The organism is Collinsella sp. AF04-24 (genome assembly GCF_003465685.1).
GTDB classification, from domain to species: Bacteria; Actinomycetota; Coriobacteriia; order Coriobacteriales; family Coriobacteriaceae; genus Collinsella; species Collinsella aerofaciens_AP.
Map to the genome: position 1 here is coordinate 57,672 of NZ_QSBK01000005.1, position 55,971 is coordinate 113,642.

The following is a 55,971-nucleotide window of genomic DNA, read 5'->3' on the forward strand; positions in this document are numbered from 1 at the left end:
CTGCGAATACGAAGCGTCCAGAATCTCCTGCGCGTATGCGCGCTCCTGGGGCGTAAGCCGTGCCGTCTCGATCAGGTCGGGACGCCAGCGGCAGGTGCGCTCGATGGCATTCTTACGGCGCCAGGCGTCAACCTTGGCATGGTCACCGCTCACGAGCACCGGCGGCACGCCCTCGCCGTTGAATTCAGCAGGGCGAGTGTACTGCGCATACTCGAGCAGGCCTCCGTCCTCGGCGGTCGAGAACGACTCGTCGACGTTGCTCATCTCGTCACCAAGGGCGCCGGGAATCAGGCGTACGACGGCATCGGCAACGACCATAGCGGGAAGCTCGCCGCCCGTGAGCACGTAATCGCCGATCGACAGGCGCTCGTCGGCATACGCATAGGCACGCTCGTCGACACCCTCGTAACGGCTGCACACAAACAGCAAGCGCTCGCTTTTGAGCAGGCGCTCGGCCACATGCTGTGTAAAGGGCTCGCCACAGGGGGTAAAAAACACCACGGTGGGCTTAGGGCCCTCGGAGCTAATAGCCTCGATGGCCTCGGCAATAGGCTCGACCTTCATGAGCATGCCCTGCCCGCCGCCGTACGGCTCGTCATCGACGGTACGATGGCGGTCGTGCGTCCAGTCGCGCAGGTTATACGCCTTAAAATCAAAAAGGCCGGCCTTGCGGGCGCGGCCCAAAATCGATGTGGACATGACGGGCTCAAACATCTCGGGAAAGACCGAAAGGGTCTCAATCAGCATGTTGTCCTCCCTACTTGTCCATATCGATCAGGCCGTCCATAACGTGGACGGAAATTGTTCCTGTGTCGGGAAGATCGAGCACAACCTGCTCGATCACGGGAATCAGTACCTCGCCGTACCGATCGCCCTCGACAACCCAAACATCGTTGGCGGGCGTCGACATGATCTCGACAATCGTGCCGAGCGAACCGAAGCGCTCGTCGACCACCTCGCGGCCCATCAGGTCGGTATAGGCGGCGTCGAGCGAATCGAGCTCAAAGTCGTCACGATTTGCCAGCACATAGCATCCCGTGATGCCCTCGGCGGCCGTCAAGTCGTCAATACCCTCAAACGAGACCAGATCGCCATCGCCCGTATCGGTGACGGACACGACCGTGCAAAAGCGGTCGCGCTTGAGCGCCGGCGGCGTCAGGGCGACGCGCATACCCGGCTCTAATACAGAAGGAAGCCCCCGCAGCGGCTGCGCGAGGACCTCCCCCTTCCTTCCGTGTGGCTTGACCACACGGGCGATGTTTTTGTACTGGGACCTCAAGGCCCTAGCCCAGAACCTCTACCTCGACAGCAGTGTCGAGGCGAGCGGCCAGTGCACGGGCGAGCGTGCGAATGGCCTTGATGGTACGGCCACGACGGCCGATGACCTTAGCGACGTCATCCTCGGCGACCGAAACCTCGATCGTAGAGGCGTCGTCACCATCGATGACCTCAAGGCTCACGGAATCCGGGTCGTCGACGATCTGAACAACGAGATATTCGACGAGATCGGCGATGCGATCTGAGAGCATTGCCTCACCCTCGAGCTGTGCAGCGTCAACCTCAGGCACGATTTACTCCTCGGCACCCTCAGCGGCCTCAGCGGCAGCCTTAGCTGCCTCGGCCTCTTTGGCGAGCTGCTTCTTGGACTTCTTGACGACGGTCTCGGTCTTCTCGCCCTCGTTGGCGGCCTTGACCAGAGCGGCGACGGCGTCGGTGAGCTGAGCGCCCTTGGACTGCCAGTCGGCGATCTTCTCGAGGTCGAGGTTGATGGTCTTGGGGGCGGTCATCGGGTTGTAGCGGCCAACCTCCTCGATGATACGACCGTCACGCGGGGCGCGGGAATCGGCGACGACGACACGGTAGTACGGACGCTTCTTAGCGCCGTGACGAGCAAGGCGAATCTTGACTGCCAAAGGAAACTCCTCCAACCAAGCAGCTTTAGGCTGCAACTACAAACAAACAGTTGAACATAATACGCCATCGACGCGGGCAGGTGAAGTCCGTGAGACCAACTTCTTCGGTGTAGTCGAGGGCAAATCCATATCTTAGACAAGAATTCGGGATTTGCAAGCACATACACGCACCCCACATGAGCTGCGCGGTATACTCATGACATGGAAAGACGCGAACATACATACGGTTATGAGGATGCCATGAGCGTCACGCCACCTCCCTGGACGGGTTCGGCGGTGGGCCTCATGGACCTCGATGCATTTTTTGCGAGCGTGGAGATGCTCGATCATCCCGAATGGCGCGGAAAGCCACTCATCGTGGGCGGAGACGCCGATTCGCGTGGCGTCGTGTCCACGTGTTCGTATGAGGCACGTCGCTTTGGCGTGCGCTCTGCCATGGCCTCGGCCGAGGCGCGGCGCTTGTGCCCGCAAGCCATTTGGACGCACGGGCACTTTGATCGCTACCGCGAGGTGAGCGCGCAGGTCATGGCGATTCTTGCCGAGGAGACGCCGCGCGTTGAGCGCGTATCCATCGACGAAGCCTTTATCGATATCACACCGGGTCGCTTTGCGCCCGAGGACCCACTGCTGGTTGCACGGCGTATAAGCGACCGTGTGGCAGCGCTGGGAGTGACGTGCTCCATTGGCGTGGGCTGCAACAAGACGGTCGCAAAGATCGCAAGCGAGCGGGATAAGCCGTTTGGGCTGACCATCGTGCGCCCCGGAACCGAGCAGCGCTTTTTGGCCGCGCTGCCGGTATCTGCCATGAGCGGCATCGGGCGCTCGGCCGAGGAGCGACTGCGCCGTATGCGCATCTACACGCTCGGCGAGCTGTCACGCGCGCCGGAATCCACCTTGGCCTCTATTTTTGGCGTCAACGGCGAACGTATGCGTCAGCGTGCGCTGGGACTTGAAATCTCCGAAGTCACGAGTCTCGATGAAGAGCGCGAGGTCAAGTCGGTCAGCAATGAACGCACCTTTGCGAAAGATTTGACTGAGCGCGGGGACATCGAAGCGGCGATTGCGCTGCTGGGTGAGTCGGTTGGACGCCGCCTGCGCCGTCAGGGACTGACGGGCGGCACGGTAACGCTCAAGCTTAAGTATTCGTATGGCAGCGGGCGTACGGCACAGCGCCGGCTGCCTCATCCGACCGACGATGAGAACATCTTCGTGGCGGTTGCACTCGAACTGCTCGACAACATCTGGCAGGAAGGCATGCATGTTCGCTTAGCGGGCATCGGCATGAGCGACTTCGACCACCAAGGCGGCATCCAGACCGACCTGTTCTGCGAAGTCGATGACCGCGGAGCCCAATCAAGCGACCGTCGCGACCTCTCGGTCGCTATCGACGCCGTCCGAGACAAGTTCGGCGACACCGCCCTATCTTTCGGCCGCCAATCCCGCTTCAACGATTAACCGCCTTTAGGCAAAAAGAAAGCCGGGCAGGTGCGGAAAACCGCAACTGCCCGGCGAAATGCGCGAAGCTAGCTAAAAAGCCCCGTATCAAATGAGCTACTAGAGGAGATTGAGGGGGAGCTGGGGGGCGTCACCCCAGAGCTTTTCTAGGCGGTAGAAGTCGCGGGCTTCGGGAGTGAAGACGTGGACGACAACCGAGCCGTAGTCCATGAGCATCCAGGTCTTCTGCTCGCGGCCCTCGATGGAGAACGGATGCTCACCGCAAGCCTCGGCGACCTTCTCCTCGATCTCGTCGACGATCGAATCGACCTGGCGGTTGTTGGTACCGGTGGCAAGCACAAAGTAGTCGCACACGTCGGAAAGCTCGGTCAGGTCGAGCACCTGCACGTCCTCGCCCTTCTTGTCGTAGGCGGCCTGCGCGGCGGCGCGGGCGACATCCTCGGCGGCGACACCGCTCGCGGACAGCGAGGCGGCGGTGCGGTCGGACGTGGCAACGAAACTCTTGTGCTCCACACCTTCAAGAATCTGCTCGTCAGTCATGGTCTCGTCGGCCATGGAATACCTCTTTCTAGACACACCCGAGCTAGCGCAGCTGGGCGTAATGGTTGTAAATCGTAATAGCCGTGGGATAAAGATAGCGCCCGGACTGGATCACATAGACCAGACCCTGCGCAAAACAGGAGAAGAACAACTCGTCGAGCGAGGACTTCCCCACCATCTTGCGCAGCGCATGGGCATAGTCGCCGTGGCGGTTGGGCTCGATGGCATCTGCCACAAAGACCACCATATCGAGCGGCGTCATGTCGCAGGCACCCACGGTGTGACGGTCGACAGCCTGGAAAACGGCCGGTGACAGCTCGGGAAAAAGCTGCGGAAGCTCATAGGCGGCAACAGGGCCATGCAAAAGCGGCGTCGCGGCGGAAGGAGAGCCGGCAACCTTGATGCCATAGTGAAGCGCGCGGGCCACGAGCTCGTCATCGGAAAGCACCTTGTCCCAGTCGTGAATTAAGCCGGCGGCAGCGGCATCAAAGCGGTCAACGCCGTAGACCTCGGCCAGATGAAGTGCGGTCTCGGCAACACCCAGCGAATGCACATAGCGCTTGCGCTTATCTTTCATGCGAACATCGAGCAGCTCTTGAATGCGCTTGAGCAGCGCGCGCTCATCGCCCTCAAACTGATCCTCTACCGACAACGTAGCCCCCATCACTCAAAATCTTCTTGACCCAGATCGACATACAAACTGCGCTTGCGAATGTAGCCGAGCACAGACTCGCTCGTAAGATAGCGCACGCTCATGCCGCGGGCAACTCGCTTACGAATGTTCGTCGAGCTGATCGCCAGCGCCGGAATCTGAATATAGCGCACGTCGAACGGCAGCCCCGACTCTTTGATTCGGGCACGCGCCGTATCGATATCAAAGCCCGGTCGCGTCGCCGCAATAAAGGTAGCAAGCTCAGCAATTCGTTCGGCATCATGCCAGGTCACAATATCGATAATCGCATCGGCGCCCGTAATAAAGTAGAGCTTTACCTGCGGCGGGTAAAAGTCGCGAAGGGCATGAAGCGTATCGGCCGTATAGGTTACGCCCGGACGGTCAATCTCGAACCGGCTCGCCAAAAAGGCCGGGTTCGCGGCGGTGGCGAGGACCGTCATGGCATAACGGTCCTCGGCAGGCGTCACCGGCTTGTCAAGCTTAAAGGCGGGAGAGCCCGCCGGCATAAAGAGCACAGCGTCCAAGTCGAGCGACTCGCGCGCCTGCTCGGCAGTCACCAGGTGCCCGTAATGAATCGGGTCGAATGTGCCGCCCATAATGCCAAGCCGAAATTCTTTGCCCTCTTTTATGGGCAGCTCGGGCAAACCGATTCCACCGCGCAGCGACATGGCTTACTCGCCCTCCGAGGTCTCGGCATCGTCCGCGACATCCGCCGCATCGACAACCTCGACGCCCTCATCCGCAACGTCGGCCACGTCAATGGCCTCAACGGCAACGTCCTCGCCAGCGTCCTCGAGCTCCTCGTACTCCGAGAAGTCCTCAGCGCCCTCAAAGTCAAAGGCGCGCTGGCAAATGCGGACCTCGTCGCCCGCACGGCAACCGGCCTTCTCGAGCGCGTCGTCAACACCCATACGCGCAAACTTGTGCTGTAGATAAATGACAGCTTCCTCGTTTTCCCAATCGGTCTGGATGACCATGCGCTCGATGGCACGACCGACCACGCGGAAGGCACCGGGCTCTTCCTGGACAATGCGGAACCGCTTCTCGCGCTGCAGACGGCGGCGCTCCCACTCCTCGTCGCGCAGATCGACCGGCTCATCAGAGACCGCCAGCTCGGCGCGAAGCTTAGCCACCTGCTCGCCTACGGCAAGCATCAGCGTATTGAGACCGGCACCCGTCACGGCGGACACGGCAAAGAACATATGGCCGTCGTCGAGTGCCGCACGCTTGAGGTCGGCAATCTTGTCGGCCGTGCCCGGCGCATCGCACTTGTTGGCGACGACGATCTGCGGACGCTCCGAAAGCTCGGCGCCATACTGCTCGAGCTCACGGTTGATGATACGGTAATCCTCAACCGGGTCGCGATCCTCAAACCCGCCCGTCATGTCAACGACATGCATGATGAGCGCCGTGCGCTCAATGTGGCGCAGGAACTGATGGCCCAGGCCCTTGCCCTCGCTTGCGCCCTCGATCAAACCAGGAACGTCGGCAACGACGTAAGAATACTCACCGGCACGCACCATGCCGAGGTTCGGCACGAGCGTTGTAAACGGATAGTCGGCGATCTTGGGACGGGCGGCACTCATGCGCGCGATAAGCGAGGACTTGCCCACCGAGGGGAAGCCCACGAGTGCGGCATCGGCCATAAGCTTCATCTCAAGCTCAATCCAGTGCTCCTCGGCCGGTTCGCCCAGCTGAGCGAACGCGGGCGCGCGGCGCACCGACGTCACAAAGTGCGTGTTGCCCAGGCCACCGGCACCGCCGGGCGCCACGACAACGCGCTCGCCATCGTGCACCAGGTCAGCAATCTCGAACATCGGGGTCTGCGTCTCGGGGTCGAGCTCGCGCACCACGGTGCCCATGGGAACCTTCAGGATCAGGTCCTCGCCGCTCTTGCCGTTACGACGGGCACCCTGCCCGTGCGTGCCGCGTTCGGCGCGGAAGTGATGCTTAAAGCGGTAATCGATCAACGAAGACAGCTGAGCATCGGCCTGGATGACGACATTGCCGCCACGACCGCCGTCGCCGCCATCGGGGCCGCCCTTGGGAACAAATGCCTCGCGCCTAAACGACATGCACCCGGCTCCGCCGTCGCCGCCGCACACGTTAATGCGGCTGATATCGGTGAACTGTGACAACAGAATCGCCTCCTACAAAAAAGAGGGAGACCCTTGAATCCTAAAACTCAAGTGCCTCCCACATATGTGCTCTATGAAGGGTGAATTACGCGTTCGCGAGCGGGCGTACGCTGACCCTGTGCTTGATACCCTTGTGGAACTCAACGGTACCGTCGACCAGCGCGAACAGCGTGTCGTCCTTGCCACGGCCAACGTTCTCACCCGGGTGGATGTGCGTGCCGTGCTGACGGACGAGAATCGTGCCCGTGGTTACCGTCTGGCCGGCATAGCGCTTCGTGCCAAGGCGCTGACCGCGGGAGTCACGGCCATTACGGGAGGAACCGAGTCCTTTTTTGTGTGCCATTGTGTATACCTACTCTTTCGTTACGAGTGTAATCTACTCGGCGACGGGAGCCTCGGCAACAGCCTCGGCCTCTGCCTTGACAGCCTTCTTGGCGCGGGACGTAGCCTGGACCTTCACGATCTTCAGCTTGGTGAGCTGCTGACGGTGACCCTTCAGACGACGATAGCGCTTACGCTTGTGGAACTTGAAGACCAGCTGCTTCTCGCCCTTGAACTGCTCAACGATCTGAGCGGTAACCTTGGCCTTGGCCAGCTTGTCGGGATCGGTGACGATCTTCTTACCATCGTTGAGGAAGATGACCGGCAGGGTGACCTTGTCGCCCTCATTGCCCTCGATCTTCTCGACGGTGATGACATCGTCGGTGGCGACCTTGTACTGCTTGCCGCCCGTGTTAACGATTGCGTACATGTTTACTTGCCCTTCATGCATCAGTTAGTGCAACAGCCGAATATAGTAGCAGGCGAAAATACCCCCGTCAACGAGTATGTGGAGCAAATCCACAAGTTCGCACAGGTATGGGGCTGACGAGTCGGCCCTCGTCGTCCTCGCATGCTTGATTCTGACGCTCGACATCGTAGGAGCAGATGGTCACGAGGTCTTGCATACCGGTGGAAACAATAGGTGCATCCACGCCCGGGGTCAAGCCCTGCAACAAAACATCAGCAGCAGAAAGCAAAATTTCCGGACGCATGGAGCCCTCGTTGTCGGCATGGGTGTCGAGCATGAGCACCAAATGGTCCGGGCGCTCCCCCGCCGTGAGCTCATAGCCCACGAGCGTGTGATCCAAATCCAAGCGCTTGCTCTTTTTGCCGCGCGCGTAGTCGATGCCATGGTCCGCGCGCAGCGTGTCGATCGCACGACGCACCTCGTCGGCGCTTACGGGCGCCTCGGGATCCAAGTGCAGGTCGATGCGATACGACAGACGCGTGAGTTGCGCCGTCAACGCCGGCGTGCGCACGTCGATATACGCCGCCTCGATGGGCGCCAGATCGGCCGGAGACGCCGCAGCCAGGCGCCCAAACGCCTCGTCGAGCGCCACGAACTCGGTCATAAACAGGTCATACCACTCGCAGATCGACGACGTACCCACCGGTAGCGCCGAAGAGAAGCCCACTCGCATGTGCGGAGAGAAGCCCTGCGTGACGGCATAGGGAAGTCCCGCACGGCGCACGATGCGCTCAATGGTATGGATTACTTCGAGATGGCCCAGGTACTTAAGGCGATCGCGCTTGCCATAGCGAACACGAAGTCTAAAGAGCGTGGGGTTGTCGGTCAGGCGCTCACTCATGCGCGATCACCCATCAATACATTCTTGGCGTGGAGCGTGGGGCAGATTCCGCAGCCGGTGCACGACGTGCGAGTGCAGTCGGGAGTCGTGACACCCTCGAGCGAGCGACGGTACTCGCGCTCGAGGAAGCCGCGCGTGCAGCCGGGGCTCACATGCTCCCACGGCAGACGCCAGTCCAACTCGTAGGGCAGGTGCACAAGCTCATTGAGGTCGATGCCGTTTTTGGCAGCAGCCTCCTTCCAGTTATCGAGCGAGAAATGCTCTACCCAGGCGTCAAAGCGAGACCCCGAGCGCCAAGCATCGATGATGACGGGCGTCATGTCACGACCGGCGCGGGAGAGCGCGGCCTCGATGAGCGAGGTCTCGGCATCGTGGTAATGCACGCGGACGGCACGGTTGCGAACGCTCGTGATAAGCAGCTTCTGGCGACGCTTGACGTCGTCGTAGTCGAGCTGCGGGCACCACTGGAACGGCGTGGCAGCCTTGGGGATAAACACCGAAACCGAGATGGACACCGAGATCGAGCCGCGACGAGCCTTGGGCACCACAGAACGACCGAGCTCCAGCACGTGATCGGCCAGATTGGCGATGGCCACGATGTCCTCGTCGCGCTCGCCGGGAAGGCCCATCATAAAGTAGAGCTTCATGCGGTTCCAGCCGGCCTCGAAGGCCGCCTTGGCCGCACGGTCCAGGTCCTCCTCGGTCACGTTCTTGTTAATGATGTCGCGCATGCGCTGGCTGCCGGCCTCGGGTGCGAACGTCAGGCCGCCCTTCTTTTCGCCGGCGACCGACTCGGCCATATCCACGCCAAACGAATCCAGGCGCTGCGACGGAATAGACACGCGAATACCCGTATCTTCCAGGCGACGGTTGAGCCTGCCGAGCACGTCGCGAATGCAGGAGTGGTCGGTCGTGGAGAGCGAGGTCAGCGACACCTCGTCATAGCCGGTCTTTTCCAGACCCTGAATCACCGACGAGACGATCTGGTCGGCCGAGCGCTCGCGCACCGGGCGATACGTCATGCCGGCCTGGCAAAAACGACAGCCGCGAGCGCAGCCACGCAGGATCTCGATAGACAGGCGGTCGTGGACCAGCTGCGCATAGGGTACACACGACTGCGACAGCGGATTCGTGGCGCCGAAATCCTCGACGACGCGCTTGTAGACCACAACCGGAGCATCCTTGCCCTCACGCGGCACGGTGTAGCCATGCGGCGAGCAGGGCTCATCGTGACGAACCTCATAGAGCGACGGCACGTAGTTGCCGGCAATGGATGCAAGCTGCTCAACAATCTGCGCGCGCGGGACTCCTTCGTCGCGCAGGCGGCGATGCAGCTGGCAGGTCTCGAGCAGCGATTCCTCGCCCTCGCCGATGAGGATGGCATCGAAGAAGGCCGCGTACGGCTCGGGGTTGTACACCGAGGGGCCGCCGGCGATGATGATGGGGTCGTCTTCACCTCGGTCGGCCGCTAACAGCGGAATGCCAGCGAGGTCGAGTGCCTCAAGGAAGTTCGTCACCGCCATCTCGTGCGGCACATGCAGGCCGACGATATCAAACGAAGCGACCGGCGCTGCACCCTCGAGCGAGAGCAGCGGAATGCCTGCCTCGCGCATAGCGTCACCCATATCGGGCCACGGCACATAGCCACGCTCGCAGGAGATGCCCTCGGCCTGGTTAAGGATGTTGTAGAGGATGGCGATACCCTGGTTGGGCAGACCAACCTCGTACACATCCGGGTAGATCAGGCAGCAACGGTAGTCGGCATCGGCCTTGGAAAGCGTGCCCCACTCGTGATCGATATAGCGACTCGGCTTTTCGACCTTGGCGAGCAACGGCTCAATTAAATGAAAACAATCTTGGTACGGAACGCGCAACGGAAAACCCCTAAGCAGCGAGATCTGATGCGTCCTGATAGGACGCCATAGGACGGGTAGTGCCCGCGACCGTGGTCACCAGATCGCGAACGCGGGAGAACGTGGCAGTAACCACCTCGTTGGCACGGCTGTAGTCGACATCGCGTTCGTAGAGCGAAACGAGCGCACGGCCCATGCCATAGGTGCCCGCGGCAGCAGTGAGCGCCTTGACGGCAAACCCAATATGCGGCGTCTGCTTGACGAGCGCGCGGGTGACCGCGCGGATCACAAGACCGCCGGCAAGCACGCCCGCGACCTCGTAGCCGCGCTCAGGCTTAATGCCGCGTCCAAAGACGGCAGCGAGCTCAAAGAGCATGCCCACCTGCGCCAGCGCCATAACGGGATAATCGGCGCCCGGCAAAAACACCAGCGCACCGGTCGCCATATTGGTGAGCGCGCACGAGGTGATGATACGATTAGCTGCCGCGATGCGCATAAAGGCAAAATTCGCCGCAAAAGCCGTTTCCTTGTCGGTGCGATCGAGAATCCAGCGGGCAAGCGTCTCGAGCAGATACGTCTTATCGGTTGCCGCCACCACGCCGAGCATGGGCGTGGATTCCTCGATAAACGGCACCTCCACAGCAGACTCGGCAAGCACGCACACGGGGGCGCCGGCGATCACGAGCTCCTGCACGGCACTCTCCAAGCGGTCGGAGCCGCACGAGAGCACCAGCACCACATCGGTATCGGTCTTTGGAGCAATTCGCTCCTCCCCCAGACGCTCGACGCGCACAATGCCCGAGGTCGTCTGCGGCACAAAGGCGTCACGCACCGTCTCGGCCAGAAAGCGCGAGGCGGACGAATCCAAATAGACCGAGACGCGCACCGGCGTATCGGAATCCTTCTTAACGGACGCGCCCATCTTAAAAGCGCGGGTCAGCTTATCTACGGGAATTTTCATAGCAAACCCCTCCAGCGGTTACGCGGCGCCCGAACGATGCCGCCATATGGATTGTACGATACCCACCGTCAGCAGCTGAATCATCATCGAAGACGAACCGAAGCTAATAAACGGTAGCGGAATACCGGTAATCGGCATCATGCCAATGCACATGCCGATGTTTTCGAAGGTCTGGAACGCCCACATGCCAACGATGCCCACACACGATAGGCGCAAGAACAGCGACTCACACTTAAAGGCGACGCGAATCGTCGAAAAGATCAGCAGCACGTAGAGGCACAGGAGCAAAAAGGAACCGCAAAAGCCAAAGGTCTCGGATAGGAAGGCGAAGACAAAGTCGGTGTGGAACTCAGGAAGAAAGCCGCCGGCCGACTGCGTCGCATGGCCCAAACCCTTACCAAAGAAGCCGCCCGAGCCAACGGCGATAAGCGACTGCTGCAGGTTGTAGGCATCGTCCGAATCGGCATTATCGGGGTCGATAAAGACCGTCAGGCGGTTCATCTGATACTGCTTGATGAGCACATCGTGGCCGAGCAACGAATCAAAGACCGAATCGAGCGCCAGGACGAGGGCCACCAGGCCCACAAGCAGGGCCAGGGTCGACAGCACCCATTCGCGGCGCGCACCGCTCATGCAGATGACGATGGCGCCCGAGACCAGCACGACCAGGCCCGAGCCCAGGTCGCCCATGGCAACGACGGCCAAAAACGGGATGGACAGCATGCCGCAGAGCTTGACGTAGTCGCGAACGGTATCGATGCGGCCGTTATACTGCGAGCCAAGCGTGGCGATAAAGAAGATGGTGATGAGCTTGGCAAGCTCGACCGGCTGGAATGTCAAGCCGATACCGGGAATCTTGATCCAGCCTGTCATGCCCAGACCGCCCGTATAGGACAGACCCGGAATCTTGGGCGAGAAGATCACGATCAGGTCGATGACGAGCAACGCCGTCGAAAAATTGGAAATACCGCGCAGATCGGTACGCCAGACGAGCACCGCAAGCACCGCGCCAATGCCAATGCCCAGCAGGTGGCGCGAGAATGAGGCGTCGGCCTTAAACTGTGACGCCGACCAAATAATGATGGCGCCATAGGCAACGAGCGCGACGGTAGCCAGCAGCACACCGATATGCACCTTTTGGCGAAACGTACCGCGCGAGGCCGAAAGTTGCTTGTTGACACGGTCCAGGCTGCTGCGAGAGCCGGTCTTGGTTGAACGGAACAGATCCGCCGGAGAAAAATCCATCGCAACCTCCTATCGAACCGAAGAATCGCCCGAGGCCGAAGAGGTATCGGGCTCGTCATAAATCACGCCGAGCACGTCGCGCACGACATGCATCGCGGTATCCGAACCACCGCCGCCCTGCTCCAGGACAGTAGCGATGACATACTTGGGATCATCGGCCGGTGCATAGGCGCAGAACCACGCGTATTCGTCCTCGCCGCTTTTCTCGCCCGTGCCCGACTTGCCGTACACCTGCGGCGTCAGGGTGCCAAAGTGAGCCGCCAGGGACGTCGATGCCGTGTAAATCACGTCGTGCATGCCGTTGCGAACAAGAGTCAAATCCGAATCGCTGTTGATCTTGGCCTCCAGGCGCTTCTTCTTGCCCTTGCCGTTGTACTTATAGGCATCGCCGTCGCCATCGCGCGACACGGCAGACAAAAACACGTGAGGCACGTACTGTTTGCCGCCGTTGGCAAGACCCATATAGGCGCACGCCATCTGCAGGGGCGTCACCAGGATGTCGCCTTGGCCGATGGCAATGTTGGTCATATCGCCGGCATTCCACTTGCGGTCCTCGGCAGAGGCGTCGGTAAAGTACGACTCTTTCCACTCGGCATCGGGAATACGGCCCGCGCCCTCACTCGGCAGATCGATACCGCAGGTCTTGCCTAGGCCCCAGCGACGAAAGACCTCCTGCAGGCCCTCGGAATGTTGCTCGTCATAAAAGAACGCCTTGCCCATGTCGTAGAAGACGGGGTCGCACGAGTTGGCGATACCCGACTGCAGCGTCATGGTGCCGTGGCCAGACGTCAACCAGCAGCGCTTGCCCCAAGCCTTGCCCAAGCCCGTCCAATAGCCCGTGCAGTTGGTTGTCTGTGTTGAAGTGTAGGTTCCAAACTCAAGACCGGCCAGTGCCGAAAGCGGCTTGATGGTCGAGGCCGACATGTACTGTCCGCTAATGGCGCGGTTGAGCAGCGGGTGCGAACCCTTGTCATCATTGAGCTCGGTCCACACGTCATTTGAGACGCCGCCGATAAAGACGGACGGATCGAACTTGGGCTCGCTCGCCATGCCCAGGATCTCGCCATTGTTAGGATCGAGACACACCACAGCGCCGTTGCCGGCATTGCTGTAGCCAGTGGTCTTGGCAAGCTCGATGGCGCTCGCCAGCGCCGTCTCACAGGCCTGTTGGATCTTAAGGTCGAGCGTGAGCTTAATGTCGGAGCCGGCCTTGGCGGGCACGGCGCCGGCCTGACCGGTCACATTGCCCGAGGCATCGACCTTGACGGTCTGCTCGCCACGAATACCCTGCAGCAGGTTTTCGTAGTAGCTCTCAACACCCGCCTGGCCCACGATATCGCCCGACTGGTACGTAATCCGGCCAGCAGAAGCATCATCGTCGCCAGAGGTTTTCTTATTCTGGGCCTCAAGCTGCTCGGAGGTAATGGTGCCGGTATAGCCCAAGATATGGCATGCCGTCTCGCCATATGGATACTGGCGCTCGGTGCGCTCGGCAATCTTGACGCCCGGGAACTCGCCGGCGTGCTCCTGAATATAGGCAACCGTGGAGCGACGGACGTCCGTCGCGATGGTATGCAGGCTCTGAGCGCCCTCGGAATTGTCCTGAATATTGCGCAGCACCGCCACGTAGGGCATACCGAGCACGTTGGCAAGATGGCGAACCAGAACCTCATCCTCGGCAAGGTCGCGGTAGGCCACGACAGCAAGTGAGGGACGGTTCTGGACAAGCGCCACGCCATTGCGGTCGAGGATGCGGCCGCGCACAGCGGGTGTGGTAACGGTGCGCGTCTGATTGCTATTAGCCTGCTTTTCGTAATAGTCCGACGAGACCATCTGCATGCCCCACAGCTTGACGGCAAGCGCCGCGAACATCGCGCCCACACCCGTGGTGAGGATGGAGAAGCGGCCCTTAAAGGCGGTCGCCGCGGTATTGCCCTCGCCCTCGGTGGCGCGCGGGGCCGTCCCATGCTGCGTATCGTAGGTAAAACGAGAATCGCCGCGACGCATAATGACCAGTGCGACCACGATGGCCACAACCAGCACGATACCGGCGATAATAACCGTCATCTGGGAAGACATCTACGAGCCTCCCCTATTTGAGCTTACGGGTCTTGGGCTTAAAGCGCATGCCCGTCTGGCGTCCGCCACGTGCGGAGAATCCATAACCGGACTGCGGCACGACGCCGGACATCAAAAACGGAATGGCAACCAGACCCGTCAGGATCGAAGACGGCAGCGCATGGCCGAAGATCGCCACGACAAAGCTCGTCTCCAAACCCATAAACAGCAAGATGATGCTGTAGATCACATTAATGACGAACGCGAAGGCGCCCACCGTGATGCCGCGCGCACTCGGGGCACCGCCCGTCTGACCGGCAGCGCTATGCACCAGGGCAAAAGAACCCACGGTCAGCAGGAGCGACATAACGCCCACCGGCACGGCAGCGGAAAGGTCATAGAACAAGCCGCTGCAAAAACCGCACACGACGGCACGGGTCGGGTCGCCCGAGAACACGCTTATGCACACCAGGATAATCATAAAGTTGACGCGACCGCCCGCAATGGAGATCTGCGGTGCCAGGCCTGCCTGCAGCAGCACGCACACAATGGCGGCGATTACAAACGTGCGGGAGCTCATCCCCTGCTCGTGTAGATCCATGGACATGCCCCCTATTCGCTCGAGCCGGAATCGGTCGTCTCGGACGTGTCGGAACTGTCATCCGGGCTCTCGTCCTTCGTCTTGGTCACAGCATCGCGCGACGTTCCCTGCGGCGTGCTGTTGGCCGTGTTCACGTCCTCATCCGAGGCCGACTGTTCGTCGGTCAGCGAGGTAATGACCAGCACTTCCTCGTTGTTCTCGGCCGTCGTCTGGGCGCGCACCACAATGGTGTAGTACACGTCGTTAGCCGATTTCTCAACAGACGAGACGGTGCCGAGCGGTAGACCCTTGGGGAACACACCGCCAATGCCCGAGGTCACGATGATGTCGCCAACCTTAACATCGGAGTCGACGCTCACGTACTCAAGACGCAGCGTGCCGTCAGCCTGACCCTGCAGCATACCCTGGGCGCGCGTGTCCTGCACCATGGCGGATACGCCGGAGTTCTCGTCGCCAATCAGGCGCACGGTAGAGGTCTTGGCCGATACCTCGATAATCTGGCCGATAACACCGGCAGAACTCGTCACGGGCATGTTGATGGTAAGCCCGTCGGCAGAGCCCTTGTCGATGGTAACGGTCGAGGTCCAGGCATCGCCCGATGCGCCGACGATACGAGCTGCGGTCGATTTGAGGTTATAGGTCGACTGCAGGCCGACCAGCCCCTCCAGACGCTCGGCGGTCTTTTGAGCCTCGGAGAGCTCGGCAACCTTAGAGGTCAGTTCCTCGTTTTGCTTCTTAAGCTCGTCAAGCGTGTCCTGCGACGCCGTAAGGTTAGAGAACACGTTGCCGATCGCATTGAAGGGAGCCGCCACAGCCGAACCCACAAAGCGCACCGGCGAGGTAATCGTCGTTACGCCCGAACGCACGGCATGAATCGGTCCTGCCTCGCCCTCGCGGATGTAAAACGTGAGCAGCAACACCGAAATCAGGCTGAAAACAATCAACGGGCGCATACCCGTTGATTGTCGCTTGGTATTCAGATTTGTGGAGAAACCCGAAGATCGTGCCAAATGGAATCCACCTTTTGGAAATTAAGCATTGGTCTGGACGAAGCCGCCATCAAACGCATTGGCCTCGAGCACGCGGGCACAGCCGTTAACGACGTTATCGAGCGCCGTGGGGCTGACGTTGACCGAAACGCCGGTCTCATCGCGCAGGCGCACGTCGAGACCGCGCAGCAGCGCGCCGCCACCGGTCAGCAAAATGCCGTAGTACATAAGGTCCGAGGCAAGATCGGGAGGCGTAGCGTCGAGTGCGTCCTTGACGGCCTTGGCCATCTCGTCGAGCGGCTTGTTGAGCGCGCGACGAATCTCCTCGCTCTCGATGCGCACGGTCTTGGGCAGACCGGTGATCACGTCGCGGCCGTTGACCTCGACGTCGAGCTCATCCTTGAGCGGCACGGCGGAGCCGACCTTGATCTTGATGTCCTCTGCCGTACGCTCGCCGATGGCCAGGTTGTAGGCATCACGAACGTGCGTGAGGATGGCCTGATCGAACTCGTCGCCGGCAATACGGATGGACTGCGAGACGACGATGCCGCCCATAGCGATAACGGCAACCTCGGTGGTACCGCCACCGATGTCGATGACCATGGAGCCGGTGGGTTCCTCGACGGGCAGGTCGGCGCCGATGGCAGCCGCCATGGGCTCTTCGATCAGATAGGCCTGGCGGGCACCGGCCTGGATCGTGGCCTCAAAGACAGCGCGCTTCTCGACCGACGTGACACCGGAGGGAACGCAGACGACAACACGCGGACGCGGAGTCCACGGATAGCGCTTCTCGGACGCCTTGTCGATAAAGTAGCGAAGCATGGCCTCGGTAACATCGAAGTCGGCGATGACGCCGTCCTTCAGGGGACGAACGGCCACGATGTTGCCGGGCGTACGGCCGAGCATGCGCTTTGCCTCGATACCGACCGCCAAGATGCGCTCGTCGTTCTTGTCGATGGCGACAACAGAGGGCTCGCGAATGACGATGCCCTTGCCGCGCACGGAGACAAGCGTATTGGCGGTGCCGAGGTCGATGGCAAGATCGCCCGCATAGCTACCGAAGAACATATCCATCAAAGAAAACAACGCAACTCCTGATGTGTTGGATGATTGCTGGAAAACTACTAGCTCATCATACTAGCGCAAGCCCGGCGCCTCACTTGCGGTGAAGCGCCGGGCAAAGCTAAATCCCATAAGGTCACTACTGGTTGTCAGCAGCCGAGAAATCCATATCAAGCGAAGAAACGGCCCAGCCGATATGGTTGTCGGAGCGCACGAATTTGACGGTGTACTCCTGCTCGCCGCCCTTGGACAGCGATGCCTTCACCTTGGCGGTCGTCTCGGTCATGGACTGATCCATGCCCTCGACGGACACGGTGGCACCCTGCGGAATCGAGGAGATGATCATCGACTTAGCGTCCTCGGACAGGCTCGAGGCCAGGCAAGACTCGGCCTTTGCGGCGTCACCGTCGCCGGCAGCCTGGAACAGATCGGTAACGACAGACTCCTGAGACGGGAAGCCAAAGCCGCGCGTGTAGGCAAAGCCCAGACCGCCCGCGGCGATCAAAATAAGCAGAAGCAGAACGATGAAGACTTTAAGACCCGTATGGCGATGGCGACGACGGACCTTGGCCTGCTTACGATCCTGACGGTCCTGCTGGACCATCTCGGACTCGGACAGCGTAAAGAAGCCGGTGTCCGAGGGATCGGGCATAAACTGACCGGTCGCGCCCGTAGGATCGAGAGGATCGACGGCAGGAGCGTCCATCGCGGGCGCCGGAGCCGTGGCCATAGCCGTCTGGGCAGACAGCGCGGCAAGCGAATCGTGCACGCGGGCAAGCTCATCGGCCTGCTCGGAGGTGAGCTGGTAGATGCCATCGGCAGTAGCGGCGTTAAAGGCATCGAGTGCGTCGGAGGGGCGGCCGGCGGCAGAAAGCGCCTGACCCATGCCGGCGTTGAGCGCACGCGTGTCGTCGCGGGGGCCGGCAAAGTCGATAGCCGTGCGGTAAGTCTCCACGGCATCCGCCGGACGGCCGAGCTTAATGAAGCAACGACCGAGCTCGCCGAGTGCGGCGGCAGGAGCCGGATTGGCGCCATCGATGGCAGCCTGACGGAAGGCGGTTCCCGCGTTGGCATAGTCGCCCGACTGGAACAGCGCATTGCCCAGGCCCAGATAGGCCTTGAACGGCGTGGCATAGGAAGCATCCTGCGTAGCAGCAGAGAACGCCTGAGCGGCCGTCGTGTAGTCGCCCACGGCGGCAAGCGCCTTGCCGCGGTTGGTGAGCAGCGCGCCGCGCTTGCCGTAGGTGCCGTCGTTGAGGGCGGCGGCATAGGCCTCGGCGGCCTCGGCATACATGCCCAGGTGCATCAAGGCGTTGCCACGAAGGTGATCGGCCTCGCCCATAATCTCATCGGGAGTCTTTGCCGCCCCAAGCATCTGGGCTGCAGCGGAAAAATCACCCGCGCGGTAAGCGGCGCGGCCCTGTTGGATCAGCTGGCTATTCAAGGAAGTCCCCTTTACTCGTGAACGATCTCGACATGGACGATCTCGTCGCCGGCACGCAGCTGCGAAATCACATCGAGACCCTCGACCGTGGTACCAAAGACGGTGTAACCGGAATCGAGGTTATGCTGGGCACCCAGGCAGAAGTAGAACTGCGAACCCGCGGAATCGGGGTCCATGGAGCGTGCCATGGCAAGGGCGCCATCGACATGGCTGTTGCGCGGATTGGTGGCAAACTCGCCCTTGATGCAGTAGCCGGGGCCACCGGTACCGGGCATGCCGTCGGGGCCCTCAAGACCGGCGGCGACGTCGGCGCCGGACATGTCGCGGGTATTGGGGTCGCCACCTTGGATAACAAAACCGGGCACATAGCGATGGAACTTAAGGCCATCATAGAAACCCATCGTGGAAAGCTCGCAGAAGTTCGCGACATGAATGGGAGCGCCCTCGCCGTCAAACTTGACCTTGATGGTACCCTTCGACGTCTCGATTACGGCGCACTCGTCGCCGACAAGCTGATACTCGGGCGTGTAGAGCTCTTTCTTAAAACCAAACATGTGGTTCCTTCCTCGTGCGTTTAAAGCATATTTGTACGAATTGTAGCAATAAGCACGGGCTTACATCAATTGCGCACGTAGGTTATGCCGACTATGGCGAACTAATTTTAGGAACGCTGCTGCGGCTTCCAGGAACCCACATTGGCGTCGTACTGGTTCAGCGCGCTGTTGCCGCCCTGCGCGATGGGCGCCAGGATCTCGCTTTGGTGGGAACTCATCGACTCGCCATCGGGAATGGCCAGCGAGATATCCCAGCTCTGGCAGATCACGTCGACGCGCTCATACATCCACTCGGCAAGCTGCTTTAAGTGGGCGATGTCATCCGCATAGACCGTATCGTCCTGTACTTTCAGGTTGTTAAGCTCATCTTGCGTCTTTTTTATCTGATCACGCAGGGCGTAGGCACTCTGCGACAGCTCCTGACGGGTGGACAGCGGCGTTCGGAGATAGCCGTTGTTAAAGGAATCGATGACCTCGCCGATCTGATCCTCGTCAGCATAGGACACGATGGTCTGATACAGACCGTCGAGCCTGGTATAGAGCTGATCATCGGTGAGCACGGTTTCTTCCTGGACCACCTCGGCAGAATCGTCCTGCTTGGTATCGTCCTCAGTGGCCTCGCCCTTTTGACGCGTGGGGAAGGTCGTCTGCGCGGCCTGGCCAAACTGGTCGTAGAAGCCAGGCATGACACCCATAGGATCGGCCGTCACGAACCAATAGGCACCGCCGCAAACGACGGCAAGGACCGCGATGATAATGAGCGGCTTGGGGATATGACGCTTGTGCTTGTGATAGGCGTCCTCGTCGGGATGCACCTTGCGCTTGGGTTTTTGAGCATCGTCATGCAGGGAAACGGGCGTGGGAATATCGACCTTGGGGATACCGAAATCCTTATCGAAAGCTGGCAGCACGCAGGTCTCATTGGGGTCGGCGGCGTCCGAAAGCACCGCAGCGGCAGAGGCCGGCGCATGCGGCACCTCGGTATCGATCTGCTCTTGCGTTAGGCGCGGAAAGCCCGCCGTGCGGCCCGCTGCCAGGTCGGATGCGGCCGCGTCCTCGGAGAGGATACCCGGAGCGGGGCGTCCGCATTTGGGGCACGTGCGATCATGCGGAGAAAGACGGGCACCGCAGCCCTCACAGAACACGAACTCGGTGTGCTCCAGACCGTCGCCCGGACCCACATAGGCGTTGCAGTAGGGGCAGAACGAGGCGCCGTCCTCGATAGTCTTAAGGCAATGCGGGCAGATCACGGCATCCTCTTTTCGAAGCAATTCAAACGATCGAGGTTAGAGCATAACATCGCCACGGCCCCACAGGAGCAAGGCACCAATTCAACATCGCCAGGGCGCGTAGTTATTTCTTCTTTTTGCTTGGCATCGAGACTTTGATGCCTTGGGCGGACTTGGTCACGCGGGAGCGCTTGACTCCGGTACTCTTCTTTTTCTTGGGCTGGGCCTGGGCCACGCCCTCGAGTGCGCGGGCCTCGGCCTCACGAACGGTGCGAGCTTCGCGGCGCTGCGCCATGTCGGCGGCGACGCGCTTGGCAAAACGCTCGGCCGTCGAACCCGTCGAGCTCACCTTGCCGCCACCGCGACCCAAGCGGACGCGCACACCGCGGCCAAAACCAGTTGCGGCATGACGACGACGCGGCTTGAGCGAATCCATCATCGTGGCGAGCTTAAAGAACACCGAGCAGGTGATGACCACGATGACAGCCAAGATAACCATCTGGCCCATCGACAGGTTGGCAATAGACAGCAGCTTCGGGAATCCGATAACGCCCGTCAGGATGCCGGCAACTACAAACACAAAGAGCGCCACACGTAAGGGCGTGAGGGGCTGCGAGATACGCCAGATCAGGCTGACACTCGCAGCGCACGACGTAAGTAGGCACATCGTAGACAGCGTGAGCTGGTTAAAGCCGAACACGCGCGCCATAAAGATATCGAGCGCCGCGGCCAAAATGACCGCAAGCGACGCCGGCAGTGCCCGCTTGAGCACGTTCGTCAGGAACGACCCCTTCACGCGAGCATTGTTGGGCTCCAGGCCCAACACAAAGCCCGGCGCGCCAATGCAGAAGAAGTTGATGAGCGTCATCTGAATCGGCTCGAAAGGGTACGGCGGCAGTGCGATGCACAGCGCCGCCAGGCCCATCGAGAACAGCGTCTTGGTCAAGAACAGCGAAGCCGAACGCTGCAGGTTGTTGATGGAGCGACGGCCCTCGGCCACCACAGCAGGCATCGAGGCAAAGTCGTTGTCGACGAGCACGATCTCGGCCACGTTGCGCGCGGCATCGGAGCCGGCCGCCATGGCGACGGAGCAGTCGGCCTCCTTGAGCGCCAGCACGTCGTTGACGCCGTCGCCCGTCATGGCCACGGTGTGCTCGCGGCGCTTGAGTGCCTGCACGAGCTCGCGCTTCTGCTGCGGGGTCACACGACCAAAAACATGGTAGCGGTCCACTGCGGCATCGAGCTTGGCCGGCGTATCGAGCGTCGTGGCGTCCACATAAGCGTCCGCCCCCGGCACGCCCACCACGCGCGCGATCGACGACACCGTACGCGGGTCGTCGCCACTGATCACGTTAAGGGTCACGCCCTGCTCGTTAAAGTAGCCGATGGTCTCGGCCGCCGAGGTACGAATCTCGTCGCGGATGGTCACAAAGCCCACGGGCTCGGCCTCGCCCACCATATCGCCATCGGGCGTAAAGCCGTCCACGCGCGCCACCACGAGCACGCGGCAGGTATCGGCAAGCTCGGCGACACGGTTCTCGACCTGGGCAAACGCACGATCAGAGAGCACAAACTGCGCCGCACCCATCACATAGGAGCCCTGCGCAAACGAGGCACCACTCCACTTTTTGGAGGACGAGAACGGAATGACCGACAGCGGCTCAGACACCTCGACCGGGCGATCGGCGTAATAGTTGAGCAGCGCCTGGCAGGTCTCGTTGGCATCGGCCGAGGTCGCACGCGCCACGTTAGCCAGCGCAAAATCGAGCACCGTGGTATCGACGGGAACGGCGGCGTCGCTCTCCCCCACACCCATACCCTCGACCGGTAGCGGATAGGTACCCTCGACCTCCATGCGACCCGACGTGATGGTGCCCGTCTTGTCCAGGCACAGCACGTCGACGCGAGCGAGCGTCTCGATGCAGTAAAGCTGCTGCGCCAGCACCTTGCGGCGGGCCAGGCGCACCGTGGCGATGGCGAGCACCGACGAGGTCAGCAGCACCAGGCCTTGCGGGATCATGCCCAGCAGGGCGCCCACCGTGGACAGCAGCGCCGACGAAGGCACATGACCAGCCAACAGCTCGGAGAAGCACCACGAAAGCGCGCTATCGCCCGGGGTTCCCGCGGCATCCCACAGCTCGCTCACACTCGAGGCAAACAACGCCAAACCGAGCGGGATCATGATGATGCTCGCAAAGCGCACGATGGCGTTAAGCCCGTTCATGATCTCGGAATTGACCTTTTTGACGTACTTCGCCTCGTTATTAATTTTGGCCACGTAGTTGTCGGCGCCGACATGGATCACGCGGGCGCGCAGCAAGCCCGAGTCGATAAAGCTGCCGCTCATGAGCTCGGAACCGGGCTGTTTCTTAATGAGGTCGCTCTCACCCGTCAGCAGGCTCTCGTTCACGAGCGCCTCGCCCGAAACCACCACGGCGTCAGCGGGAATCTGGTCGCCGCGCCCCAGGCGGATGATATCGTCGAGCACGATCTGGTCCAGGTCGAGCTCCACCTCGGCGCCGTCGCGCACCGCAATGGCCTTCTTGGAGGTCAGCAGCGTGAGCTTATCGACCATCTTCTTGGAACGCATGGACTGGATGACGCCAATAGCAGTATTGAGGAACACTACGAACAGGAACGTCAGATTCTTAAACGAACCGGTCAAAATGACTAGGAACGCCAAAATCACGTTGATCAAATTGAACAGCGTGCAGAGGTTCTCGATGATGAGCTCTTTGACCGACTTGGTCTTGAGCTCCATGTTGCGGTTGATCTTACCGGCGGCGATGCGCTCCTCGACCTCGGCGGTCGAGAGTCCGCGCTCGATATCCGTTGCTGCCATACCACGTCCCATCACGTCGCGTCGGTATAAGAAAAACCGCCCGGACCATGCGAGGTTCGGACGGTCTCACGTTCGATGGTGCCCCATGTTGGATTCGAACCAACGGCCTTCTGCTCCGGAGGCAGACGCTCTAATCCCCTGAGCTAATAGGGCCAACGTTTGGCATTATACCCAAGTGCACCACGGGCTATCAAAATAAAAGAAAAAGAAAAAGCTTTGCAATTCCGGGGAAGACGCGGCGCAACGGCTCACTTTAGAAGGCAAAAGCGAATCAGATAGTATAAACTCTCATGCACCATATATACACGGCTCGCGATGCGGGCCGTTTTTGCAAGGGTTATCCATCGAGGTGAGAGGCACACCATGATTGCAATTTTAAAGCAGAGCGCCAGCGACGAGGCCGTCAGCCATATCGTCAGCTGGATTGAGAAAAAGGGCCTGAAGACCGACGTCTCGCGCGGCGAGAACGAGACGATCATCGGCCTGGTGGGCGATACGACCAAGATCGACCCATTCCTGCTCGAGTCCATGGACGTCGTCGAGCGCGTGCAGCGCGTCTCCGAGCCGTTCAAGCGCGCCAACCGCAAGTTCCACCCCGAGGACTCCGTCATCGACTGCGGCCACGGCGTACATGTAGGCGGCGATCAGTTCCAAGTCATCGCCGGCCCGTGCTCCGTCGAGGGCGAGAACCTCATCCGCATCGCCCGCCGCGTGAAGGCAGCCGGCGCCACGATGCTGCGCGGCGGCGCCTACAAGCCCCGCACTTCCCCGTACGCCTACCAGGGCATGGGCCCCGCCGGTCTGGACCTGCTGTGCGAGGCATCCGCCGAGCTCGACATGCCGATCGTCACCGAGATCATGGACCCGCGCGACGTGCAGGTCTTCCTCGACAAGAAGATTGACGTCATGCAGATTGGCGCTCGCAACGCCCAGAATTTCCCCCTGCTCAAGGAGGTCGGCAAGACGCAGACCCCGGTTCTGCTCAAGCGCGGCATGTCCGGCACCGTCGACGAGCTGCTCATGGCTGCCGAGTACATCATGAGCGAGGGCAACGACAACGTCATCCTGTGTGAGCGCGGTATCCGCACCTTCGAGACCCGCACCCGCAACACCTTCGACCTCAACGCCGTGCCGGTGCTCCACCACCTGTCGCACCTGCCCGTCGTTGCCGACCCCAGCCACGCCACCGGCTACACCCGCTACGTTGAGCCTATGGCGCTCGCGGCGACCGCCTGCGGCGCCAACGGTCTGGAGATCGAGGTCCACGACGACCCGAGCCATGCTTGGTCCGACGGCGCTCAGGCCCTCACCCCCGACCAGTTCGACGACACCATGCGCCGCATCCGCGCCATCCGCGAGGTCGTCTGCCAAGAGACCGTTCAGGAGTAGCCCATGGGCACGGTGAGAAACGCACGCGTTAACCAGGGTGGCCCCAAGTGCGCCGGCATCGTGGGCCTGGGCCTCATCGGCGGCAGTTTTGCCCGCGGCTATGCGCAGGCGGGCGTCCGTGTGCTGGCCTGGGACCCCGATGACGACGTCATGACGGCCGCCAGCATGGGCACCGTTGCCGGCGAGCTCAACGACGAGACGCTCGGCGAGTGCGACATCATCGTCCTGGCATGCTACCCCGAGGCCTGCATCGAGTGGCTCGAGGAGCACGCCCAGGCACTCGCCGACGCCACCGACACCGAGGCCATCATGGGCCCCGTGGTGATCGACACCGTAGGCGTCAAGGGCATCGTGTGCGAGCGCGCCTTTGAGCTTGCCCGCGAGCACGGTTTTTACTTTGTGGGCGCGCACCCCATGGCGGGCACGCAGTTCTCGGGCTACGCGCATTCCCGCGCCGACCTGTTCCAGGACGCACCGCTCGTGCTTGTACCGCCCGCAGTGGACGACGCACTCAAGCTGGAGCTTTTGGGCCAGGTGCGCGAGATGGTACGTCCCCTGGGCTTTGGCAAGTTCAGCGTAACGAGCGCCGCCGAGCACGACCGCGTCATCGCCTTTACGAGCCAGCTCGCGCACGTCGTCTCCAACGCCTATGTTAAGAGCCCGACCGCTCAGGTCCACCACGGCTTTTCGGCCGGCAGCTACCGCGACCTCACCCGCGTGGCACACCTCAATCCTCAGATGTGGTCCGAGCTCATGATCGACGACGCCGATGCGCTCGCCTTCGAGATCGACCATCTGATCGAATCGCTTGGCGCCTACAGCCGCGCCCTTAAGGACCGCGACCAGCGCTATCTGGAGAATCTCCTTGCCGAGGGCGACCGCATTAAGCGCGCGCTCGACGACGAGGCCTCCCACTAGACCACCCATCACGCCAGGTCGAAAGGACCGAAGCTTATGGCGATTACTATCGATATCGACACCGCACGCCCCTACCAGGTGCATGTGGGCACGTTTTTGCTGGAGCAGGCAGGTCCGCTCGTCCGCACCACCGCCGGCGGCACCCGCGCCGTCATCGTGACGGACACCAACGTGGGCCCGCTCTATCAGATGCCCGTTAAGCAGAGCCTGGAGGCGTCAGGCTACGAGGTGAGCATCTGCACCTTCGAAGCCGGCGAGGCCCATAAGCGCGCCGAAACCTATGTTGCCATTTTGGAGTTTGTGGCCGAGCACGAGCTTTCGCGCTCCGACGTGATCGTGGCACTCGGCGGCGGTGTCGTGGGCGACGTGGCGGGCTTTGTGGCCGCCACCTACATGCGCGGCTGCAAGTTTGTGCAGATCCCGACGAGCCTGCTCGCCATGGTGGATTCGTCGGTGGGCGGCAAGACCGCCATCGACCTGGCTGCCGGCAAGAACTTGGCCGGCGCCTTTTGGCAGCCAAGCGTGGTTATCGCCGACGTGGGATGCCTGGCGACCCTCACGCCCGAGCAGTTCGCTGACGGCTGCGGCGAGGTCGTCAAGCACGCCGTGATCGCCGACCCGGAGCTCTTCGCCGAGCTGGAGAAGACCCCGCTCACGCTGGAGCTGCTCAACCGCGACGTGGCCCGCGTAGCGCTCATCATCGCCCGCAATATCGACATCAAGCGCGCCGTGGTCGTCGCCGACGAGCGCGAAACCAACCAGCGCAAGCTCCTCAACTTTGGACACAGCGCCGGACACGCCGTCGAGGCCTGCGAGCACTTTGAGCTCGGACACGGCAACTGTGTGTCGATCGGCATGGGCATCATCACGCGCGCCGCGGCCCTGCACGGCGTTTGCGATGCCGCACTGCCCGGTCGTATTGAGGAACTCTGCGCCCGCCATGGCCTCAAGACCCGCTGCGACCTAGATGCCGATGCCGTCTTTGCCGAGGCGCTCCACGACAAGAAGCGCGCGGGCGACACCATCGACCTGGTGATTCCGCACGGCATTGGCCGCTGCAGCATCGACCGCACGCCACTTTCCACTTTCCACGAACTCATTGCCGAGGGCCTCGGCCAGAAGGGAGACGCATCCGCATGCTAGCCCGCATCACCCCGTCCCCGCTTAAGGGCACCGTTCCCGCCATCGCGTCCAAGTCGATGGCGCATCGCCTCATCATCTGCGCTGCGCTTGCCAACGGCGAGACGCACGTCACCTGCAACACCACCTGCGCCGACATCGAGGCCACGGTGCGCTGCCTTACGGCACTGGGTGCTCGCATCGAGACCGTCGAGGACGGCTTCCAGGTCCACCCCACCATGAAGAGTGTTGAGTTTGGCCTGCTCAAGGCCCTTGCCGGCGGCACGCTTGACTGCGGTGAAAGTGGCTCCACGCTGCGCTTTATGCTGCCTGTCGCCTGCGCGCTGGGTGCGGATGCCACCTTCGTAGGCCAGGGCCGCCTGGGCGCCCGCCCGCTCTCCCCGCTCTCGGACGAGATCATCGCCGCCGGCTGCGACCTACAGGGTCTGGGCGGTTTTCCGCTCAAGACGAGCGGCCGCATGCGCCCGGGCACCTTTGTGCTTCCGGGCAACGTGAGCTCGCAGTACATCTCGGGCCTGCTGCTGGCAGCCCCGCTGCTGGCCCAGCCCTCCTGCGTGCAGGTAACCGGCCTCATCGAGAGCCGCCCCTACATCAACCTGACGATACAGGCCATGAAGGCCTTTGGCGTCGAGGTCAACGTCGAGCGCATTCCGGCCAAGGACGGCCAGCCCGAGGTCACGAACTTCCGCGTGAGCAGCGGCTCGTACCGCACGCCCGGCAGCGTAGCCGTCGAGGGCGACTGGTCCAACGCCGCCTTTTGGCTGTGCGCCGGTGCCATCGGCACCGACCCAATCACCGTCGAGGGCGTGTCACTGAGCTCCGCACAGGGCGACCGTAACGTGCTTGCCGCGCTTTCGCGCTTTGGCGCCCGCATCGTGCGCTCCACCAACGCCGCCACCGTGCAGTCCGACAAGCTCGCCGGCTTTGAGATGAGTGCCCACGACATTCCGGACCTGGTGCCCGTCATCTCGGCCGTGGCCTCGCTGGCACAGGGCCGCACCTTTATTCGCGATTGCGCCCGTCTGCGCATCAAGGAATCCGACCGTCTGGTCACCACCACCCGCGAGCTCACCGCGCTGGGCGCGCAGGTGCGCATTGCCGGCGATGACCTCATCATCAAGGGTGTCGATGCCTTCACCGGCGGCGAGGTCGATTCGCACAACGACCATCGCATCGCCATGATGGCCGCTATCGCCGCGAGCCGCGCCACCGGCGAGGTCGTGATCCACGGCGCCGAGGCCGTCAACAAGTCCTATCCCGATTTCTTCGACCACTACCGCCTGCTGGGCGGCAAGGTCACACTCGAGGAGGAATAGCATGTCCTCGACCTTTGGCAACGTCTTGCACTTAAGCATCTTCGGCCAGTCGCACTCCCCCGCCATCGGCTGCTCACTCGATGGCATTCCGGCGGGCATCGCCGTGGACCAGGAGCAGCTGCAGGCCTTCCTCGACCGTCGCGCCCCCGGTCGCGACGAGACCGCAACCAAACGCCGCGAGGCCGACGCCGCGCACATCATCGCCGGTGTTGTCGATGGACATACCACCGGCGCGCCCATCGCCGCGATTATCGAGAACACCAACACGCGCTCCAAGGATTACTCCGAGCTGCGCCGCAAGCCCCGTCCCGGACATGCGGACTTCCCTGCGCGCGTGAAGTATCACAACATGCACGATGTCGCCGGCGGCGGACACTTCTCCGGCCGCCTAACGGCACCCCTGTGCATCGCCGGCGGCATTGCGCTGCAGGCACTCGAGGCCCGCGGCATTAAAGTGATGGCGCATGTGGCGCAGATCGGCGGCATCTCCGACCTGCCGATGGACGACATAGTCTATCGCGAGGCCGACCGCAAGGCGATCCTTACGAACGATCTGCCGTGCATTGACGCCGCCGCAGCCGGCCGCATGCGCGAGGAGATCCTAGCCGCGCGCGACGAGCTTGACAGCATCGGCGGCATCGTGGAGTGCGGCATCTACGGACTTCCCGCGGGCATCGGCGACCCCATGTTCGACGGCATCGAGAACCGCATCGCGCAAATCGCGTTTGGCATTCCAGCCGTAAAGGGCGTGGAGTTTGGCATGGGCTTTGCCGTGGCCGCCATGCGCGGCAGCGAGAACAATGATCCGTATCGCATCGATGCCGAGACCGGCGAGATCGAGGTCGAGTCCAACAACGCCGGCGGCATCCTGGGCGGTATTTCGACCGGCGCGCCCGTCATGTGGCGCATGGCCGTAAAGCCGACGCCCTCAATCGGTCGCGAGCAGCAGACCGTGGACATGGACGTCATGGAAAATGCCGAGCTCTCGGTCCACGGCCGCCACGATCCCTGCATCGTCCCCAGAGCTGTCCCCGTAGCCGAGGCAGCCGCCGCCCTTGCCATCTGGGACGCCCTCCTCGAAGACGCCGCCCAGCGCTAACTACCCACCCCTCAACATCCCCCGACACGTGAAAGGGGTCTCCATGGACCTTGCTGACATCCGCCAGGCCATCGATGGCATCGACACCACGCTCCTCAACAGCTTTGTCGAGCGCATGGACATTGCCACCGAGGTCGCCAAGTCAAAAATCGAGATGGGCAAGGCCGTCTTCGACCCCGCCCGTGAGCGCTCCAAGCTCAACAACCTCGCCAGCCGCGCGCCCGAGCGCTACGAGGCGCAGACCATCACCCTGTTCCGTCTCCTCATGAGCATGAGCAAGGCCGAGCAGCAGCGCTACATCAACGAGCTCAAGGGCATCACCGTCTCGCAAAAGGCCCACGCCACGGCTGCAGCCTCCGACACGCCCTTCCCTCAAACGGCCACCGTCGCCTGCCAGGGCGTCGAGGGCGCTTACAGCCAAATCGCCGCGTGCAAGCTCTTCGACGTGCCCGACATCGCGTTTTTCGAGACCTTCGAGGGCGTCATGTGCGCCGTGCGCGACGGCTTCTGCGAGTTTGGCGTGCTGCCCATCGAGAACTCCACCGCCGGCTCGGTCAACGCCGTCTACGACCTGCTCGCCCAGTTCGACTTCCACATCGTGCGCTCGCTTCGCCTCAAAATCGACCACAGCTTGCTCGTCAAGCCCGGCACCAAGCTTGCGGACGTGCACGAGGTCTACAGCCACGGCCAGGCCATTGCCCAATGCGCCGGCTTTATCGAGGCACACGACCTGCACGCCACCAAGTACCCCAACACGGCCATGTCGGCCGAGATGGTCGCCAGCTCCGAACGCACCGACGTTGCCGCCATCGCCTCGCGCAGCTGCGCGGCGCTCTATGGTCTGGAGGTGCTGGAGCCCAATATCCAGGACTCGGACAACAACTACACGCGCTTCGTCGTCATCAGTCGCGAGCCGCGCGTCTACCCCGGCGCCAACCGTACCTCGCTCATGATCACCACGGCCAACGAACCGGGCGCCCTCTATCGCGTACTCGAGCGCTTCTACGCACTCAACATCAACCTTATCAAGCTCGAGAGCCGCCCCATCCCCGGGCGCGACTTTGAGTTTATGTTCTACTTCGATCTGGACTGTCCCTTTGGCAGCAAAGCCCTCGACGACCTGCTCGACTCGATTGACGAGGTGTGCGAGAGCTTCACCTACTTTGGCAGCTACACGGAGGTGCTCTAGATGACTGACGTCGCCACAACCCGCCCCTACGGCGTGCTGGGCCGCGTGCTGGGCCACAGCTACACCCCGACCATCTACAAGGAGCTCGCGGGGCTTGAGTACGTGCGTTTTGAGCGCGAGCCCGAGGACCTCGCGGCCTTTATGACGGGCGACGAGTGGGAAGGCACCAACGTGACCATTCCCTACAAGCGCGCCGTCATGGACTACCTGGACGAGCTGAGCCCGCTCGCCGAACGCATGGGCAACGTCAACACGATCACGCGTCTGCCCGATGGCCGTCTGCGCGGCGACAACACCGACTACTTCGGTTTCCAGTGCCTGGTCGAGGAGCTGGGCGTTGAGGTTGCCGGGAAGAAGGCCCTCGTACTCGGTGCCACCGGTGGCGCCGGCACCACTGCCAGCATGGTGCTCGGCGACCTGGGCGCCATCGTCGTGCCGGTCGGCCGCACGAGCGAAGTCAACTACGACAACATCGCGCAGCAGTCCGACGCCGCACTGCTCGTCAACTGCACGCCCGCCGGCATGTTCCCCCACTGTCCCGATGCCCCCTGCACGCTCGAGGGGCTCGATGCGCTCGAGGGCGTCATCGACATTGTCTACAACCCTGCACGCACGGGCCTGATGCTCGAGGCCGAGCGCCGCAGCATCCCCTGCATCGGCGGCCTGCTGATGCTCGTGGCCCAGGCGGCGCAAGCCGTTGAGCACTACACCGGCCAGGTCACTCCGCGTGAGCGCATTCTGGACGTAACGGAGCGCCTGTCACGCCGCGAACAGAACATCGCGCTGATCGGCATGCCGGGCTCGGGCAAGACCCGTGTGGGCGAGCAGATTGCCTTACTCACGGGGCGAGAGCACATCGACCTGGACCGCGCCCTCGAGGAACGCCTGGGCATGCCCTGTGCCGACTTTATCGTCGAGCGCGGCGAGGCGGCCTTCCGCGAGCAGGAGACAGCGGCACTGGCCGATATCTCCAAGCGCAGCGGCCTGGTGCTTTCCACCGGCGGCGGCGTGGTCACGCGCGACGAGAACTACCCGCTGCTGCACCAGAACAGCCAGATTGTGATGCTCAACCGCAAGCTCGACGAACTCGCCCACAAGGGCCGCCCCATCACCGCGCGTGACGGCATCGATAAGCTGGCCGAACAGCGCATGCCGCGCTACCGCGCCTGGGCCGACTACATCATCGACTCGCGCGATTGCGCCGCCAACACCGCCCAAGCCCTCCTCGACACCCTCCCACCCGCTCTCTAACCAAAACCACCACAAAGGGGACAGGCGCCTTTGTGGTGGTTTTCCAATCGCAAAGGAAGCAACCATGGAAGCACTCGTCATCAACGGCCCCAACCTCAACATGCTCGGCATTCGCGAGCCGGGCATCTATGGTAGCGACAACTACGACCGCTTAGTGCAGATCTGCCAGGAAGCGGGCGCCGCACAAGGCTTCGACAAGGTCGAGGTCTTCCAGTCTAACCACGAAGGCAGCATCGTCGACAAGATCCAGGAGGCCTACGGCAAGGTCGACGGCATCGTCATCAACCCGGCGGCTTACACGCACACGAGCGTGGCGATCCTCGACGCGCTCAAAGCCGTCGCCATCCCCGCCGTCGAGGTCCACATCAGCGCTGTCGAGACCCGCGAGGACTTCCGCCAGGTGAGCTACGCCCGCCTGGCCTGCTTCGCCACCATCACCGGCGAAGGCCTCCAAGGCTACGCCCACGCGTTGGAGCTGCTGAGGGAGCGTATCGAAAAGTAAAATGCCAACCCCAACAAACAGCAGCGGCTTGCTCGCGCTCGGCTCCAGCAGCACACAAGATGAAAAAAGCCCAGACCACCAAGCGGTCCGGGCTTAATAAACGATGGTGCTCCATGGCGGATTCGAACCGTCGACCTTGGGATTAGAAGTCCCCTGCTCTATCCAACTGAGCTAATGGAGCAAATAACCGCACGCCCAAGCAAGCGTAAGCCTGTCAGGCGCAAGTAATTATAACCTAGTTGAACTGCTCGCGGTACGCCTTGCAGACCTCATCGACCGGGCCGTCCATGCGAAGGTCACCCTTCTCAATCCAAACGGCACGCTGGCAGATGCGCTCAACCTGCTCCATGGAGTGCGAAACGAACAGAACCGTCACATCGCCGCTCTGGATAAAGTGCTGGATGCGGGCCTCGCACTTCTGCTGGAAGAACACGTCACCGACGGACAGCGTCTCGTCAACGATCAGAATATCGGGCTCGGTAATCGTCGCGATTGCAAAGGCGATACGCGCCACCATGCCCGAGGAGAAGTTCTTAAGCGGCATATCGACAAAGTTCTGCAGCTCAGCGAACTCGATAATGCCGTCAAAGTTGGCGTCGATGAACTCCTTGGTATAGCCGAGCAGGGCGCCGTTCAGATAGATGTTCTCGCGGGCGGTCAGCTCGGGGTCAAAGCCGGCGCCAAGCTCAATCAGCGGCGCGATGTTACCGTGCACCTTAACGCTGCCCTCGCTAGGCTCAAGCACGCCAGCGATAATCTTGAGCATCGTAGACTTGCCGGAACCATTGGTGCCGACCAGACCCACGACCTCGCCGCGATGAATATCAAACGAGATGTGCTTAAGCGCCCTAAACTCCTCAAAGAACAGCTCGTGCTTGGCAAGCTTAATGAAGTACTCCTTGAGGTTGGTCAGCGACTCGGACGCCATGTTAAAGATCATGGTGACGTCGTCGACCTCGACAGCCAGAGGCTGCTCGCTGTAATCAACAACAGATTCAGTCATCACAGCACTCCTTAGATGTAGAGGATGAACTTGCGCTCGGACTTATGGAACACGGTGTAGCCAATAGCAAGCGCAAGAACCGCCCAAGCGACGCACATACCAAACGTCAAAAGCGAGGGCGTGGTCTGGAACAGAAAGATATCGCGCATAAACTGCAGGTAGTTATACATGGGGTTCGCATAGACCAGAATGCGCACGAGATGCGGCATTTGCGCAACGAAATCGGTCGTCCAGAAAATAGGCGTGATATAAGTCCACGCCGTGATGACAACACTCCACAGATGCATGACATCGCGGAAGAAGACCGTAAGGGCGGAGAGCATCATGCCCAGGCCCATGCAGAAGCACATAAGCAGCAGCAGGCAGACCGGCAGCAGAATAAGGTGCCAAGAAGGCATAACGTGGAACCACAGCATAACGATGGCAACGGCGACCAGCGAGAAGGCAAAGTTAACCAGCGAGAAGAGCACCTTCTGTACTGGGAAGACCCAGCGGTGCACCTTAACCTTCTTGAGCAGCGGGGCAGCACCCACGATCGACGTCAGAGCCTGGTTCGTAGACTCGGACATGACGGCAAAGGTGACGTTACCCACGATCAAGTACAGCGGGTACATCTCGGGCGTAATTGAGCCATTGCGGCCCTGGGCGAAAATCGTCGAGAACACGATGGCCATGACGATCATCATCAGCAGCGGGTTGAGCACCGACCATGCGACGCCCAGAACGCTACGGCGATACTTGATCTTAAAATCCTTGGTAACCAGCTGACGAAGGATAAACGCGTCCTTCTCAAATTCGTTCTTAGCAAACGTCGCAGGCAGACTGCGAGTTTCTTGTTGCTTTGTCTGATCCGACACGGATGCAACTCCTTTACTCGTAATCGTTGACAAACGAACAGTATAGACCCGACGGCCATGCAAACGATTCGCGCAACAAAACTGGAGAACTAACCCACATCTTAGGATGCCAAGCCCAAACGGCTATACTTTCAAGGATTGAATGTATAAGGAGCATTGAGTGAATTCTGAATCCATCGCCGTCATCATCCCCTGTTACAACGAGGCAGTCACCATCGGAAAAGTCATCGACGACTTTCACCGCGAGCTTCCGCAAGCGACGGTCTATGTCTATGACAACAACTCGTCGGACGATACCTCACGCATCGCTACCGAGCACGGCGCCACGGTCCGCTTTGAGCCCCGCCAGGGAAAGGGCAACGTGTGCCGCCAGATGTTTCGCGACATCGACGCCGATTGCTACCTGATGGTCGACGGCGACGACACCTATCCCGCCGAGGCGGCCAAAGCCCTCTGCGAGCCCATCCTTAACGGCACGGCCGACATGACCGTAGGCGACCGCCTTTCCAACGGCACCTATGCCGAGGAAAACAAGCGCGCATTCCACGGCTTTGGCAACAACCTAGTTCGCGCCATGATCAAGTGGATCTATGGCTACAGCTTCGATGATGTCATGACCGGCTACCGCGCCATGAGCCGCCCGTTCGTCAAAACCTTCCCCGTGCTTTCCGAGGGCTTCCAGATCGAAACCGAGCTCTCGATCCACGCCGTCGACCACCGCTGGCGCATCAAAGATGTGCCCATCGAGTACCGCGACCGTCCGGAAGGCTCCGAGTCCAAGCTCAATACCGTCAGCGACGGCATTAAAGTCGTTGCGATGATCGGCACGCTGTTCAAGGACTACCGTCCGCTCAAATTCTTCGGCCTGGTCGCGCTTCTGTTTGCGATTATCGGCCTCGCCTTGGGCATCCCCATCGTCGTCGAATATTTCCAGACCGGTCTCGTCCCCCGCTTCCCCACCGCAATGCTCGCCGCATCTTTCATGTTCCTTTGTGGCCTGAGCCTTGCGACCGGCTTCATCCTCGATTCCGTGGCAAAGGTCGAAAAAAAGCAGTGGGAGGTCAACGTGTACAGCAAATACGCCTACGACGACCAGCCCGGCCACCCTACTTCCAAGCCAAGCGAGAGGTAAATCTTCCGCAAAATACTATTGGCACCACTGCGCAGATAGCCACCAACAAGAAAAGCCGCCGTTAAAGAACGGCGGCTTTTTACTCTCGTCAATTCAATAGCGGCGACTAGAGCGTCTTGAGGTACTCCCCCAGCTCTTCCTCCCAGTCGGGCATGTGGAACCCGACCGACTCGAGCCTGGAAAGGTCGAGCGCGGAGTGGACCGGGCGCGGGGCGATGGGGCCGGAGGCCTCGGCGTAGTAGTCGGCGGTGCTGACCGGCACGACCTTCGCACTGTTGCCGTTCGCGGCCTCGAAGACGGCGCGGGCGATGTCGGCCCAAGACTTGACGGCGCCGGAGCCCGTGCAGTCGTAGGTGCCGTAGGGGGCGTGCGTCCCCAGCACGTGGAAGATGGCCTCGGCCATGTCGCGCGTGAAGGTCAGGCGGCCCAGCTGGTCGTCCACGACGGTGACCTGCTCGAGCCCGTCCTCGGGGTCGGCGACGCGGTCGGACAGGCCCTTCATGGTCTTGACGAAGTTGTGCCCCTCGCCGATGACCCAGCTGGAGCGCATGATGTAGTGGCGCGGGCACCCTGCCACGGCGATGTCGCCGGCGGCCTTGGTCTGACCGTAGACGGACAGCGGGCTGAGGGGTTCGTCCTCCGTGTGGACCTCGGCGGTGCCGTCGAAGACGTAGTCGCTGGACACGTGGACGAGCGTGATGCCGTGCCCGGCGCAGGTGCGTGCGAGAAGGGCGGGCCCCGTCGCGTTGGCCTTCCAGGCGGTCACGCGGCCCTCGGGGGTCTCGGCTTTATCCACGGCCGTGTAGGCGCCGCAGTTGATGACGGTGCCGTAGAGCGACCAGTCGTACTTGGAGTAGGCGTCCGGGTCGGACATGTCGAAGGTGTCGATGTCGCAGAAGTCGAAGTCCTTCGCCACGCCGCGCTCCTCGGCCAGCTTTCGCACCGCATGGCCCAGCTGGCCGTTGCAGCCGGTGACGAGCGTCCTCTTGGGCGCCATGGGGACGACGTCCTTGAGCATCGGGTGGTTGAGGTCGGCCTCGGATACGACGGCTTGGTCGAGAGGGATCGGCCACTCGATGGCGAGCTCCGGGTCGGCGAGGTTCACGAAGGTGTAGGTCCTCTTGAGCTCCAGCGACCAGTGGGCGTCCACCAGGTACGTGTAGGCGGTGCCGTCCTCCAGGGCCTGGAAGGAGTTGCCCACGCCGCGCGGGACGTAGATGGCCCTGGACGGGTCCAGGGTGCAGGTGAACACCTTGCCGTAGGTGGCGCTGCCCTCGCGCAGGTCCACCCAGGCGCCGAAGACCGAGCCGCGGGCCACGGAGATGAACTTGTCCCAGGGCTCCGCGTGGATGCCGCGGGTGACGCCGCGGCTGTCGTTGTAGGAGACGTTGTTCTGGACGACGCGGAGGTCCGGGATGCCCAGGGCGCACATCTTGGCGCGCTGCCAGTTCTCCTTGAACCAGCCGCGCGAGTCGCCGTGGACGGCGAGGTCGACGACCTTGAGGCCCCCGATGCCGGTCTCGGTGACGGAGAGGTCCTTCTCGAATGCGATGTCTGCCATGTGGGAAAAGCTCCTATCGAAGAGGTTGGATAACCGGGGGCGCCCGCGCGGGGACGCAGGATCATCCCCATGCCCTGCGGCCCCGTGCGGGCGCCCCGCGGTGCGGTTCGCCGGGGTTCGGCCTACTGCCCCTGGGCGCGGTAGCGCGCCTCGGTGGCCTCCTTGGCCGGGCGCCACCAAGACTCGTTGGCCACGTACCAGTCGATGGTGGCCCTGAGCCCCTCGGCGAAGTCGGTGTGGGCCGGCCTCCAGCCCAGCTCGCGCTGGAGCTTCGTGCTGTCGATGGCGTAGCGGCGGTCGTGGCCGGGGCGGTCGGCGACCCAGTCGAAGTCCTCGGGGTCGCGGCCCATGGCCTCCAGGATCATGCGCAGCACGGTGATGTTGTTCTTCTCTCCGTCGGCGCCGATGAGGTAGGTCTCCCCCATGCGGCCCTTGGTGAGGATGTCCCACACCGCGGAGCTGTGGTCCTCGGTGTGGATCCAGTCGCGGACGTTCTCGCCCTTCCCGTAGAGCTTGGGGCGGACGCCGTCGACGATGTTCGTGATCTGCCTGGGGATGAACTTCTCCACGTGCTGGTAGGGGCCGTAGTTGTTGGAGCAGTTGGAGATCGTGGCGCGAAGGCCGTAGGTGCGGGTCCAGGCGCGGACGAGCATGTCGGAGCTGGCCTTGGTCGAGCTGTACGGCGAGGACGGGTGGTAGGGCGTCTCCTCGGTGAACTTCGCCGGGTCGTCGAGCGCCAGGTCGCCGTAGACCTCGTCGGTGGAGACGTGGTGGTAGCGGATGCCGTATTTGCGGACGGCCTCCAGCAGGCGGAAGGTGCCCTCGACGTTGGTGCGAAGGAACGGCTCGGGGTCGGCGATGGAGTTGTCGTTGTGGCTCTCGGCCGCGTAGTGCACGATGGCGTCGTGGCCCGGTACCAGCCTATCCAGCAGCCCGGCGTCGCAGATGTCGCCGACGACGAGCTCCACGCGGTCGGAGGGCAGGCCCGCGATGTTCTCGGGGTTGCCGGCGTAGGTCAGCTTGTCCAGGACGGTGACGTGCACCCCGGGGTGGTTGTTGACCACGTAGTGCACGAAGTTGCTGCCGATGAAGCCGCAGCCGCCCGTGACGATGATGTTGTGGGGTTCAAAAATCTCAGACATGAAAATCCAATCTGAAGCATGTATAGCTTCTTTAGTATGCCGCAGGAAGTGACGCCGCGGCACTATTCAACAAAACTATCGGACATTTCGGCATGCGATAAGAGCCATAACCTTCGCAGAATTACCTCCTGTACAAAACGCCTCCGGAATGCAGTCTTTGTCGTAGTGAAAAACCGAATCCCCAGTTATTTCACGTAAGTACATATAGAAGAAATCCTCCCAGCTTTTAAACTCTTTACTGTCAATGTGCTCTTCCGGAGACTCCAGCACCGCCTTAGCATCAAGCCCAGAAATAACGCCGGAGCTCAGTAGAAGCCACTCGAATGATTCGGGAAGACAAACCGTAACAGTATCGCGGTGAATGTCTTGTAGCTTAAGGACGCGGTCCGCATAGCACCCAAATGCCGCTCCGTCCGCGACAACAAACACGCGATCGTCGAGATGCTGATCCAACCAGCCCAAAATCGCGCTGTTCGTCATGGCCGAAGTACAGGTAAGCTCACTGTCAGCGAAATGCCGTTCAAAGAACTGGAAACCAGACTTACTGTCCTCGCATAGAAGGATAGAAAAGTCCTGTTTTGGCGCCGACCGGGAAATAGCATAACGATGATTCCCGCGATCTTGATAAACAGGAACGAAAGAATGGTATTTTCCGCTCGTCTTAATCTTGTAAATCTCATCCACGCTATACGGAAGATTGGGGAAATCAGCCCTTGAGATCAGCACGAAATAATTCGAGGAATACAACACATGATGGGTAAACTCATCAGAATGGATCTCTTTTAAGCCCTCATCGACAAATACAATCGAGTCATGAACGGACGAAAGCTGGTTTCGCCAATCATAATCGGTCAGGGCGACACAGGGACAATCGCATTGCAAGGAAACACCCGACTGCTCACCCGTTCGCATGTAGTCTGCGACCATGTCAAACAGTGCCGTCTTACCCGTGCCACTATCCCCACGCACAATAGCAATGTTCCGTTTGATGGTAAACGTGTACTTGGTTCCCCTGCGGCGGGAAATCTTAACGAGATGCGAACCGTTCATAAGCAGCACCTACAGATACGGAATCGACTCGTGAATCAAATCGGCCATGTTGTGAACGATTCGGCCGCTATTCACGACTTTAATTTTAAAATCCTCGCGACCAAAGTCCATCACATGATACAGATTCACAACGAGCTTGCGGTCTTTCGCCATGTCGAGAATCCACTTGGCACAGTTATCACCACAGGTAGAAGCGTTAAAAATATGCTTACGATCAAATCTCATAAGCAGCAGCGTTTTCACGCCACCAGAAAGCTGGAGTGGAGAAATGGACCCAAGCACAGGGCTTTCGATGACGTTTTCGGAGACAACATCCGATCGATCGACATCTTTAATTATCGAGACTGCATAGAGATCCGTAATCCAAGAAGACCGGTAAGAGTTTTTGAAATATGTCGCTGTGTTGTAAATCGCTTCTGGCATATCGCCAAAGTAGACGCTTAACACATCCACTCCCAATCATATTGTCTTTATGGTCAACGTAATCATAACGAAAGGGGCCACCAGATAAACGGTGGCCCCTAAAAGAAAACAAGCTGGCGCTAGTACTCGCGCGGGCTGTTGACGATCTCGCCGGCGGCGACCTTCTTCAGGTGCTGCCCGTAGACCGACTTGCCGTAGGCCTTGGCCGCCTCCTCCAGCTCCGCGGTCGTGATCCAGCCGTTCTCCCAGGCGATCTCCTCGGGTACGGACACGGGCAGGTCCTGGGAGTGCTCCACGGCGCGGACGAACTCCGCCGCCTCGTGGAGACTCTCCATGGTGCCGGTGTCCAGCCACGCATACCCGCGTCCCAGCGTCACGACGGACAGCGTCCCCTCCTCCAGGTACATCTGGTTGAGCGTGGTGATCTCGAGCTCGCCGCGGGCCGAGGGCTTGACCTCATGCGCCTTGGCGGCGACGTCGCCCGGGTAGAAGTACAGGCCGGTGACGGCGTAGGAGCTCTTGGGCTCCGCGGGCTTCTCCTCGATGGAGACGGCACGGCCCTCCCCGTCGAACTCCACGACGCCGAAGCGCTCGGGGTCGTCGACGTGGTAGCCGAAGACCGTGGCCCTCCCCGACTCGGCGTTCTGGACGGCGCGCGTCAGGTGGCGCGACAGGCCGTTGCCGTAGAAGATGTTGTCGCCGAGCACCAGGGCGCACGGCTCGCCGTCGATGAAGTCCTCGCCGATGGTGAAGGCCTGGGCCAGGCCGTCGGGGCTCGGCTGCTCGGCGTAGGAGAGGTTCACGCCGTAGCGCGAGCCGTCCCCGAGCAGGCGCTCGAAGTTGGGCAGGTCGGTCGGCGTGGAGATGACCAGGATGTCCCGGATGCCCGCCAGCATGAGGGTGCTAAGCGGGTAGTAGATCATGGGCTTGTCGTAGACCGGCAGCAGCTGCTTGGAGGTCACGAGCGTGAGCGGGTACAGGCGCGTGCCGGACCCGCCGGCGAGGATGATGCCTTTCATAGCTGATAAGCCTTCCAAAACATAGTCATAGTGTTAATTCAAGTTAATTATAAGATTAAGGAAGTTCCAAGGCGTGGACTATGCACAAGAACTATGCACAAGAACCATGAACCAAATGAACACATACACAATTATATTTACAGAGTGCCCAGGAGACAAAGCATTGCTTGGCTTCGTCAGTAAACAGTGGCCAATCCGCACTAGGTTGCATACGTACGGACTGGCCCATCAGACAAAGCAAGCTAACGTGTGCTCATCGGACAATGGTAAGGGTCACCATTTACATAATAATCGGCCCATGCAGTCCGCAATTTACCCTGTTCACGCATAAAACGAGCCCTCTTTGCACCAGTTTCATAACCACGGCTAAACGACTCATAGTGGTAAAGAAGCGCATCAGCATCAAACACGACCAACTGATCAAGAGAACGAACCCTTAGGCAATAATCAACATCATTAAAGGCCACTTCAAAACTTTCATTAAAACCGCCCAGCCGTTCGAATATAGAGCGTTTCGTCATCATGCAGGCTGCAGTAACAGCGGAAAGGTCCTGAGAGATTACAGCTCGGCGCATATAGCCAGGATCGTCACGGTCAATATTATTGAAGACGTGAATGGGGCCGCCCATTTCGTTCTCGCTGTTGCAGTAAATCATTAAAACGCCAGCATGCTGAACGGTGTTATCAGGGTAGAGAAGTTTTGCGCCAACGGCACCCACATCATCGCGTTGGCAGAAACCAAGCATTGAAGAAAGCCAGTTCGGCTCAATAACTTCAGTATCATTATTCAAGAACAAAAGGTACTCGCCATTGGTCATACCGACACCGTAGTTATTAATAGCAGAATAATTAAAGGGGCCTTCCCAGGTTGCAACTCGAACATTATCAAAAGTGGCGCAAACGCTGTCGTAATACTCGAATGTCTCTTTCTCGACACTATTATTTTCGATAATAAGGATCTCGTAGCTCGAATAAGATGTTTTGCTTTCAATTGAATCAATACATCTACGGAGAACTTCAACGCTGTCCTTGTTTGGAATAACAATACTTACAAGGGGCTCATCCTTAATGGCGTATGAAACATGATAGAAACAGGGGGTATCGGTCAGCTCCGCTACGGCATTTAGGCCGCACCTATCCAAATGCTCTTGCAAAGCACGTTTGCCTGCCTCGTCGGCATAATTCTTATTACCAGCACTCTTAGCGGTAGACGAATCGCTGATACGCCAGTGATAGAGAACCTCGCGAACATGGAAAATATTCTTAGTTCTTTCGCAAAGACGCAGCAAGAAATCATAGTCTTGTGCACCATCGAATGATTTGCGAAGCATGAGATCTTTAACAAATGAAACACGAACACAGAGCAAATGAGTAATGTAATTGTGAACACGTAAAAGATCGAGATTCAAGTCAGATTTATAGTGAGGGTCGACATACTCACCATCTTCATTTAAAAAGTCTTCGTCACAATACAGGGCATCTGTTTCAGGATGAATCGATATCCGTTCCGCATACCTGTATAGGGCAAATCGATCGAGCGTATCGTCATGATCGAAGAACACAATGTAGTCACCGGAAGCAGCCTCAATACCGGCGTTTGTATTCTCAGCAATTCCCTTGTTTTCAGTTAAGGGAACAACCTTAACTCTTGAATCCGACAGTCTAGCAAGCTCATCAGAAAGCGCAGCATTATTCGGGCTAGCATTTACAAGAATTAACTCCCAATTTTCATAAACCTGCTCCTCAACCGAATTAACCATATCCCAGAAAAAAGAGACAGGGGTATTGAAGAGAGGAACAATAATGCTAAATTTCACACCCTGTTGAATTGAGGGGACATCGTTAGAGCGAACGAAAGATAGCGAACGATTTCGCATTTTTGAAGCGTGTGCATAGGACTCAATATAAGCAGATTTATAAAAGACGGGAGACTTCGAATCCAGCATAAATTTAACAGCAGCCGGGTCGAGAGACAGAAAACCTGAGCCATAGGGGGAGTCTCCAGAAGCAACCAAGCAAAATGTCTTATCGCCCTTAGGAATCCTCAATGAAAAACTTGTCTCGTAGCGATGAAAACCCTGAAAGCCAATCTGAGAAGTATGTCCCATTCCGACATGATACTCATCGAGTATGTTTGAATCTCCGTTAGTCACATATACATTCTTAACGGAATCTCGCTGTGGGGAACAAATAACCCCCTTAATGATAATCTCATCTTTGTTATATGCCTCAATTGCGACATTACAACGAACGTGTATTTTTCCAAAAAATGAATCAGATTCAATATCCCTAAACCGAGATGTTAATGAAGAGTTAATTTTATAGTTGAATCGAGATAGCCATTTTATAGCATTAAAAGATAATCTTGTTTTAAACCCGCACTTTCCGGTTACGGAAATCAACAAGCCCTTACAGGAAAGAAGAGGGACCGCAATAGTGGCAACTTCTTCTTTAAGTTGATAATGAAGCGAAAACGGAACGCTAGCCCCCGCATCTGTAACAACGCTAACAGAAATATTATCTATTTCGCTCTGCTGCAAGAAGAACGGAATATACGCGGCACCGAATCCCCGACATATCCCTCGATAACTAATGCCCATAAAAGTGACCAACCTTTTTAAAGTAGAAACTAATAAGAATAATCAGATGAAATACTCTCTAGCAAAGTTTTAACGATAACAATTCACTCACAAACGGCAAGGATAGGATGCCGACAGAATATAGGATGCTAAAGCGCCGCTATACTGATCAATCTAACTATATAGATGCAATTAGCGAGACAGGTGCCATAGAGCACAAGATTGCAGACATTCGCCTCGCATCTAACTTTAGCTGTCCTCAATCCAAACATCAGCACAGGAAGGGCGGGTAAAAAATACCTCCCCTGAACACCCATAATGAGTTCCTCCGTATTAAACGTCCATCCGATCCACATCGAAACAAAGGCTCCAGCAAAAGCAACCAGAAACGCCACAACAAATGCTACGGCGACTTTCGGAGCTAGATAGCAGTCATCTGACGCTGACCCCACAAGGCACATGAACCCAAAAAACAAATATGGGAGCATTAAAAAGGTCGGCATAATTAAACTCTTTTGAAACCAGCCAAGCGAATAACCAAGAGTAGTCAACCAATAAAAATCACCTAACGAATCAAAAGTAGCCATAAGCATCTTAAAGCTGTGACAGGGATGAAAGATGATGTCAGAGAGAGTGTAGAAAGTGCCAGTCTCTAGCCCGCGAACCGATTGACCGCTTTGGGCAGTTAGGTTAGCAATCGACGCCGTTCTAAACAAAATTACCGATGTGAGCATTACAAACACAAGGCCAATTTTAAAGAACTTGCCATCGCGTTTTGACTTAAATTTAGATAAGGGGATAAGCAAAAATAGACATATTATTCCTGAATAGATAACTTTACACGGAGCAAGTAAAGCGCTGAACAGAAACACCAGCGCAATAAATCGGCTGTCCAAGTGACCATCTGAAGAAAAAAAACCCTTCATCAAAAGCGAAAATACAATTAAAGAATAGCCGATAATTCCAGAATCATATGAATAAGAAGCCGCAAGATGGAGCGTCATGGGCAGGAAAGACACAAAAGCAATGATGCATTTGCCCTTCGGAGCAGTCTTAAAAGCAAAAAAAGAGCAGGCCACAAAAACGACAATAGATCCAATACGACCAAGATAAAACGTTAAATATGAGTTCAAATTTAAGCTGAGCCCTAGAAAAAGACCTACAAGAGACCCAATCTTTGCAGGAATATTTTCGCTACCAAAGGTATAACTTATTTCAGAAAATTTCTCGATTTTTAGATTAGATGTAGTCGAAAAGAGGCCCTTAATTAAATCGTTATAGTTCGCTCCAGATATATAAGGATCTGTGTTTCTGTATAAATCGTAATCTGATGAACGAACATAAAATCCGTCAGATGCTACCCCATGCCCGCCGGGCAACATATCAAGAAGCCAATAAGACGAAAAAAAATGATGTGCTTCATCTGGTACAGAAAAAGGGGTGAATACAAAGCACATTAAGAGACAGAAAAACAAAAGTAATAGCAAGTACTTCGCATTATCGGAAATCCGAATAGAATCGTTAGCAACAATTAAAAGAAAGACCAAGCACAACGCAGCTTCGGTAACGAGCACAATCAGTCTAGGATTTAACATAAACCAATATAAGCAAAATAAAATGAAGCAGAAGCATCCGGCAAACCGGACCAGCGATTTACAATTAAGCATTAAAAGCTCCAAGAGTTAAGGGGCAAAAACGAATATATCCTATACGTCATTGCTGCGCATGCTGAATGAATAGAAATAGTTCAAAATCCGGGCCAAAGGTTTGGGCCAGAACTTCAGAAACATTTCTAGATCCTCCCTGCTTCTAGTTTCATCTTTTATAGAAGCAGTAGTTTCAGAGCCTTCATGAATACGATGCCGCATCAAAATGCTAGCCGAATAAGCAAAGGAGCCATCCAGGCGCGAAAAACGCTCCCAAGTTTCCCAATCAAGACTGCATTTCATATCATCTAAAAAAAGAGGGGTTGGGAGAATTGATGAGTTGTAAGTTACCGATGGGCAACAAATGGGAGAGCCGAATGAGAGAAGACGATGCTTTTCCCTTCTGCTCGCAAAATACCCTTTCTTCTTTATACCTCGAAGCAGGAATCTTTTAAAATTCAAAAGAGGAGTGTCATCGACGGGTTCATCGTTTCTGAGCTCTCCATAATCTGAAAAAAAGATCGACATATCACTGACCAAATTTGCACATTCGAGCATCTTCTTCGTATATTCAGGAAGGTACACATCGTCCTGATGAGCAATTGTGACTAGTGACGTCTCAGCATGCTCAACGGCACAATTCCAGTCATGAGCAATTCCGGGTTTACCACTATTGATAAATAGCGGTAAACCGTTTTTATTAGCAATGGACTGAATATGATTGTTTGGTGTCGAAGTCGAAATAATGATATTCGATCTGACCGTTTGGCTCATCAAAGACGAGACGCACTCTCCCAAATAAGGAGACTCACCATATGCACAAACCACGAAGGTGTGGTCATCGGAAGTAAACACCGTAAATTACTCCTCGCGGATTGATTCGATCTCTTTCTCCAATAGAGCTATCCGTTGACTTAAATTAGCGATAGCTGTTGCCTGCTTGCTCGACAAGCAACCCAGAGAAAGAACAATACATAACAGAAATAAAAACCCAACAACGAAAATGAAGTTAGATAAAGTCGCGAACCCGAAAAAGGACGATATCACATATAAAGGTTGGGGAAAAAGCGCACACACCAGCAACGCGAGGACAAGCCCAAGCCACAAAAGCGAATACTTCAATTGCAGCTTATCTTTAAGAACAAGGCGAAGGACAAATACCGCCAAAAGCAAGCATGCAGCAATTATTCCGACACGCAACGACATTTGCATAGTAAAGATCCTCAATTCGAATAAGCGGAAATAATAATTGCAAGTGTTACCTTTATCATGTAATAAACGCTGCTAAATCCAGAAATGGAAGACTTTCCTCCCTGGCGCTCCTTCATTACAACCGGTACCTCGGTAACGGAAAGACCCTTAACCATTGCAGCAACAGCCGAGTCCGGTTCTGGATAATCCGCTGGATACTTTTTACAAAAAAGCCCTATCGCCTTTGCTCCACATGCCCTAAAACCAGAAGTCGGATCTGAAATTTTAGAGTGAGTCGTGATTGAAATAACGTAAGAAAGCCACTTTATTCCAAGACGCCTCATGAATGTCGATTGAAAACCATCGGTCTTCTCAAGAAAGCGAGACCCAATTACGAGGTCGCTTCCATTTGCAATCTCCTTAATTAGATGCGGGATATACGATGGATCATGTTGACCGTCGCCGTCAACTTGAACGTCAATGTCATAACCAAACCGTTGAGCATACTTATGCCCCGCCTGCACAGCACCACCAATGCCCAAATTCTGAGGTAAGTCGAGCACATTTATGCCATTGTCCTTACAAATCTGGAGGGTATCATCTGTCGACCCGTCATTAACGACAACATAATCGTAACCACAATCTACGACAGATTGAACGGTTGCAACAATATTATCTTCCTCGTTATATGCGGGAATTATCACCAGCACGCGCGATTTAGAAACCATCATTATCCTTAGAAGAACATCAGTAACCCTAAAAGTATAGAACACAGTGTGAAACAATTATCATCAACCAAAAGTTTCACTATCATTATGCATCATCTATTTATATGAGACCGAAAAGTGTGGTTAAGTACCGTGAACATTCAAATTGAAAGACATTCAAAGCAGAGAGCTATTGAGCCATTATCAGTAGCACAGAATACCTTTTTTAATGCAATAGGATGTCTTTGCTATCTTGGCTGCCAATGGGTTACGACCGTAATGGTTGTAAGGCTTTCGTCTTCCTATGGAAACTCCGGTCTCTATGCCTTCGCAATGGCAACGGGAATTATATTTGCCTCAATAGCTTTATATAAAGTGCGCACATTCCAAGTATCTGATATTTCAAATCAATTCAGCAACTCAAGCTATATCGCATTTCGCTTAATAACAATTCTTATCGGCTGGATCGTTTGCGCCGTCTATATCCCCATAGCCACAAATCGCCAAATGAGTCTAATCACCGTCTCGTTCCTTTACCTTGTCTTTAAAACAGATGAGAGCTTTAGCGATGTGCTGTATGGCATTTATCAAAAGAACGGAAGAATGGACTATATCGGCATTTCGCAATTCATTCGAGGCTTTTTATCACTTTGTACTTTTTCAGCTGGATTAGCCTTAACGGATAGCCTTTCAACTGCCATTGTTTCAATGGCAGTAAGCTGCATGCTTGTCACTATTGTTTACGACTTGCCGCACGCAAGACGATTCGGTTCCATCAAGCCCATTTTTGATAATTCAACACTATTATCGTTGGCCAAAATATGCTTCTTTGCAATGTTAGCTAGTCTGTTAGCCAACTCCATTGTATCTTCGGTTCGCCAGTATTTCGGTATTGTGAACGGAAGCGAAGCACTCGGACATTATGCAAGTGTTGCGACACCTGCAGTTTTAATTCAAGTTGCTGCCACCTACTTGTATAGCCCGCTAATCGGAAAACTCGCTGCAGATCTCAAGAAAGATAGAGTTCTATTTCTCAAATCATTTATTAAAACCATGGGAATGCTCATTCTCGTAATGGGTATTTGCGTTTTAGCTTTAAGTCTCGTTGGCAGCAAACTGTTAATCATTGCATTCGGAGACAGCATTCAGCCCTACACATATTTGTTCCTATACGTTTTAATCGCGACAGCAGCTGTAGGCCTTCTTCTTTATTGCAATGACGTTTTGATTATCCAAAGACGAATGAAGCAAACACTGATCTGCAATGGCGTCGCTTTCACATGCGCCATTGTTAGCGCCATACCCCTTATTGCTATATCCGATATGAATGGCATCAACTACTCAATTATCCTTGGTTGTTCAATAGCAATTCTAAGCTCGCTGTTCTGCATTATCCGTAGGTAGCCCTTTACCAACGTCACTATCTATTTAAAATGCGCAATATCAAATAAACCAATGGGGCGATATCGAAATACTGATATCGCCCCATTGGTTTCAGCTTCTATTTATACGCTAGCTTTTGTCAACCAGCTTAACCTCAAACGCTTCCATATGCAGGGCTTCTCCAGTCGTGCCGGCGCACTCGCCCGATTTAACCCAATTGAGCCAGCCCTTGCTTTGCACATGAGCTCTATAGACGACGTCATAATGCTTGGCGAGATCACCCGTAAGCTTAATTTCTACAGCTTCAATAGAAAGAGACTTACCCGTGGTGCCGGCCAGCTTGCCGTTCTTGACCCACTTTTGCCAGCCGATATTCTGAACATGAGCTCGATACTCGATGTTACCGGAATACCCAAGGTCGGGCTTGCTAATCGTCAACGCCTCAACAGCAAGATTTCGACCAGTTGTGCCCGCCGTCATGCCCTCATAAACAGGTTCCTGCCAACCAAGGTTTGAAACATGAGCCGTTATTGAAAAAGTTCTCTGAATAGAGGGCCGACTCGTATCCCCTGGTGCAGGCGAACCCTTTTCAACCAAAACGACCTGGTATGCCTCGAGCCTCAAGCCAAACCCAGTCGTTCCGGCAACCTGATCATTGCAGGCCCAGCCAAGCCAGCCCTTATCCTGAACATGAGCACGATAGTAAACGTCATAACGATTGGCCATCTCACCAGTAAGTCGAATTTGGATAGCCTGGACAGACTTGCTCTGACCCGTAGTACCGGAGACTTCTCCCTCTTTCACATAGTCTTGCCAACCGTAATCGGAAACATGCGTCCTGTATTCCAAGCTGCCATCGTAGGGAGCATTCTGCAGGTTGAGAGTAATAGCCTCGACAGCTTTTGACTGACCGACGGTCCCGGAAGTATTTCCTCCCTTGGAAGCCGACTGCCAGCCGTCATTCGAAACATGCGAAGTTGCCAAGACGTCAAGAGAGCCTCTTGACGTCTTGACGACGTCGTAGCCAGACTCACCTTTTTTGAAATAAGTCAAAGCACCGCTATCGTGCGAATAGATAGCGAAGTCGTAATTGGTCGTAGCAAGTATGGCATCCGAAAATTCCACGAGATAGCAGGAGTCATCTTGCTTGCAAAGGGACCTGATAGCCGCGTCTGAGTCCTCAGTAATAGGCGAAGCAAACCAATCCATAATCGAATAATCGATAGCAGCGCCGGGCTTCAACGCTTCGGACTTCGTGGAATTCCAAAGTCCACCGGCGGCATCGGCGCTAGCCGAGTTGTATGTACTAGACCCGTAGCCCGACAGCCCAATCTCCGGATTAAAGAAAAGGATCAGTTCCGCAGCAACGGAAGAATCAACATCGGTAATACCAAGACGGTCAAGCTGCTCCTGCTTTTGGGGATACATGCCCGTCGGTGTGTTCGGATGCCCCTTGTAATAATACAAGTAGTCATCGCCATAGATGACTTCCGTCAAGTTGGCATAGTCGTCAAAATTCTGCTCGTAAGAAACATACGTTCCAAGCAGCATCATTACCTTTTTGCCCTGTTGAGTCGCCGCATCAAAATAACCATCGTTAAAGTTGTACAGTGCCTTAAACGCTTGGACCGTATCCTCTCCCCTATTTTGCAAGCTCGTAAGCATACTCGAAACGTTTACTTTCTTAACGTTGGGGTCTGAGGCTATTCTATTGGCAAAAGCATTATCGTCACCGCTTGTAAACAAATTGGTGCGAGTCATCCACCACTGAGTACCGGGCTCAATACTCAGCACGGCATACATAGAATCCCAGTGATCGTGATAATCGCTATACGACTTTGAGACCTCACCGGTTTCGTATTCCTTATTCTTAGCAGCGTTCCATAAAGCAATCAGCTCAGCTTGCTTAGAATCTGGATCCTTGACGTCAAAGGCCTCGTTGGTAAATACATACGTGGCAGAGCCATCGGACAACAGCCGAATGGAGTATTGACCAGTGGGAATTTTATTGGCGTAAATCATCCTATGAATCAACGAACAGGTAATGTCATTGATATACAGATTGAACTTTGCATTGGGGTTGATCTTGAAGAGAGCAGCGACATAATCCGCGAACGCCTGATAGCTCGAACCAGAAGCATTCTCCTCACGAGTCAGATACGGAAGGCCATACATCCCGGACGGAAGCGAGTTCCAGTTATAAGCACTTGGACGATCGAGCATTACAATCGACGGAATGGTCGTTCCGGCAGAAGAGGTGCTGATATCCCAGAAAGATAGCGAATAGAGAACAACAGGGAAAGAAGCACTCAAAGGGGCAAGGTTGTATTCACTCGCAGAAATGCCGATTGACTGATGGTCCTCATGAACGATGTTTCCGTTCTTCAAATACTGCAACGAAACGTCAAACGGACCATAATCGCTAAATTCAATTTCACTGGAGCTGGAATCCAAATCTCCGAGTGCGATCGTGCTGGAAACAGAACGGGTAACCTTCCCTCCATACGACATGGAGCCCGCCACCCTTATCGAATCAGCGATACCGAGTCGTTTTATATCCTCGACCTGCGGAATATTCAGGGTTACTTTAGTCGTCTCCCCAACCTGAGAAAGAGAGCAATTAAAGACATACGGGACATAGGCTCCAGTGGTATCGCCGGGCGCCGCTTCACCCTTCTTTACAATAACGATCTGTATTGCTTCAACGGCATAAGACCAACCGGTGGTTCCCGCAGTCGACCCATTTGAGGCCCATCCAAGCCAACCGAAATTAGAAGCATGAACGCGATAATACAGGTCATAAGAAGTTGCTCTTTCACCCGTCAGCTTGAGCTCGACGGCTTCAATCTGAAGGCCCTTTCCCGTTGTGCCGGAGACGGCTCCATTAGAAACCCAATCCTGCCAGCCTTCATTTTGAACATGAGAGCGGTATTCGATACCAAGGTCTTCTGAATCAGGGAGGGAAACCCTGAGTGCCTCAATCCTACGAGACTGACCTGTTGTACCAGAGATCGAGCCATTCGATGTGAACGTCGACTCCCAGCCAACGCCTGAAATGTGAGATTTATAGCTGACGTCCGGGGCCGCCTCTTTGGGCTCCACGACAACATCAATCGAAGGCGCCGTTTCATCGACTACAGTAGCAGTTTGATCCGAGGAGTCGGATTGGGTCTCTGGAACGGATTCATATTCGTTGGGACCAACATTTTGATCTGCCCAACAAGCCAAAGGGCTCAAAAGCAGCATCGACATGAAGCAGGAAATCAGAACAACGAATGTTCTAAATTGCCTTTTCAAGAGAATCGCCTCCTAGATAGACTGTCGTCAATAACCATACTATCGGGAGTAGGCTTCATTATTGCCACCAATTAGGTGAACGAAGAAAAAGGAGCCCCATCCAAAGGCTAGGGCCCTTTCCCATTGCCAAAACTACGGCAACAGGAAAGGGCCCTCCAACAAACTCTCGGCACTTACGGGAATAGCTAGTAGACTACCACCTTGGTAGCAAGGGGCACGTTATCCCAAATCCATTTAGCGCGATCGATGGGTAAACGCACGCAGCCTTGTGAAATATGCATTCCCATTCGACTGTCCATGGGGTTAAAAGTTCCCTGGTAGTACGGTATCGAATGGAACAGATAGTCCCCGTAAAACTGCGTGTAGTAGTAGCAGGTATACCCATGTCCAAACGAATAGCCCTTGCCGGTGACGGTATACTCACCCGTAGGCGTTGGAGTGCTAGGGGCGCCAGTAGAGCAAGTCCAGTACTGGGCGTAGCTCCACGAACCGCGCTGTCCACGAAGAACTCCCAGGCGGCATGCTTGTCTATCAACCGCAATTAGCCAGCTTGTATTGCTCGAATATCTATTAGCTCGAGCAAGCATGGCCATCATATCGGCAGGCAGTAAGGGCTGATCGGTAAACGGGCGCCCAGTCGGACCAGGAGCAGCAGCGCCCTTGGGAACAATCTTCACTTGAACTGACTCGACTCTACAGCCTATCCTCGACGTGCCCGCAGGCTGCCCATTTGAGGTCCAGTCGAGCCACCCAAAGTCTTGGCAATATGCTCGATACCAGATATCAAAGTAGTTCGACAGATCACCAGTCAGCCTAATCTTAAAAGCCTCGATGCGCTTAGCACGGCCTACAGTACCAGCAACATTCCCATCGGAAGTCCAGCCTTGCCAACCCACATCCTGCACATGGGCAGAGTACTCAATACCGCCCGATACGCTACTGGAGACGTTTAGCTTCAGTGCCTCAATCGCAAGTGATCTGTCCGCCGTTCCCGCAATGCCGCCGTTGCCAACGGGATTCATCCAACCAAGCGTGGCCACATGCGCCTGGAGCGTTAGGGCTGGTACCGAGATAAATGCGGGCACAGACGACGCACCAGGATCACCGCCCTTCGCCACAAGCTTAATTTGGACAGCTTCTATCTGGATATTAAGCCCGGTAGTTCCAGCGGAATCGCCGTTTTTGGCCCAACCCAACCAACCATAGCCCGCCGAATGAACTCGATAGTAAATGTCATACTGATTCGCAAGGGAACCATTTAAGCGCAGCTCAAGAGCCTGAATGGCCAATCCTTGTCCAACGGTCCCAACATAACCGGCAGATCGCCATTCCTGCCAACCAATATTGGCAACATGTGCTCTTGCCTCAATTTGAGAATCGTCATCCACGCCGGACAACGACACATTCAAAGCTTGAAGAGAAAGCGATTGTCCCGTTGTGCCGGCTACCTGCCCATCTAAAACAGATGGAGACCACCCACGATTAGCGGAATGTGCCTGATAGACAACATGAGGGTGATCAGCGGAAGTATCGGAAACAAATTCACCATCCGTTACACCGGGCGCACTGCCCCCTTTGCTGACAATTTGCACTTCGACAGCCGCAAGGAATGAACCGGATACTGTTGCCCCCGCATCCGCACCATTGCAAATCCAGCCAAGCCAACCTTTTTTGGAGTCAAAGCAGCGATACCAAACGTCATAGGCATTTGACAAATCACCTGTAAGAGTCAATCTCACAGCCTTTAAAACACGCCCATTGTTTTTAGAGTTAAGCGCAACGCCGTCTGAAACAACATCACCCCATCCACCAAATTCATAGCAACCTGAATAACCGATTGAACCTAAAGTCTCTTGATTATCAAATGAAATAGAAAGCGAAGTTAAAGGTTCAGAGCCGCTCTCTGAACCCAACAAGATCGATTTGCCTTGTGCGGAGCCCAGACTTTTCCCGTTAAGACCGAACGAGCTACCGCTCAGAATATCCGTAGCTCCAATAAAATGATTCGCTGTATCGCCAGGGGTAGAGCTGCCCTTTTCGACCAACAGAATCTGAACCCCCTGGATAGCGGCGCCCTTCGCCGCAGAACCCGCAGGGGACCCATTCGATGTCCAGCCCAGCCATCCACCCAAATTGCAAGCAAAGACACGATACCAAATGTCATATGCAGCAGATAGCTCGCCGTTCAGCTTAAACTGAACGGCCTCAATGGATCGAGACTGCCCCGTCGTGCCAATGACGCCTGAAGACCAGTCTTGCCAACCAAAGCCAGAGACGTGCGCGCGAGAGGAAATAGAGCCTCCGTGACCATACCAATTAACACCAAGCGACAGTGCCTCGATTGCATTTCTTGAGTCAATGGCCCCAGATGTCTTTCCGTCCGCGACGGCGCTCATCCATCCAACATTAGAGACATGAGATCGATAGGAAACAGTAGGCGGTTCCTGAGAGTGATCCCTAAAGGCATCGCCTCGCGTTGGCGCATCTTGAGCATTTTTTGGAAGCACCTTAATCTGAATAGCTTCAATCTGATAAGCATAGCCCTGCGTTCCAGCAGGCCCACCATTTGAGGCCCAGCCAAGCCAACCAACATTTGCAGAATGAACGCGATACCAAATGTCATACGAATCAGAAAGACTGCCCGACAAGGATAGCCTGATTGCCTCGATGGCTCGCGACTGTCCAACTGTTCCAGAAACCTGCCCGTTGCCCACCGGCTGAGGCTCCCATCCGATCCCGGAAATGTGCGATTGGACCGAAATGCTGTCATTCCCCAAAGGGCTGCCATCCTGTGAAAGCAGATTGATCTTGAGGGCTTCGACGCGCTTTGCACGACCTGTAGTACCGGCCGTCATTCCATTTGAAACGGGAGCTTGCCAACCAATATCCTGCACATGAGCCTGGTATGAAACAGAGCCAAATACAGTGGATACATCATTTTCGGGTTTCGCCGAATCAGTTGCATTGGAGGTAAACTCGCTAGAAACGGATGAGGGAGAATCATCGTCTGACAAAGTCGGCTGCTCGACTTCAACCCCGCGTTGTTCATTATTTAAGACAGGGCCCTCGTCTTTCGAGCTGCTGGCAGCACCGTCGGAATAATCAGTAGCCTCCGGCTGCACCTGTAAAGTATCAGCCCAGACAGAAAGAGGCGTCATAAGACATTGGAGGATTAGTAATGGCGTCATTGCCGTTGCTAGCAACCGTTGCGTCTTTTTCATTCGACTCCCCCATCACTCGACCATCTTTAGCATCATTATTTACCGTTTCGGCAATTGCTTAAATACCGAAAACGTGAATGGCACTTAAATAGAAACGAACGGACCGTTGCAAAACGACCCGTTCGTTTAAGTCAGAGTATCTGTTAGAACGCGCGTGAAGACACGAATTGCGATCAGCTATGCAAGCGGCACGTTGTCATACCAGCCCCATTTTGGCTTGTATGAGGTGGAATAATAATCCAACCAATACGCCATATCGAGTGTCCTAATCTGACCGACGTTATCCATTACCTGATTATTGCCGATATAAAGACAAACGTGACCGTAAATGCTGCCCATGCGTGTATGCGTATGCGAAGGAACGGCAATGACCATTCCGACTTTCAGCTGAGAATAATCGATGTATTTACAATAATCCCAGTAGTAATCGCAGGCATCCGTATGGACGTTCCTAAATCCGGCACGCTCGTAGATATCTGCAATCCACTCGGAGCACAATCCCGGACCAGGAGACGGTACCTGTCGGGCAAGATCTACAATCTTCTTCTGCATGGGATTTGCAAACACGGAAGGTTGCCCAAGCAAACACGGCGAAACGGTGCTTCCGGGGGCATTGGCGCCCTTCCTTGTAAGGCGAACTTGAACAGCTTGGACATGCGTTCCATAACCAGTGCTACCGGCAACTGCACCATTTCTAGTCCAACCAAGCCAGCCGACGTTATCGACATGGACCCTATACCAGACATCGAAATAAGTTGCCAAGTCACCTGACAGGGTGACTTTAATTGCTTCAACCGAATTGGACTCAGTAGCAGACGACAGTTGATCCCCGTTTGACTTACCAGAAGTCCAACCTACATTCGAAAGATGCAGTTGATAATTAATCCCGCCGGCAACAGATGAACAAGTTTTAGCCGAAAACCCGGTGATGGGAATTCCCTGACCAGTTGTACCGGACATCTCTCCGGCCGAGACAGAATTCTGCCAAGCACCTTTAACCTGAGAGGAATACGTCACCGTAGGTATTTCAAGATGGGAATATCCCGACGTATTAGGATGGGAAGCACCCTTCTTAATGAGCTTAATCTGAACAGCCTCGAGGGAACAGGACATACCGGTGGTGCCAGCCTCCTCGCCGTCCTTGGTCCAGGCCATCCAGCCGATGTTGGAGGCGTGGACGCGGTAGTAGACGTCGTAGTCCTTCGCGAGGGAGCCCGTGAGCCTCAGGCGAACGGCCTCGACGGCGCGTCCCTGGCCGGTGGTGCCGCCCTCGGAGGCCGAGGGGGTGTCCCAGCCCTGCCAGCCGACGCCCGAGACGTGGGCGTCGATCTGGACTGAAGAGCCGTCCGAGTAGTCGGAGCTGTCGAGCGAGAGCTTGAGGTCCTCGAGGGCGAGGCCGCGGCCGGTGGTGCCGGCGGTCGCACCGTCGGACACGGCCCCCTGCCAGCCCACGTTGGAGACGTGGGCGCGGTAGGTCAGGGACATGGGCTTCTTCTTGAAGGCGTAGTCGACGTTGGCGCCGTCGGACGAGGGGGCGGCGTCTCCCTTCTTGACGAGCCTGATCTGGACGGCCTCAACGCTCCTGCCGAAGCCCGTGGTGCCGGCCTCCTCGCCGTCCTTGGCCCAGGCCATCCAGCCGATGTTGGAGGCGTGGACGCGGTAGTAGACGTCGTAGTCCTTCGCGAGGGAGCCCGTGAGCCTCAGGCGAACGGCCTCGACGGCGCGTCCCTGGCCGGTGGTGCCGCCCTCGGAGGCCGAGGGGGTGTCC

General features: G+C 57.2%; 47 protein-coding genes, 2 tRNA genes and 1 pseudogene (1 of these 50 cut by a window edge). 11 read left to right on the top strand and 39 right to left on the bottom strand.

Translation table 11 applies throughout. The annotated features are described in order from the left end of the window. The 4 genes in view from trmD to rpsP are tightly spaced (at most 42 nt apart) and all read right to left on the bottom strand, a layout consistent with a single transcriptional unit that may run on beyond the window. A protein-coding gene (gene trmD / locus DWV32_RS02955) for a tRNA (guanosine(37)-N1)-methyltransferase TrmD (RefSeq protein ID WP_055250008.1) crosses the window boundary here: on the bottom strand, positions 1–747 show its 5' portion. Its footprint begins 12 nt before the window's first position; only the first 747 of its 759 coding nucleotides appear in the window; its start codon is at positions 745–747; its stop codon lies off the left edge, out of view. A gap of 10 nt (positions 748–757) precedes the next feature. Beyond that, positions 758–1,249, bottom strand: coding sequence for a ribosome maturation factor RimM (gene rimM, locus DWV32_RS02960; protein WP_226812527.1), 492 nt, complete (start codon positions 1,247–1,249; stop codon positions 758–760). Positions 1,250–1,283: 34 nt separating this feature from the next. After that, positions 1,284–1,529 carry a KH domain-containing protein gene (locus tag DWV32_RS02965; RefSeq protein WP_171021534.1) on the bottom strand — a complete coding sequence of 82 codons (246 nt, stop codon included), beginning with the start codon at positions 1,527–1,529 and terminating at the stop codon, positions 1,284–1,286. Positions 1,530–1,571: 42 nt separating this feature from the next. Then, positions 1,572–1,913 carry a 30S ribosomal protein S16 gene (gene rpsP, locus DWV32_RS02970; RefSeq protein ID WP_022094749.1) on the bottom strand — a complete coding sequence of 114 codons (342 nt, stop codon included), beginning with the start codon at positions 1,911–1,913 and terminating at the stop codon, positions 1,572–1,574. A 201-nt stretch (positions 1,914–2,114) separates the two neighbouring features. On the opposite strand from rpsP, the gene dinB reads away from it, so the two are divergent. After that, on the top strand, positions 2,115–3,368 hold the full coding sequence (gene dinB / locus DWV32_RS02975; protein ID WP_117757139.1) for a DNA polymerase IV: 1,254 nt from the start codon (positions 2,115–2,117) through the stop codon (positions 3,366–3,368). Positions 3,369–3,467: 99 nt separating this feature from the next. Here the strand turns inward: dinB and rsfS are convergent, their stop codons facing one another. The 19 genes from rsfS to DWV32_RS03070 form a co-directional block, all read right to left on the bottom strand. Next, the gene (gene rsfS / locus DWV32_RS02980; protein ID WP_035138582.1) at positions 3,468–3,923 is read right to left on the bottom strand and encodes a ribosome silencing factor; all 456 of its coding nucleotides are present in this window, start codon (positions 3,921–3,923) and stop codon (positions 3,468–3,470) included. 28 nt (positions 3,924–3,951) lie between these two features. Beyond that, positions 3,952–4,485, bottom strand: a complete 534-nt coding sequence (gene yqeK, locus DWV32_RS02985) for a bis(5'-nucleosyl)-tetraphosphatase (symmetrical) YqeK (protein WP_197736885.1) — start codon at positions 4,483–4,485, stop codon at positions 3,952–3,954. 86 nt (positions 4,486–4,571) lie between these two features. Further along, entirely contained in the window at positions 4,572–5,249 is a 678-nt protein-coding gene (nadD, locus tag DWV32_RS02990; protein ID WP_055249998.1) for a nicotinate-nucleotide adenylyltransferase, read from the bottom strand. 3 nt (positions 5,250–5,252) lie between these two features. Further along, positions 5,253–6,719: a GTPase ObgE gene (obgE, locus tag DWV32_RS02995; RefSeq protein WP_187361810.1), complete on the bottom strand. Its 1,467-nt coding sequence runs from the start codon at positions 6,717–6,719 to the stop codon at positions 5,253–5,255. 85 nt (positions 6,720–6,804) lie between these two features. After that, entirely contained in the window at positions 6,805–7,062 is a 258-nt protein-coding gene (rpmA, locus tag DWV32_RS03000; protein WP_006236075.1) for a 50S ribosomal protein L27, read from the bottom strand. A 33-nt stretch (positions 7,063–7,095) separates the two neighbouring features. After that, positions 7,096–7,470 carry a 50S ribosomal protein L21 gene (gene rplU, locus DWV32_RS03005; RefSeq protein ID WP_035138585.1) on the bottom strand — a complete coding sequence of 125 codons (375 nt, stop codon included), beginning with the start codon at positions 7,468–7,470 and terminating at the stop codon, positions 7,096–7,098. A 67-nt stretch (positions 7,471–7,537) separates the two neighbouring features. After that, positions 7,538–8,350: a TIGR03936 family radical SAM-associated protein gene (locus tag DWV32_RS03010; RefSeq protein ID WP_117757141.1), complete on the bottom strand. Its 813-nt coding sequence runs from the start codon at positions 8,348–8,350 to the stop codon at positions 7,538–7,540. Continuing rightward, positions 8,347–10,224, bottom strand: coding sequence for a TIGR03960 family B12-binding radical SAM protein (locus DWV32_RS03015; protein WP_117757142.1), 1,878 nt, complete (start codon positions 10,222–10,224; stop codon positions 8,347–8,349). The genes DWV32_RS03010 and DWV32_RS03015 overlap by 4 nt, the downstream gene beginning before the upstream one ends. A 10-nt stretch (positions 10,225–10,234) precedes the next feature. Beyond that, positions 10,235–11,164, bottom strand: a complete 930-nt coding sequence (locus tag DWV32_RS03020; protein ID WP_117564245.1) for a YcjF family protein — start codon at positions 11,162–11,164, stop codon at positions 10,235–10,237. 18 nt (positions 11,165–11,182) lie between these two features. Next, positions 11,183–12,409: an FtsW/RodA/SpoVE family cell cycle protein gene (locus DWV32_RS03025; protein WP_055249988.1), complete on the bottom strand. Its 1,227-nt coding sequence runs from the start codon at positions 12,407–12,409 to the stop codon at positions 11,183–11,185. Between the two features lie 9 nt (positions 12,410–12,418). Beyond that, positions 12,419–14,488: a penicillin-binding protein 2 gene (gene mrdA, locus DWV32_RS03030; protein ID WP_055249986.1), complete on the bottom strand. Its 2,070-nt coding sequence runs from the start codon at positions 14,486–14,488 to the stop codon at positions 12,419–12,421. A gap of 13 nt (positions 14,489–14,501) precedes the next feature. Beyond that, complete coding sequence (locus DWV32_RS03035; RefSeq protein WP_117757143.1) at positions 14,502–15,068, bottom strand: hypothetical protein; 567 nt, start codon at positions 15,066–15,068, stop codon at positions 14,502–14,504. An 11-nt stretch (positions 15,069–15,079) separates the two neighbouring features. Beyond that, entirely contained in the window at positions 15,080–16,021 is a 942-nt protein-coding gene (mreC, locus tag DWV32_RS03040; RefSeq protein ID WP_117757144.1) for a rod shape-determining protein MreC, read from the bottom strand. Between the two features lie 78 nt (positions 16,022–16,099). Continuing rightward, entirely contained in the window at positions 16,100–17,131 is a 1,032-nt protein-coding gene (locus DWV32_RS03045) for a rod shape-determining protein (RefSeq protein ID WP_006236061.1), read from the bottom strand. A gap of 127 nt (positions 17,132–17,258) precedes the next feature. Further along, positions 17,259–18,563 (bottom strand): tetratricopeptide repeat protein, encoded by a 1,305-nt coding sequence (locus DWV32_RS03050; protein WP_231500813.1) that lies wholly within the window; start codon positions 18,561–18,563, stop codon positions 17,259–17,261. 11 nt (positions 18,564–18,574) lie between these two features. Beyond that, on the bottom strand, positions 18,575–19,117 hold the full coding sequence (locus DWV32_RS03055; RefSeq protein WP_055249980.1) for a peptidylprolyl isomerase: 543 nt from the start codon (positions 19,115–19,117) through the stop codon (positions 18,575–18,577). 107 nt (positions 19,118–19,224) lie between these two features. After that, on the bottom strand, positions 19,225–20,367 hold the full coding sequence (locus tag DWV32_RS03060) for a zinc ribbon domain-containing protein (RefSeq protein WP_158566032.1): 1,143 nt from the start codon (positions 20,365–20,367) through the stop codon (positions 19,225–19,227). A 103-nt stretch (positions 20,368–20,470) separates the two neighbouring features. Next, entirely contained in the window at positions 20,471–23,188 is a 2,718-nt protein-coding gene (locus tag DWV32_RS03065) for an HAD-IC family P-type ATPase (protein WP_117757146.1), read from the bottom strand. Positions 23,189–23,264: 76 nt separating this feature from the next. Next, a tRNA-Arg gene (locus DWV32_RS03070) sits at positions 23,265–23,341 on the bottom strand. Between the two features lie 210 nt (positions 23,342–23,551). Between DWV32_RS03070 and aroF the strand changes: the two genes are divergently transcribed. The 8 genes from aroF (at position 23,552) to aroQ (ending at position 31,992) form a co-directional block, all read left to right on the top strand. Then, positions 23,552–24,577 (top strand): 3-deoxy-7-phosphoheptulonate synthase, encoded by a 1,026-nt coding sequence (aroF, locus tag DWV32_RS03075; RefSeq protein ID WP_117757147.1) that lies wholly within the window; start codon positions 23,552–23,554, stop codon positions 24,575–24,577. Between the two features lie 3 nt (positions 24,578–24,580). Further along, a complete protein-coding gene (locus DWV32_RS03080) occupies positions 24,581–25,495 on the top strand; it encodes a prephenate dehydrogenase/arogenate dehydrogenase family protein (protein ID WP_117757148.1) in 915 nt (304 codons plus the stop codon). 36 nt (positions 25,496–25,531) lie between these two features. Next, the gene (gene aroB / locus DWV32_RS03085; protein ID WP_117757149.1) at positions 25,532–26,638 is read left to right on the top strand and encodes a 3-dehydroquinate synthase; all 1,107 of its coding nucleotides are present in this window, start codon (positions 25,532–25,534) and stop codon (positions 26,636–26,638) included. Further along, positions 26,632–27,951: a 3-phosphoshikimate 1-carboxyvinyltransferase gene (aroA, locus tag DWV32_RS03090; protein ID WP_117757150.1), complete on the top strand. Its 1,320-nt coding sequence runs from the start codon at positions 26,632–26,634 to the stop codon at positions 27,949–27,951. Before aroB ends, aroA begins: the two co-directional genes overlap by 7 nt. A 1-nt stretch (position 27,952) precedes the next feature. Then, positions 27,953–29,050 carry a chorismate synthase gene (aroC, locus tag DWV32_RS03095; protein ID WP_117757151.1) on the top strand — a complete coding sequence of 366 codons (1,098 nt, stop codon included), beginning with the start codon at positions 27,953–27,955 and terminating at the stop codon, positions 29,048–29,050. A 43-nt stretch (positions 29,051–29,093) separates the two neighbouring features. Continuing rightward, positions 29,094–30,239 (top strand): prephenate dehydratase, encoded by a 1,146-nt coding sequence (gene pheA / locus DWV32_RS03100; RefSeq protein ID WP_117757152.1) that lies wholly within the window; start codon positions 29,094–29,096, stop codon positions 30,237–30,239. Beyond that, positions 30,240–31,490, top strand: coding sequence for a shikimate kinase (locus DWV32_RS03105; protein ID WP_117757153.1), 1,251 nt, complete (start codon positions 30,240–30,242; stop codon positions 31,488–31,490). Between the two features lie 64 nt (positions 31,491–31,554). Further along, positions 31,555–31,992, top strand: coding sequence for a type II 3-dehydroquinate dehydratase (gene aroQ, locus DWV32_RS03110; protein ID WP_117757154.1), 438 nt, complete (start codon positions 31,555–31,557; stop codon positions 31,990–31,992). Positions 31,993–32,096: 104 nt separating this feature from the next. On the opposite strand, the gene DWV32_RS03115 is transcribed toward aroQ, so the two are convergent. The 3 genes from DWV32_RS03115 to DWV32_RS03125 form a co-directional block, all read right to left on the bottom strand. Then, a tRNA-Arg gene (locus DWV32_RS03115) sits at positions 32,097–32,173 on the bottom strand. Between the two features lie 54 nt (positions 32,174–32,227). Continuing rightward, positions 32,228–32,995 carry an ABC transporter ATP-binding protein gene (locus DWV32_RS03120; RefSeq protein WP_006236046.1) on the bottom strand — a complete coding sequence of 256 codons (768 nt, stop codon included), beginning with the start codon at positions 32,993–32,995 and terminating at the stop codon, positions 32,228–32,230. An 11-nt stretch (positions 32,996–33,006) separates the two neighbouring features. Continuing rightward, positions 33,007–33,852: an ABC transporter permease gene (locus DWV32_RS03125; RefSeq protein WP_233540382.1), complete on the bottom strand. Its 846-nt coding sequence runs from the start codon at positions 33,850–33,852 to the stop codon at positions 33,007–33,009. Positions 33,853–34,012: 160 nt separating this feature from the next. Between DWV32_RS03125 and DWV32_RS03130 the strand changes: the two genes are divergently transcribed. Next, a complete protein-coding gene (locus DWV32_RS03130) occupies positions 34,013–34,984 on the top strand; it encodes a glycosyltransferase family 2 protein (RefSeq protein ID WP_117757155.1) in 972 nt (323 codons plus the stop codon). A gap of 106 nt (positions 34,985–35,090) precedes the next feature. On the opposite strand, the gene DWV32_RS03135 is transcribed toward DWV32_RS03130, so the two are convergent. The 10 genes from DWV32_RS03135 to DWV32_RS03180 form a co-directional block, all read right to left on the bottom strand. Continuing rightward, positions 35,091–36,545, bottom strand: coding sequence for a sugar nucleotide-binding protein (locus tag DWV32_RS03135; RefSeq protein WP_117757156.1), 1,455 nt, complete (start codon positions 36,543–36,545; stop codon positions 35,091–35,093). Positions 36,546–36,667: 122 nt separating this feature from the next. Beyond that, complete coding sequence (gene rfbB, locus DWV32_RS03140; protein ID WP_117757157.1) at positions 36,668–37,687, bottom strand: dTDP-glucose 4,6-dehydratase; 1,020 nt, start codon at positions 37,685–37,687, stop codon at positions 36,668–36,670. 75 nt (positions 37,688–37,762) lie between these two features. Continuing rightward, positions 37,763–38,737 carry a hypothetical protein gene (locus DWV32_RS03145; RefSeq protein ID WP_117757158.1) on the bottom strand — a complete coding sequence of 325 codons (975 nt, stop codon included), beginning with the start codon at positions 38,735–38,737 and terminating at the stop codon, positions 37,763–37,765. Positions 38,738–38,746: 9 nt separating this feature from the next. Beyond that, positions 38,747–39,184 (bottom strand): DUF4869 domain-containing protein, encoded by a 438-nt coding sequence (locus DWV32_RS03150; RefSeq protein WP_117757173.1) that lies wholly within the window; start codon positions 39,182–39,184, stop codon positions 38,747–38,749. Between the two features lie 95 nt (positions 39,185–39,279). Then, positions 39,280–40,179 carry a glucose-1-phosphate thymidylyltransferase RfbA gene (gene rfbA / locus DWV32_RS03155; protein WP_117757159.1) on the bottom strand — a complete coding sequence of 300 codons (900 nt, stop codon included), beginning with the start codon at positions 40,177–40,179 and terminating at the stop codon, positions 39,280–39,282. A 242-nt stretch (positions 40,180–40,421) separates the two neighbouring features. Then, a complete protein-coding gene (locus DWV32_RS03160; RefSeq protein WP_117757160.1) occupies positions 40,422–42,779 on the bottom strand; it encodes a glycosyltransferase family 2 protein in 2,358 nt (785 codons plus the stop codon). Positions 42,780–42,907: 128 nt separating this feature from the next. Beyond that, complete coding sequence (locus DWV32_RS03165) at positions 42,908–44,332, bottom strand: DUF2142 domain-containing protein (RefSeq protein ID WP_158566034.1); 1,425 nt, start codon at positions 44,330–44,332, stop codon at positions 42,908–42,910. Positions 44,333–44,464: 132 nt separating this feature from the next. Beyond that, positions 44,465–45,259 (bottom strand): glycosyltransferase family 2 protein, encoded by a 795-nt coding sequence (locus DWV32_RS03170; protein WP_117757162.1) that lies wholly within the window; start codon positions 45,257–45,259, stop codon positions 44,465–44,467. Positions 45,260–45,265: 6 nt separating this feature from the next. Beyond that, positions 45,266–45,616 carry a DUF2304 domain-containing protein gene (locus tag DWV32_RS03175; RefSeq protein WP_117638167.1) on the bottom strand — a complete coding sequence of 117 codons (351 nt, stop codon included), beginning with the start codon at positions 45,614–45,616 and terminating at the stop codon, positions 45,266–45,268. 11 nt (positions 45,617–45,627) lie between these two features. Continuing rightward, positions 45,628–46,323 carry a glycosyltransferase family 2 protein gene (locus DWV32_RS03180; RefSeq protein ID WP_187361811.1) on the bottom strand — a complete coding sequence of 232 codons (696 nt, stop codon included), beginning with the start codon at positions 46,321–46,323 and terminating at the stop codon, positions 45,628–45,630. 132 nt (positions 46,324–46,455) lie between these two features. Between DWV32_RS03180 and DWV32_RS03185 the strand changes: the two genes are divergently transcribed. Further along, positions 46,456–47,706, top strand: a complete 1,251-nt coding sequence (locus DWV32_RS03185; RefSeq protein ID WP_147346206.1) for a hypothetical protein — start codon at positions 46,456–46,458, stop codon at positions 47,704–47,706. 108 nt (positions 47,707–47,814) lie between these two features. On the opposite strand, the gene DWV32_RS03190 is transcribed toward DWV32_RS03185, so the two are convergent. From DWV32_RS03190 to DWV32_RS03200, 3 genes and pseudogenes are all read right to left on the bottom strand, one after another. Then, positions 47,815–50,982, bottom strand: coding sequence for a hypothetical protein (locus DWV32_RS03190; RefSeq protein WP_117757165.1), 3,168 nt, complete (start codon positions 50,980–50,982; stop codon positions 47,815–47,817). Between the two features lie 185 nt (positions 50,983–51,167). Then, a complete protein-coding gene (locus tag DWV32_RS03195; RefSeq protein WP_117757166.1) occupies positions 51,168–54,203 on the bottom strand; it encodes a L,D-transpeptidase family protein in 3,036 nt (1,011 codons plus the stop codon). Positions 54,204–54,380: 177 nt separating this feature from the next. After that, positions 54,381–55,971 (bottom strand): annotated as a pseudogene (locus tag DWV32_RS03200) (hypothetical protein); the annotation flags it as partial.

Bases quoted from the DNA above. Each gene is read 5' to 3' on its own strand.
- pheA (WP_117757152.1), top strand. From the start codon at position 29,094: ATGGACCTTGCTGACATCCGCCAGGCCATCGATGGCATCGACACCACG.
- aroB (WP_117757149.1), top strand. From the start codon at position 25,532: ATGGCGATTACTATCGATATCGACACCGCACGCCCCTACCAGGTGCAT.
- DWV32_RS03135 (WP_117757156.1), bottom strand. From the start codon at position 36,545: ATGGCAGACATCGCATTCGAGAAGGACCTCTCCGTCACCGAGACCGGC.
- yqeK (WP_197736885.1), bottom strand. From the start codon at position 4,485: ATGAAAGATAAGCGCAAGCGCTATGTGCATTCGCTGGGTGTTGCCGAG.
- DWV32_RS03065 (WP_117757146.1), bottom strand. From the start codon at position 23,188: ATGGCAGCAACGGATATCGAGCGCGGACTCTCGACCGCCGAGGTCGAG.
- DWV32_RS03010 (WP_117757141.1), bottom strand. From the start codon at position 8,350: ATGAGTGAGCGCCTGACCGACAACCCCACGCTCTTTAGACTTCGTGTT.
- DWV32_RS03195 (WP_117757166.1), bottom strand. From the start codon at position 54,203: ATGAAAAAGACGCAACGGTTGCTAGCAACGGCAATGACGCCATTACTA.
- aroA (WP_117757150.1), top strand. From the start codon at position 26,632: ATGCTAGCCCGCATCACCCCGTCCCCGCTTAAGGGCACCGTTCCCGCC.
- DWV32_RS03145 (WP_117757158.1), bottom strand. From the start codon at position 38,737: ATGAACGGTTCGCATCTCGTTAAGATTTCCCGCCGCAGGGGAACCAAG.
- rsfS (WP_035138582.1), bottom strand. From the start codon at position 3,923: ATGGCCGACGAGACCATGACTGACGAGCAGATTCTTGAAGGTGTGGAG.
- DWV32_RS03160 (WP_117757160.1), bottom strand. From the start codon at position 42,779: ATGGGCATTAGTTATCGAGGGATATGTCGGGGATTCGGTGCCGCGTAT.
- DWV32_RS03175 (WP_117638167.1), bottom strand. From the start codon at position 45,616: ATGCAAATGTCGTTGCGTGTCGGAATAATTGCTGCATGCTTGCTTTTG.
- rpmA (WP_006236075.1), bottom strand. From the start codon at position 7,062: ATGGCACACAAAAAAGGACTCGGTTCCTCCCGTAATGGCCGTGACTCC.
- DWV32_RS02965 (WP_171021534.1), bottom strand. From the start codon at position 1,529: ATGCTCTCAGATCGCATCGCCGATCTCGTCGAATATCTCGTTGTTCAG.
- rfbA (WP_117757159.1), bottom strand. From the start codon at position 40,179: ATGAAAGGCATCATCCTCGCCGGCGGGTCCGGCACGCGCCTGTACCCG.
- mrdA (WP_055249986.1), bottom strand. From the start codon at position 14,488: ATGTCTTCCCAGATGACGGTTATTATCGCCGGTATCGTGCTGGTTGTG.
- DWV32_RS03080 (WP_117757148.1), top strand. From the start codon at position 24,581: ATGGGCACGGTGAGAAACGCACGCGTTAACCAGGGTGGCCCCAAGTGC.
- DWV32_RS03120 (WP_006236046.1), bottom strand. From the start codon at position 32,995: ATGACTGAATCTGTTGTTGATTACAGCGAGCAGCCTCTGGCTGTCGAG.
- rplU (WP_035138585.1), bottom strand. From the start codon at position 7,470: ATGTACGCAATCGTTAACACGGGCGGCAAGCAGTACAAGGTCGCCACC.
- DWV32_RS03045 (WP_006236061.1), bottom strand. From the start codon at position 17,131: ATGGATATGTTCTTCGGTAGCTATGCGGGCGATCTTGCCATCGACCTC.
- aroQ (WP_117757154.1), top strand. From the start codon at position 31,555: ATGGAAGCACTCGTCATCAACGGCCCCAACCTCAACATGCTCGGCATT.
- DWV32_RS03055 (WP_055249980.1), bottom strand. From the start codon at position 19,117: ATGTTTGGTTTTAAGAAAGAGCTCTACACGCCCGAGTATCAGCTTGTC.
- DWV32_RS03035 (WP_117757143.1), bottom strand. From the start codon at position 15,068: ATGGATCTACACGAGCAGGGGATGAGCTCCCGCACGTTTGTAATCGCC.
- DWV32_RS03025 (WP_055249988.1), bottom strand. From the start codon at position 12,409: ATGGATTTTTCTCCGGCGGATCTGTTCCGTTCAACCAAGACCGGCTCT.
- rfbB (WP_117757157.1), bottom strand. From the start codon at position 37,687: ATGTCTGAGATTTTTGAACCCCACAACATCATCGTCACGGGCGGCTGC.
- aroF (WP_117757147.1), top strand. From the start codon at position 23,552: ATGATTGCAATTTTAAAGCAGAGCGCCAGCGACGAGGCCGTCAGCCAT.
- DWV32_RS03105 (WP_117757153.1), top strand. From the start codon at position 30,240: ATGACTGACGTCGCCACAACCCGCCCCTACGGCGTGCTGGGCCGCGTG.
- DWV32_RS03020 (WP_117564245.1), bottom strand. From the start codon at position 11,164: ATGAAAATTCCCGTAGATAAGCTGACCCGCGCTTTTAAGATGGGCGCG.
- aroC (WP_117757151.1), top strand. From the start codon at position 27,953: ATGTCCTCGACCTTTGGCAACGTCTTGCACTTAAGCATCTTCGGCCAG.
- dinB (WP_117757139.1), top strand. From the start codon at position 2,115: ATGGAAAGACGCGAACATACATACGGTTATGAGGATGCCATGAGCGTC.
- nadD (WP_055249998.1), bottom strand. From the start codon at position 5,249: ATGTCGCTGCGCGGTGGAATCGGTTTGCCCGAGCTGCCCATAAAAGAG.
- DWV32_RS03180 (WP_187361811.1), bottom strand. From the start codon at position 46,323: ATGGTTTCTAAATCGCGCGTGCTGGTGATAATTCCCGCATATAACGAG.
- mreC (WP_117757144.1), bottom strand. From the start codon at position 16,021: ATGCGCCCGTTGATTGTTTTCAGCCTGATTTCGGTGTTGCTGCTCACG.